At 73.9% G+C, this 56,223-nt stretch carries 54 protein-coding genes (2 of these 54 only partly in view); 17 read left to right on the plus strand and 37 right to left on the minus strand.

Annotation, left to right across the window (positions count from 1 at the left end; translation table 11 throughout):
- On the plus strand, window positions 1-278 hold the 3' portion of the coding sequence (locus ACFY3U_RS01085; RefSeq protein WP_387192825.1) for a YhjD/YihY/BrkB family envelope integrity protein. The gene continues 571 nt to the left of window position 1, outside the view; only the last 278 of its 849 coding nucleotides appear in the window; its start codon lies beyond the left edge, outside the window; it ends in the stop codon at window positions 276-278.
- A 75-nt stretch (window positions 279-353) separates the two neighbouring features.
- Here the strand turns inward: ACFY3U_RS01085 and ACFY3U_RS01090 are convergent, their stop codons facing one another.
- Complete coding sequence (locus ACFY3U_RS01090) at window positions 354-2,546, minus strand: MMPL family transporter (RefSeq protein ID WP_387192828.1); 2,193 nt, start codon at window positions 2,544-2,546, stop codon at window positions 354-356.
- Between the two features lie 108 nt (window positions 2,547-2,654).
- Here ACFY3U_RS01090 and ACFY3U_RS01095 point away from each other — a divergent pair, with 108 nt between their 5' ends.
- Together ACFY3U_RS01095 and ACFY3U_RS01100 are read left to right on the plus strand one after the other, a co-directional pair.
- Complete coding sequence (locus ACFY3U_RS01095; protein WP_387192831.1) at window positions 2,655-3,389, plus strand: TetR/AcrR family transcriptional regulator; 735 nt, start codon at window positions 2,655-2,657, stop codon at window positions 3,387-3,389.
- Between the two features lie 11 nt (window positions 3,390-3,400).
- Window positions 3,401-5,026 (plus strand): phytoene desaturase family protein, encoded by a 1,626-nt coding sequence (locus ACFY3U_RS01100; protein ID WP_387192834.1) that lies wholly within the window; start codon window positions 3,401-3,403, stop codon window positions 5,024-5,026.
- A gap of 97 nt (window positions 5,027-5,123) precedes the next feature.
- Here the strand turns inward: ACFY3U_RS01100 and ACFY3U_RS01105 are convergent, their stop codons facing one another.
- Window positions 5,124-6,704 carry a Rieske 2Fe-2S domain-containing protein gene (locus tag ACFY3U_RS01105; RefSeq protein WP_387192837.1) on the minus strand — a complete coding sequence of 527 codons (1,581 nt, stop codon included), beginning with the start codon at window positions 6,702-6,704 and terminating at the stop codon, window positions 5,124-5,126.
- Between the two features lie 291 nt (window positions 6,705-6,995).
- On the opposite strand from ACFY3U_RS01105, the gene ACFY3U_RS01110 reads away from it, so the two are divergent.
- Window positions 6,996-7,217, plus strand: a complete 222-nt coding sequence (locus ACFY3U_RS01110; RefSeq protein ID WP_387192841.1) for a DUF2631 domain-containing protein — start codon at window positions 6,996-6,998, stop codon at window positions 7,215-7,217.
- A 111-nt stretch (window positions 7,218-7,328) separates the two neighbouring features.
- On the opposite strand, the gene ACFY3U_RS01115 is transcribed toward ACFY3U_RS01110, so the two are convergent.
- From ACFY3U_RS01115 to ACFY3U_RS01155, 9 genes are all read right to left on the minus strand, one after another.
- The gene (locus ACFY3U_RS01115) at window positions 7,329-8,528 is read right to left on the minus strand and encodes a DivIVA domain-containing protein (RefSeq protein WP_387192844.1); all 1,200 of its coding nucleotides are present in this window, start codon (window positions 8,526-8,528) and stop codon (window positions 7,329-7,331) included.
- 21 nt (window positions 8,529-8,549) lie between these two features.
- Window positions 8,550-9,701 carry a 23S rRNA (adenine(2503)-C(2))-methyltransferase RlmN gene (rlmN, locus tag ACFY3U_RS01120; RefSeq protein WP_387192847.1) on the minus strand — a complete coding sequence of 384 codons (1,152 nt, stop codon included), beginning with the start codon at window positions 9,699-9,701 and terminating at the stop codon, window positions 8,550-8,552.
- 104 nt (window positions 9,702-9,805) lie between these two features.
- Window positions 9,806-11,167 carry a phosphatidate cytidylyltransferase gene (locus ACFY3U_RS01125; protein ID WP_387192850.1) on the minus strand — a complete coding sequence of 454 codons (1,362 nt, stop codon included), beginning with the start codon at window positions 11,165-11,167 and terminating at the stop codon, window positions 9,806-9,808.
- 323 nt (window positions 11,168-11,490) lie between these two features.
- Window positions 11,491-12,048 (minus strand): ribosome recycling factor, encoded by a 558-nt coding sequence (gene frr, locus ACFY3U_RS01130; RefSeq protein WP_387192853.1) that lies wholly within the window; start codon window positions 12,046-12,048, stop codon window positions 11,491-11,493.
- 79 nt (window positions 12,049-12,127) lie between these two features.
- On the minus strand, window positions 12,128-12,895 hold the full coding sequence (gene pyrH / locus ACFY3U_RS01135; RefSeq protein WP_387192857.1) for a UMP kinase: 768 nt from the start codon (window positions 12,893-12,895) through the stop codon (window positions 12,128-12,130).
- 154 nt (window positions 12,896-13,049) lie between these two features.
- Window positions 13,050-13,877: a translation elongation factor Ts gene (gene tsf / locus ACFY3U_RS01140; protein ID WP_387192860.1), complete on the minus strand. Its 828-nt coding sequence runs from the start codon at window positions 13,875-13,877 to the stop codon at window positions 13,050-13,052.
- A gap of 133 nt (window positions 13,878-14,010) precedes the next feature.
- Window positions 14,011-14,940, minus strand: a complete 930-nt coding sequence (gene rpsB, locus ACFY3U_RS01145) for a 30S ribosomal protein S2 (RefSeq protein WP_387192863.1) — start codon at window positions 14,938-14,940, stop codon at window positions 14,011-14,013.
- A 379-nt stretch (window positions 14,941-15,319) separates the two neighbouring features.
- On the minus strand, window positions 15,320-16,264 hold the full coding sequence (locus ACFY3U_RS01150) for a hypothetical protein (RefSeq protein ID WP_387194097.1): 945 nt from the start codon (window positions 16,262-16,264) through the stop codon (window positions 15,320-15,322).
- A 362-nt stretch (window positions 16,265-16,626) separates the two neighbouring features.
- Entirely contained in the window at window positions 16,627-17,106 is a 480-nt protein-coding gene (locus tag ACFY3U_RS01155) for a diadenosine tetraphosphate hydrolase (RefSeq protein ID WP_387192866.1), read from the minus strand.
- Between the two features lie 172 nt (window positions 17,107-17,278).
- On the opposite strand from ACFY3U_RS01155, the gene ACFY3U_RS01160 reads away from it, so the two are divergent.
- Genes ACFY3U_RS01160 through dprA form a run of 3 tightly spaced genes read left to right on the plus strand, consistent with a single transcriptional unit; the run spans window position 17,279 to window position 20,401 of the window.
- Window positions 17,279-17,638 carry a YraN family protein gene (locus ACFY3U_RS01160; RefSeq protein ID WP_387192869.1) on the plus strand — a complete coding sequence of 120 codons (360 nt, stop codon included), beginning with the start codon at window positions 17,279-17,281 and terminating at the stop codon, window positions 17,636-17,638.
- 31 nt (window positions 17,639-17,669) lie between these two features.
- Window positions 17,670-19,190, plus strand: coding sequence for a YifB family Mg chelatase-like AAA ATPase (locus ACFY3U_RS01165; RefSeq protein ID WP_387192872.1), 1,521 nt, complete (start codon window positions 17,670-17,672; stop codon window positions 19,188-19,190).
- On the plus strand, window positions 19,187-20,401 hold the full coding sequence (gene dprA / locus ACFY3U_RS01170; protein ID WP_387192875.1) for a DNA-processing protein DprA: 1,215 nt from the start codon (window positions 19,187-19,189) through the stop codon (window positions 20,399-20,401). The genes ACFY3U_RS01165 and dprA overlap by 4 nt, the downstream gene beginning before the upstream one ends.
- Window positions 20,402-20,413: 12 nt before the next feature.
- Here the strand turns inward: dprA and ACFY3U_RS01175 are convergent, their stop codons facing one another.
- Window positions 20,414-20,752, minus strand: coding sequence for a hypothetical protein (locus ACFY3U_RS01175; RefSeq protein WP_387192878.1), 339 nt, complete (start codon window positions 20,750-20,752; stop codon window positions 20,414-20,416).
- Window positions 20,753-20,999: 247 nt separating this feature from the next.
- On the opposite strand from ACFY3U_RS01175, the gene ACFY3U_RS01180 reads away from it, so the two are divergent.
- Window positions 21,000-22,022, plus strand: a complete 1,023-nt coding sequence (locus tag ACFY3U_RS01180; protein ID WP_387194099.1) for a tyrosine recombinase XerC — start codon at window positions 21,000-21,002, stop codon at window positions 22,020-22,022.
- Window positions 22,023-22,216: 194 nt separating this feature from the next.
- Window positions 22,217-23,398, plus strand: a complete 1,182-nt coding sequence (locus ACFY3U_RS01185) for an aminotransferase class V-fold PLP-dependent enzyme (protein WP_387192881.1) — start codon at window positions 22,217-22,219, stop codon at window positions 23,396-23,398.
- Between the two features lie 99 nt (window positions 23,399-23,497).
- Here the strand turns inward: ACFY3U_RS01185 and ACFY3U_RS01190 are convergent, their stop codons facing one another.
- Window positions 23,498-24,211: a murein hydrolase activator EnvC family protein gene (locus ACFY3U_RS01190; protein ID WP_387192884.1), complete on the minus strand. Its 714-nt coding sequence runs from the start codon at window positions 24,209-24,211 to the stop codon at window positions 23,498-23,500.
- 126 nt (window positions 24,212-24,337) lie between these two features.
- Between ACFY3U_RS01190 and ACFY3U_RS01195 the strand changes: the two genes are divergently transcribed.
- Window positions 24,338-24,895: a hypothetical protein gene (locus ACFY3U_RS01195; RefSeq protein ID WP_387192887.1), complete on the plus strand. Its 558-nt coding sequence runs from the start codon at window positions 24,338-24,340 to the stop codon at window positions 24,893-24,895.
- Window positions 24,896-24,934: 39 nt separating this feature from the next.
- Window positions 24,935-26,041 carry a sulfite oxidase gene (locus ACFY3U_RS01200; protein ID WP_387192890.1) on the plus strand — a complete coding sequence of 369 codons (1,107 nt, stop codon included), beginning with the start codon at window positions 24,935-24,937 and terminating at the stop codon, window positions 26,039-26,041.
- 45 nt (window positions 26,042-26,086) lie between these two features.
- Here ACFY3U_RS01200 and ACFY3U_RS01205 read toward each other — a convergent pair whose 3' ends face one another.
- The 12 genes from ACFY3U_RS01205 to proS all read right to left on the minus strand — a co-directional run bounded on the left by ACFY3U_RS01205 (window position 26,087) and on the right by proS (window position 34,452).
- Window positions 26,087-26,410, minus strand: coding sequence for a DUF2469 domain-containing protein (locus tag ACFY3U_RS01205; protein ID WP_011905215.1), 324 nt, complete (start codon window positions 26,408-26,410; stop codon window positions 26,087-26,089).
- Entirely contained in the window at window positions 26,407-27,219 is an 813-nt protein-coding gene (locus ACFY3U_RS01210) for a ribonuclease HII (RefSeq protein ID WP_387192893.1), read from the minus strand. Before ACFY3U_RS01210 ends, ACFY3U_RS01205 begins: the two co-directional genes overlap by 4 nt.
- Window positions 27,213-27,680: an NUDIX hydrolase gene (locus ACFY3U_RS01215; protein WP_387192896.1), complete on the minus strand. Its 468-nt coding sequence runs from the start codon at window positions 27,678-27,680 to the stop codon at window positions 27,213-27,215. The genes ACFY3U_RS01210 and ACFY3U_RS01215 overlap by 7 nt, the downstream gene beginning before the upstream one ends.
- Window positions 27,681-27,739: 59 nt before the next feature.
- Complete coding sequence (gene lepB, locus ACFY3U_RS01220; protein ID WP_387192899.1) at window positions 27,740-28,375, minus strand: signal peptidase I; 636 nt, start codon at window positions 28,373-28,375, stop codon at window positions 27,740-27,742.
- On the minus strand, window positions 28,372-29,256 hold the full coding sequence (gene lepB / locus ACFY3U_RS01225; RefSeq protein WP_387192902.1) for a signal peptidase I: 885 nt from the start codon (window positions 29,254-29,256) through the stop codon (window positions 28,372-28,374). Before lepB (ACFY3U_RS01225) ends, lepB (ACFY3U_RS01220) begins: the two co-directional genes overlap by 4 nt.
- Window positions 29,257-29,428: 172 nt before the next feature.
- Entirely contained in the window at window positions 29,429-29,785 is a 357-nt protein-coding gene (gene rplS, locus ACFY3U_RS01230) for a 50S ribosomal protein L19 (protein WP_110562427.1), read from the minus strand.
- Window positions 29,786-29,928: 143 nt separating this feature from the next.
- Window positions 29,929-30,717, minus strand: coding sequence for a tRNA (guanosine(37)-N1)-methyltransferase TrmD (gene trmD, locus ACFY3U_RS01235; RefSeq protein ID WP_387192905.1), 789 nt, complete (start codon window positions 30,715-30,717; stop codon window positions 29,929-29,931).
- 19 nt (window positions 30,718-30,736) lie between these two features.
- On the minus strand, window positions 30,737-31,348 hold the full coding sequence (rimM, locus tag ACFY3U_RS01240) for a ribosome maturation factor RimM (RefSeq protein WP_387194102.1): 612 nt from the start codon (window positions 31,346-31,348) through the stop codon (window positions 30,737-30,739).
- Window positions 31,349-31,350: 2 nt separating this feature from the next.
- The gene (locus ACFY3U_RS01245) at window positions 31,351-31,584 is read right to left on the minus strand and encodes an RNA-binding protein (protein ID WP_013284588.1); all 234 of its coding nucleotides are present in this window, start codon (window positions 31,582-31,584) and stop codon (window positions 31,351-31,353) included.
- Between the two features lies 1 nt (window position 31,585).
- Window positions 31,586-32,092, minus strand: a complete 507-nt coding sequence (gene rpsP, locus ACFY3U_RS01250; RefSeq protein WP_387192908.1) for a 30S ribosomal protein S16 — start codon at window positions 32,090-32,092, stop codon at window positions 31,586-31,588.
- A gap of 238 nt (window positions 32,093-32,330) precedes the next feature.
- Window positions 32,331-32,978, minus strand: a complete 648-nt coding sequence (locus ACFY3U_RS01255; protein ID WP_387192911.1) for a DUF402 domain-containing protein — start codon at window positions 32,976-32,978, stop codon at window positions 32,331-32,333.
- 67 nt (window positions 32,979-33,045) lie between these two features.
- Window positions 33,046-34,452 (minus strand): proline--tRNA ligase, encoded by a 1,407-nt coding sequence (gene proS / locus ACFY3U_RS01260; protein WP_387192914.1) that lies wholly within the window; start codon window positions 34,450-34,452, stop codon window positions 33,046-33,048.
- Window positions 34,453-34,512: 60 nt separating this feature from the next.
- Between proS and ACFY3U_RS01265 the strand changes: the two genes are divergently transcribed.
- Window positions 34,513-35,100 (plus strand): TetR family transcriptional regulator, encoded by a 588-nt coding sequence (locus ACFY3U_RS01265; protein ID WP_387192916.1) that lies wholly within the window; start codon window positions 34,513-34,515, stop codon window positions 35,098-35,100.
- 24 nt (window positions 35,101-35,124) lie between these two features.
- On the opposite strand, the gene ACFY3U_RS01270 is transcribed toward ACFY3U_RS01265, so the two are convergent.
- The 10 genes from ACFY3U_RS01270 to ftsY all read right to left on the minus strand — a co-directional run bounded on the left by ACFY3U_RS01270 (window position 35,125) and on the right by ftsY (window position 46,868).
- Complete coding sequence (locus ACFY3U_RS01270; RefSeq protein ID WP_387192919.1) at window positions 35,125-36,204, minus strand: amidohydrolase family protein; 1,080 nt, start codon at window positions 36,202-36,204, stop codon at window positions 35,125-35,127.
- 18 nt (window positions 36,205-36,222) lie between these two features.
- The gene (locus tag ACFY3U_RS01275; RefSeq protein WP_387192922.1) at window positions 36,223-36,801 is read right to left on the minus strand and encodes a Uma2 family endonuclease; all 579 of its coding nucleotides are present in this window, start codon (window positions 36,799-36,801) and stop codon (window positions 36,223-36,225) included.
- Between the two features lie 70 nt (window positions 36,802-36,871).
- Window positions 36,872-38,428 carry a signal recognition particle protein gene (gene ffh / locus ACFY3U_RS01280; RefSeq protein ID WP_387192925.1) on the minus strand — a complete coding sequence of 519 codons (1,557 nt, stop codon included), beginning with the start codon at window positions 38,426-38,428 and terminating at the stop codon, window positions 36,872-36,874.
- 132 nt (window positions 38,429-38,560) lie between these two features.
- Window positions 38,561-39,217 (minus strand): response regulator, encoded by a 657-nt coding sequence (locus ACFY3U_RS01285; RefSeq protein ID WP_387192928.1) that lies wholly within the window; start codon window positions 39,215-39,217, stop codon window positions 38,561-38,563.
- Window positions 39,214-40,356, minus strand: coding sequence for a sensor histidine kinase (locus tag ACFY3U_RS01290; RefSeq protein WP_387192931.1), 1,143 nt, complete (start codon window positions 40,354-40,356; stop codon window positions 39,214-39,216). Before ACFY3U_RS01290 ends, ACFY3U_RS01285 begins: the two co-directional genes overlap by 4 nt.
- An 80-nt stretch (window positions 40,357-40,436) precedes the next feature.
- Window positions 40,437-42,746: a [protein-PII] uridylyltransferase gene (locus ACFY3U_RS01295; RefSeq protein ID WP_387192934.1), complete on the minus strand. Its 2,310-nt coding sequence runs from the start codon at window positions 42,744-42,746 to the stop codon at window positions 40,437-40,439.
- A 31-nt stretch (window positions 42,747-42,777) separates the two neighbouring features.
- On the minus strand, window positions 42,778-43,116 hold the full coding sequence (locus ACFY3U_RS01300; RefSeq protein WP_170285500.1) for a P-II family nitrogen regulator: 339 nt from the start codon (window positions 43,114-43,116) through the stop codon (window positions 42,778-42,780).
- A gap of 25 nt (window positions 43,117-43,141) precedes the next feature.
- A complete protein-coding gene (locus ACFY3U_RS01305) occupies window positions 43,142-44,554 on the minus strand; it encodes an ammonium transporter (protein WP_387192937.1) in 1,413 nt (470 codons plus the stop codon).
- 262 nt (window positions 44,555-44,816) lie between these two features.
- On the minus strand, window positions 44,817-45,680 hold the full coding sequence (locus ACFY3U_RS01310) for an aminoglycoside phosphotransferase family protein (RefSeq protein ID WP_387192940.1): 864 nt from the start codon (window positions 45,678-45,680) through the stop codon (window positions 44,817-44,819).
- 6 nt (window positions 45,681-45,686) lie between these two features.
- A complete protein-coding gene (gene ftsY / locus ACFY3U_RS01315) occupies window positions 45,687-46,868 on the minus strand; it encodes a signal recognition particle-docking protein FtsY (RefSeq protein ID WP_387192943.1) in 1,182 nt (393 codons plus the stop codon).
- Window positions 46,869-47,019: 151 nt separating this feature from the next.
- Between ftsY and ACFY3U_RS01320 the strand changes: the two genes are divergently transcribed.
- From ACFY3U_RS01320 to ACFY3U_RS01340, 5 genes are all read left to right on the plus strand, one after another.
- Complete coding sequence (locus tag ACFY3U_RS01320) at window positions 47,020-48,756, plus strand: alkaline phosphatase D family protein (protein ID WP_387192946.1); 1,737 nt, start codon at window positions 47,020-47,022, stop codon at window positions 48,754-48,756.
- Window positions 48,757-48,780: 24 nt separating this feature from the next.
- On the plus strand, window positions 48,781-49,215 hold the full coding sequence (locus tag ACFY3U_RS01325) for a MarR family winged helix-turn-helix transcriptional regulator (RefSeq protein WP_387192948.1): 435 nt from the start codon (window positions 48,781-48,783) through the stop codon (window positions 49,213-49,215).
- Window positions 49,216-49,390: 175 nt separating this feature from the next.
- Window positions 49,391-51,007, plus strand: a complete 1,617-nt coding sequence (locus ACFY3U_RS01330) for an MDR family MFS transporter (protein WP_387192950.1) — start codon at window positions 49,391-49,393, stop codon at window positions 51,005-51,007.
- 2 nt (window positions 51,008-51,009) lie between these two features.
- On the plus strand, window positions 51,010-51,498 hold the full coding sequence (locus tag ACFY3U_RS01335; RefSeq protein WP_387192953.1) for a universal stress protein: 489 nt from the start codon (window positions 51,010-51,012) through the stop codon (window positions 51,496-51,498).
- A gap of 46 nt (window positions 51,499-51,544) precedes the next feature.
- Window positions 51,545-52,075: a DinB family protein gene (locus ACFY3U_RS01340; RefSeq protein ID WP_387192956.1), complete on the plus strand. Its 531-nt coding sequence runs from the start codon at window positions 51,545-51,547 to the stop codon at window positions 52,073-52,075.
- Window positions 52,076-52,269: 194 nt separating this feature from the next.
- Here the strand turns inward: ACFY3U_RS01340 and ACFY3U_RS01345 are convergent, their stop codons facing one another.
- Window positions 52,270-52,899, minus strand: a complete 630-nt coding sequence (locus tag ACFY3U_RS01345) for an HAD family hydrolase (protein ID WP_387192959.1) — start codon at window positions 52,897-52,899, stop codon at window positions 52,270-52,272.
- On the minus strand, window positions 52,899-56,223 hold the 3' portion of the coding sequence (gene smc / locus ACFY3U_RS01350) for a chromosome segregation protein SMC (protein WP_387192962.1). 287 nt of this gene lie beyond the right edge of the window; the window shows 3,325 of its 3,612 coding nt (coding positions 288-3,612); the start codon falls outside the window, past its right edge — the gene reads right to left on this strand; the stop codon is at window positions 52,899-52,901. Before smc ends, ACFY3U_RS01345 begins: the two co-directional genes overlap by 1 nt.

Consider the following 56,223-nt stretch of genomic DNA (forward strand, 5'->3'; position numbering starts at 1 on the left):
TGGTCGGCCCGGCCTCGCCGGACTGGGTGTCGACGCTGGGGGTGGGCTCGTTCACCGCGGCGAACCTGTCCGGCTTCCTGCACGGTTTCGTGCTGTTCTGCTCGCTGCCGCTGAACCTGGGCGTGCCGTTCGGCGGCTTCGACGCGATCGGCGGCGGGGTGGCCGTCCTGCTCTGGCTCTACCTCTTCCACGTGATCGTGCTGGCCGGCTACTCCGCCACCCTGGCCCTGTCCAACTGGCGCGCCGCCCGCGCCCGATCCGCCCCCGCGACGAGTTGATCAAGAGGTTTGCGTCTTCCCGAGGCGGAATCGCGACGCAAACTTCTTGATCAACAGGTCGGCGGGTGGGCGGGGTCAGCGGGTTAGTGCGGGGGTGGGGGTCGGGGCGGGGGTGGGATCGGGGGTCGCGTCGTCGCTGTGCTCGCGGAGGCCGTGGCGCTGCCAGAAGCGGGCCAGCGGGCCGGGCGCCCACCAGTTCCACCGGCCGAGCAGCCGCATGGTGGCCGGCACCAGCAGCGCCCGGACCAGGGTGGCGTCCACCACGATGGCCACGATCATGCCGACCCCGATCAGCTTGATGTAGGACATCCCGCCGGTGGTGAAGCCGGCCACCACGATGATCAGCAGCAGCGCCGCGGCGGTGATGATCCGGCCGGTGTGCTGCAGGCCGGTGGCCACCGCGGCGGTGTTGTCGCCGGTCCGGTCCCACTCCTCGCGGACCCGGGACAGCAGGAACACCTCGTAGTCGGTGGCCAGGCCGAACAGCACGGCCAGCATCAGGATCGGGTTGCTCGGCTCGATGAACCCGGTCGGAGTGAAGCCGAGCAGGTCGGCGAGGTGGCCGTCCTGGAAGATCCAGACCACCACGCCGAACGAGGCGCCGATGGAGAGCAGGTTCATCAGCACCGCCTTGACCGGCAGCACCACCGAGCCGAAGGCGAGGAAGAGCAGCAGCAGGGTCGTCCCCGCCATCAGCAGCGCCATCCACGGCAGCCGGTCGCCCAGGCTGTCCAGCAGGTCCCGGTCGGCGGCGGGCCGCCCGCCGACCAGCACCTCCGCCCCGGCCGGCGCGGGCAGGTCGCGCAGCTCACGCACCACGTCCTGGGCGACGTCGCCGGTCGGCTCGCCCGGGTAGGTGACGCTGAGCAGGGTGGCGTCGCCCCGGTTGGCCGTCGCCCGCACCGAGGTCACCCCCGGCACCGCCGCCGCCCGATCGGCGAACGAGCGCACCGCGTCCGCCGGCGCCCCGGTGACCAGCACGTCGATCGGCGCGACCGTGCCGCCGGGGAACTCCGCGCCGATCCGCTCGGAGACCACCCGCGGGGCGGCGTCCGCGGGCAGCACCCGCTCGTCGAAGCCGCCGAAGGTGATCCGCAGGAACGGCGTGGCCAGCACCGCGAGCAGCACCACCACCCCGACCAGGTAGGGCACCGGCCGGCGCATCACGCTGCGCGCGATCCGGGCCCAGGCGCCGCCGCCGGCAGCCTCCGCCGGCCGCCCACCGCGCGTCCCCCGCCGCCATGGCAGCGGTACGCGGACAGCGTCGATCCGGTGGCCGAGCACCGCGAGCAGGGCCGGCAGCACGGTGAGCGCGGCCAGCATGGCGACCAGCACGGCGGCCATCCCACCGAGCCCCATCGAGCGCAGGAACGCCTGCGGGAAGATCAGCAGGCTGGCCATGGCGAGCGCGACGGTGAGGCCGGAGACCAGTACGGTGCGACCGGCGGTGGCCATGGTGCGGCGGATCGCCTCCGGGGTGTCCCGCCCGGCGGCCAGCTCCTCGCGGAACCGGCTGACCACGAAGAGCGCGTAGTCGACAGCCATGCCGAGGCCGATCAGCGTGATCACGTTGATCGCGAAGATCGACACGTCGGTGACCAGGTTGACCAGCCGGACGGCGACGAAGGCGCCCAGGATGGCGAGCCCGCCGATCAGCAGCGGGGTGGTGGCGGCGACCAGGCCGCCGAAGATCAGCACGAGCAGGATCAGCAGCACCGGCATGGAGAGCGTCTCGGCCCGGGTGATGTCCTTCGTGGTCTGGGTGTTCGCCTCGTGCTGGAACGCCACCGTGCCGCCGACCTCGGTGCGTAGCCCGGGCGCGTCGAGCGCGGGTCGCAGCGTCTCGAAGGCGGTGGTACGCGCGTCGTCGTCGGCGCCCTTGAGCTGCAGCACCACGTACGTCGCCCGTCGGTCGGTGGCCACCAGGCTCGGGTCCGGGGTGTCGTACCAGCTGGTCACGCTGGTCACCTCGGGGCGCTGGCGCAGCGTCGCCACGGCGCCGGTGGCCGGGCCACGGAAGGCCGGCTGGTCGACCGTCGCGGTGTCGCTGGACCAGAGCACGATCACGTCGGCGCCCTGCCGGCCCAGCTCGGCGGTGGCCCGCTCGGCCGTCCGACTGGACTCGCTGGCCGGGTCGTCGAAGCCGCCCCCGGTCAGCTGACCGAAGACCCCGGCGCCCCAGGTCGCGCCGAGCACGACCAGCGCCGCAGCGGCGGCCAGCACCGCCCAGCGGGCCCGCACCACCGCCCGCCCCCACCAGGTGAACATCGCATCCCCCTCACCGGCCGGCCAGGCCGTAGGATGTAATCACGAATCATTTGAGTGAACGCCGTTAACTATCGCAACGTCGTTCGCTCCGGTCAAGGGGGTTTGCCGATGAGCGCACCGACCCGCCGGGAACGGCTGCGAACGGCGACCGTCTCCGAGATCAAGGACGGGGCACGGCGGCTGCTCGTGACCGGCGGGGTGGAGGCCGTCTCGCTGCGCGCCATCGCCCGCGACATGGGCATGACCGCGCCGGCGATCTACCGCTACTTCCCCAGCCTGGAAGCGCTGGTGTTCGATCTCGCCGGCGACCTCTACGACGAGCTGCGGCAGCGGATCGAGGCCGCCCGGGACGCCGCCGGCCCGGAGCCGACCGAGCAGCTGCGGCAGATGTGCCGGGCGATGCGCCGCTGGGCGGTCGAGCACCCGGCCGAGTTCACCCTGATCTTCGGCAATCCGGTGCCCGGGGTCACCGACTTCACCGACCAGTGCGTCGACCCCGAGCATCCGGGGGCGCGCTTCGGCGCCGTCTTCCTCGTCCCGTTCGTCGCGCTGACCCGCCGCGCCGCGCTGCCGCCACCCCCGCCCGACCTGCACGAGCTGCGGCAGCGGCTCGGCACGCACCTGGGCCCGCTCGCCGCCAGCCACGGCGAGCTGCCGATCGAGGTGGCGTACGCCTTCCTCTCCGCCTGGACCCGGCTCTACGGCCTGGTGGCGATGGAGGTGTTCGGGCACCTCAGCTGGGCGGTGGACGAGCCGGAGGCGCTGTTCGAGACCGAGCTGGCCGCCCTGCTCGCCCAGTACGCCCCCGCCGACGCCCTCCCCGGACGGCCGGCGGCGCACTAGGCTGCCCGGACATGAGCGAGCGGAGTGACGGCATGAGCGAGCGCATCGAGCTGCCCAGCCGGGCCGACGTGGTGATCGTCGGGTCGGGGCACAACGGGCTGGTGTCGGCGATCCTGCTGGCCCGCGCCGGGCTGGACGTGCTGGTGCTGGAGGCGGCCGAGGTGATCGGCGGGGCCACCCGCACCGAGAATCCGTTCCCGAAGGTGCCCGGGCTGCGCCACTCCACCGGGTCGTACCTGCTCGGGCTGATGCCGCCGGAGCTGCTCGCCACGCTCGACGTGACGATCCCGGTGCTGCGCCGCGACCCGCACTACTTCCTGCCCACCCCGGGCGGGCTCGGCTCGCCGTACCTGCTGATGGGCAGCGACCAGGCCGCCACCCGGCGGCAGCTCGCGGAGTTCTTCTCCCCCGCCGACGCGGCCGCCGACGACGCGCTCCAGGCCGAGCTGGCCCAGCTCCGCGCGGACCTGGCGCCGGCCTGGCTGGCCGAGCCGCTGCCGGTGGAGGAGACCGCCGAGCGGTACGTCCGCCCGGCGCTGCGGCAGGTCTTCGTGGACCTGGTCCGCGGCTCGGTCGCCGACCACCTGGCCCGCTTCGACTTCCGCTCCGAGCTGCTGGTCAGCATGTACGCGGTCACCGACGGCCTCTCCGGCCTCAACGCCGGCCCGGACGACCCGGGCACCGGGCACAACTTCCTGGTGCACAACATGTGCCGGCTGCCCGGCGCCGACGGCACCTGGATGATCGCCGAGGGCGGCATGGGCACCGTCTCGCGCACCTTCGCCGAGGCGGCACGGGCCGCCGGGGCCACCATCTCGACCGGTACGCCGGTCACCGCGATCACCCTGTCGGGCGGCGCGGCCAGCGGGGTGGTGCTGGCCGACGGCCGGGAGGTGGCCGCCTCGGTGGTGCTCGGCGCGTGCGACCCGTACCGGCTGATGGAGCTGGTGCCCGACGGCGCGCTCCCGACGGCGCTCGGCGAGCGGATGGCGGCGGTCCGCCGGCCCGGCACCACGCTCAAGCTCAACCTGGCGCTCACCGGGCTGCCCCGGTTCGCCTGCCTGCCCGAGGGGGCGCCCAGCCCGTTCGGCTCGACGATCCACCTGCTGCCCGGCTCGTCCTCGCTGGTCGGCGCCGGCGGCGGCGAGTCGCCGATGGCCGCGCTGCGGGCGATGTGGGCCGACGTGCGGGCCGGGCGGCTGCCCGAGGAGCCGACCATCGAGTGGTACCTGCACACCACCGTCGACCCGTCGTTGCAGGACGAGGCCGGGCACCACTCGTCGGCGCTCTTCGTCCAGTCGGTTCCGTACGAGCTGACCGGCACGACCTGGGACGCGGCGCTGCCCGGCTACGTGACCCGGCTGATCGAGATCTGCGAGCGGTACGCCCCCGGCACCGCCGACCTGATCGCCGACGCGGTGCCGCTGCCCCCACCCGGCATCGAGGCGCACTTCGGCATCACCGGCGGGCACATCCACCACGTCGACAACACGGTCAGCTTCACCGACCGGATGCCCTACGCAACGGGAATCGACGGCGTCTACGCCGGCAGCGCCGGCTGCCACCCCGCCGGCAGCGTGATCGGCGCCGCCGGCCACAACGCCGCCCGCCGCATCCTCACCGACCTCGCCCACTGACCCGCCGAACACCGGCGATCTTGCACTTTCGGCCCCTTATACACGGCCTTCGGGGCTTTTGCCGCAAGTGCAAGATCGCCGGAGTGGGCGGTGCGGGTCAGGTGAGGGCCTCGCCAGCGGGGGCGGGGGTGTCGGCGTCGACGCGGTGGGCGCGGACCTTGTGGCCGACGCTGGTGAGGCAGCGGCCGCTGGGCAGGTCGAACTTCCAGCCGTGCAGCTGGCAGGTGAGCTGGTCGCCGTCGACGATGCCGAACCGGGTCAGGTCCGCCTTGAGGTGCGGGCAGCGGCGCTGCACCACCCAGTCGCCCAGGGTGATGTCCTCGGCGTCGCTGGAGCGCTCGTGCTCGTCGTACCAGCCCTCGGCGTACTGCAGGCGCTCCTCGGAGAGGCACTTGAAGAAGGCGTAGACGAACTCGTTGTACTGGCCGATCCGGGCCGCCGAGAACCGGCAGGAGAGGAAGAGCGAGTTGACCCAGTCCACCTCGTCGATGTGCAGCAGGTGCTCGATCAGCGCCCGCTCGGTCCGGAACCGGTAGCGGACCTTCTCGTCCGCGTACGGCCGGACCTCCTTGCCCGGGAAGTCCACCACGATCGACTCGACGCTGGTGCCGTCATACCCGACCAGGTCGAAGCGGACCGGGCCGCCGACCCCCTTGGCCAGGTAGATCGACTCGTCGAGCAGCGGCTCGATCCGGCGCTTCATCTCGGCCAGCACGTCGATCTCCGGGTGCCGCCAGGACGCCTTCTCGGCCTCGATGACGCCGCGCTTGCGCTCCCGCATCTCCTCCAGGTGGGCGACCTTGTTCGCGAAGAACTCCTCCACCGGCTGCGGGTGGGTGGTGGTCGCGCCCTCGGTGGTGATCTCGGTGACGCTGCCCGGCAGCAGCACGATGCCGTTGTCGCCGCCGACCTTCGCGTACTCGGCCAGGAAGACCGACTGGTCGGGGAAGATGTTGCCCTCGTCGCCGAAGATGTCGTTGAACTGCCACAGCTCGTCGTCGAGGAAGCAGGGCGGGCCGGCGATCGGGAAGACGTGGTCGGCCTTCAGGTCGTCGATGTAGCGCCAGGTGCGGTCGAACTGCCGGTCCCGCTTCTGCTTGCCGAACGCGGTCTTCGCCGACTGCGGCAGCTCGTAGACCATCGGGTACCAGATCGCGCCGGAGAACTGGAGCATGTGCGCGTGCACGTGGCCCAGCTCGGCGAAGACGGTCAGGTCGGTGGGGCGGGCGTCGTTCTGGTTGAGCAGCCGGACGCCGTCGTACTCGACCCAGAGCGACGAGTCGCCGATCGGGCCGTCGGTCGGACTGGTCAGCGCCTGGATCATGATCTTCAGGCCGCCGTCGAGCTCCACCACCTGCTCGTTCGGCGCCTTGAGGAACTTCGTGAAGCCCAGCGCCCGCAGCTCGTCCTCCATCTCCGAGGTGGGGAACTCGGGGAGCAGCACGGTGGCGTCCTTGGAGACGAAGTCACGCAGGTGCTTCGCGTCGAAGTGGTCCCGGTGCAGGTGCGACACGTACAGGTAGTCGACCTGGCCCAGGGTCTCCCAGTCGAGCAGGGAGTTGTCCGGGAAGGGGAACCACGAGGCGAAGTAGGCGGGATTGACCCACGGGTCGCACAGGATGCTGCCCGCGGCCGTGTCGATCCGCATGCTGGCATGGCCCGTACCGGTCACTCGCACCGCAGTCCCCCTCAAAACGACAAGCAAGGTGTACGCAAGAACGCTACCGGAGGCAGTCTGGCGACCTGCCCGCGACGCCGGTAGTGCCGGGCGGCCCCGGGCGAGGACGGGACCAACGGCCCGAGTCGTCGTACCCCGGGACGGGCCGGACAGTCCCCCGGCGCCCGACGGCCGGCCGCCCGGGTGACCTGTCGTGGAGCGCGCGGTCGCCGTCCCGGCGGACCCCGCACCAGGCCCGGCACGGGGCGTGCCAGACTACTCGGAGATCCGATCGCGAGGGAAGGACCGACAGTGGCAGGAAGCGAGCCGGTAACCGCGCCAGACCAGCACAAGCCCGGGCACCGGAAGTCGGGCCGGATCGGCGCGGTGCTCTCCGCGCTGGTGCTGCTGGCCATGCTGTGCGGCAACCACGAGGGCAAGGTCGAGGACATCTGGCTGGTCGGCCTGGCCGCGCTGCTGCTGGCGATCGTCGTCGGCGACGTCGTGCTGCGCCGCAACGGCCTGCGGTCCTGACCCGGGCCATCCCCCGACGTCACGTACGAGGGCCCACCCCCGCCCGGGGGTGGGCCCTCGTCGCGTCGATCGGCGTCCGGGTCGCCCCGGTCGGTCGCCGGGGCGCGGCGGTCAGCGGCCGAAGAGGATGTCCTGCACGTCCTTGAGCGCGGCGTCCACCTCGGCCTCGAAGTAGCCGCCCGGCACCAGCCCGAAGCGCAGGGTGTCCAGGTCCTTCGGGTTCACCGGCATCTGGTTGCGGCCCTGCATGCCACCGAGCAGGCTCTCGAAGAACCGGTCGACCTGGTCCGGGTCGTACCCGCTGCCGAAGCGGCGGACCTGGAAGCTGCGGCGGATCTGGTCGACCCGGTAGAGGTCGCTGCCGGGCGGACCGGCCATCGGCGGGCCCACCATCGGCGGCCCACCCGCGGGCGGGCCGGCCATCGGCGGCGGGCCGGCCATCGGCGGGCCGCTGAGCGCCTGCGGCGGCGGGCCCTGCGGGCCACGGCCACGCAGGTCGCGCAGGTCCCGCTCGGGCATCCGGATCTCGGCGGTCATGTCCGTCCGGCCGTGCCGACCGGCCTCGAAGCCGTCGAACCGCGGCTCGTCCTGGCCGTACCCGCCACCCGCCGGGCCGGGCTCCGGACCGTAGCCACCCGGGCCGGTCTCCGGGCCGTAGCCACCACCCGCCGGGCCGGGCTCGGGGCCGTACCCACCCGGGCCGGAGTCCGGGCCGTAGCCGCTCGGGCCGGCCGGCAGGCCGCGCGGCGGCGGCCCGCCGTGCCCCATGCCACCCGGGCCCATCGGGCCGGGACCCACCGCCCCGGGACCCATCGGGCCACCCGGGCCCATCGGGCCGGCCTGAGCGCGCGGGGCGTCGTAGCCACCGCGGGGAGCGTCGTAGCCACCGGCGAACGCGCCGGTCGGCTCGTCGTAGCGGTTGCCGTAGCGGTCCTGCGGCACGGGCTGCGCCGGCATCGCGCGCGGGGGCATCGGCTGGGGTACGGGCGGCATGCCGCGGTCGTCCCGCATCGCCGGGCCGAGCCGGTCCATCCCGCGCGAGTCACCCACCCGGCCGCCGAGGCCACCGCGCTCCTCCAGCTCGGCGAGCTGCCGCTCGACCCGGTCGAGGTGCAGGTCGACCTGCCACTCGTCGTAGCCGTTGAAGCGGACCCGGAAGACGACGTCGTGGACCTCCTGGGAGGCCACGGGCGCGCCGACCGGCTGGCCGGCGAGCGTCGCCTCGACCCGGTCCAGGAAGGCGTCCACCTCGTCGACCTTGTATCCCCGGCGGAGCGCCTTACGCCGGAAACGCTGACCCTGACTCGCCACTATGTCTCCTGGTCTCGTTCGCTACGCCCGGTCACGCCCGCGCGGCGCGTCGGTGTCCCTGTCCCCGGCGGCGGCCAACTGCCCACACGCGCCGTCGATCTCGCGGCCCCGGGTGTCCCGCACCGTGGTGGAGACCCCGGCCTCGCGCAACCGCCGGACGAACTCCCGCTCGACCGGCTTGGCGCTGGCGTCCCATCGGCTGCCGGGTGTCGGGTTGAGCGGGATGAGGTTCACGTGGGCCAACCGACCGGCCAGCAGCCGTCCGAGCAGGTCGGCGCGCCACGGCTGGTCGTTCACATCCTTGATCATCGCGTACTCGATCGACACGCGGCGGCCCGTCGTGGCCGCGTAGTCCCACGCTGCGTCCAGCACCTCGGCTACCTTCCAGCGCTGGTTGACCGGCACGAGTTCGTCGCGCAGATCATCATCGGGGGCGTGCAGCGACAGCGCAAGGGTCACTGAGAGGTCTTCGCTGGCCAGTCGGCGGATGGCCGGAACCAGGCCGACCGTGGAAACGGTGATGTGCCGCTGCGACAGGCCCAGCCCCTCGGGCGCCGGCGCGACCAGCCGGCGGATCGCCGCGATCACCCGGGCGTAGTTGGCCAGCGGCTCGCCCATGCCCATGAACACCACGTGCGACAGCCGCGGCGGCGACCCGGCCACCGCGCCGGAGGCGGCCACCCCGGCCAGGTAGACCGCCTGGTCGACGATCTCGGCGGTGGACAGGTTACGGGTCAGCCCGGCCTGGCCGGTGGCGCAGAACGGGCAGGCCATGCCGCAGCCGGCCTGGCTGGAGATGCAGACGGTGACCCGGTCCGGGTAGCCCATCAGCACGCTCTCCACCAGCGCCCCGTCGTGCAGCCGCCAGAGCGCCTTGCGGGTGGCGCCGTCGTCGCAGGCCAGCTCGCGCACCGGGGTGAGCAGGGTGGGCAGCAGCGCGCCGGCCAGCCGCTCCCGGGTCGCCGCGGGCAGGTCGGTCATCCGCTCCGGATCCCGCACCAACCGGCCGAAGTAGTGGTTGGAGACTTGCTTGGCCCGGAAGGCCGGCTCACCGAGCTCGGTCACCAACGACTGCCGGCCCGGCAGGTCCAGGTCGGCGAGGTGGCGGGGCGGCATCGCGGGGCGTCGCCCGGGGGCGTCCGGGTCCAGGGGGATCATGGGGAGACTCGTCATGGCGGGTCCAGTCTGTCACGCCGAAAGTCGCGGACCGCCGTCCGGAGGTGCCGAATCGGCCACCGGCGGGCGGTCGTCGCGGTCCGCCGGGCGTGATTCATGCCTCACCCCACCACCGGCACGAACACCGCCAGCAGCAGGTACGCGGTGGGCACGGCGAACAGCACCGAATCCAGCCGGTCCATCAGGCCCCCGTGCCCGGGCAGCAGGTTGCTCATGTCCTTGACGCCCAGGTCCCGCTTGATCATCGACTCGGCCAGGTCACCGAGCACCGCGGCGACCGAGACCGCCACCCCGAACAGCGCCCCCCACCAGGGCGCCACGTCGAACAGCAGCCAGATCAGCAGCGCGCTGCCGAGCGCCGCCGCGGTGACCGAGCCGGCGAAGCCCTCCCAGGACTTCTTCGGGCTGATCGACGGGGCCATCGGGTGCTTGCCGAAGGTCACCCCGGCCGCGTACCCGCCGGTGTCGGAGAGCACCACCGCGACCACGGTGACCAGGACGCGCAGCGGCCCGTCGCCCGGGGCCGCCGCGAGCAGCGCCGCGAAGCCGGCCAGGAACGGCACGTAGACGGCGATCAGGGTGGCCGCCGTGAGGTCGCGCTGGAACCCGGCCGGGCCGTCGCCGATCCGCCAGATCATCGTGCCGAGCACGGTGACCAGCAGGCCCAGGCTCAACGCGTCCGGGCCGGCGAACCAGGCCAGCCCCAGGGTGAGCAGGCCGCCGGCGAGCAGCGGCACCAGCGGCGGGTGGGCACCGCTGCGGCGCACCGCGCGGGCCATCTCCCACGTGCCGATCGCTACGGCGGCGGCCAGCACGGCGAGGAACGCCGGCGGGTAGAACACCAGCGGCACCACGATCGCGGCGCCAAGCCCGAGGCCCACCCCGATCGCGGCCGGCAGGTTGCGGCCGGCCCGGCCGGGCGCGGCCTGCTGGGTGGCCGGCCGGTCGGCGCTGGCCCGTCGACGGCCGCGCTGCCGCCGGCCGGACGGCGCCCGCTCGGGCTCCGCGCGCACCGACGGGAACTGCTCGGTGGCCGCGGCGTCGGGAACGAGCGGCCGGAACGAGGCGTCGTCCCGGATCGGGGCGAACTGCGAGGTGGGCACGTCGTCGTCCCGGCCCGGCCGCCCAGGGCCGCGATTGTCCCGGCTGAGGCCGCGGTCGTACCGGTCGTCGTGGGCCGGGCGGTCGTCGTACCCGGGATGGCTCCGGTCCGGGCGCTCGGCGCCGCGGTTCGGGTGCCCTGGCCGCTGGTACGGGTCACCGTGCCGGTCGGCCGGCGGCGCGTCGAACGGGTCGACGTCGGGCTGGTCGCGGCGCAGCGGCTGCGGGCGGGCGTACAGGTCGGGGCCGGACTGCCGGCTCCACGGCTCGACGTCCCGCTCGGGCCAGGGCAGCGCGGTGGGGCGGTCGGGACGATCCCAACCGCGAGGCTCGGTGCCGCCGTACGGGTCGAGGTCGGTCATCACACACCGAACGGCAACGGCGCGGGTGCCACCACTTGACGCAAGACCACAACCATCCCCTACCCGCGTGACTGTTCCGTCCGGTTGACCGGCGCGACGGCCGATCGATCCCCGCCGTTCACCGCGTGGTGGCCGGGAATCGTGCCGAGCCTACTGCACCCGCCCGGCCTTCATGGCGCGACGACGGCCGCCGGTGACCCGCCGGCTCGGATCGGCGGGCGGGCGGCCGGTACGACAGTGGCACCGGGTCCACCGCCTCGCGGGCGGCGGCACACCGGTGCCACGGCAGGATCTCCGGGTACGGCCACGTCGGCCGACGCCGCTCAGACCTCGAGCAGCTCGGTCTCCTTGTGCTTGATCATGTCGTCGACACCGGCGACGAAGCGCTGGGTCAGGTCGTCCAGGTCCTTCTCCGCGCGGCGGCCCTCGTCCTCGCCCACCTCGCCGTCCTTGACCAGGCGGTCCAGCTCTTCCTTGCCCTTGCGGCGGATGTTGCGGACGGCCACCTTGGCCTCCTCGCCCTTGTGCCGGGCGATCTTGATCATCTCGCGGCGCCGCTCCTCGGTCATCTGCGGGATCAGGATGCGCAGCTGGTTGCCCTCGTTGTTGGGGTTCACCCCGAGGTCCGAGTCACGGATCGCCCGCTCCATGGCGGCGATCTGCGAGGTGTCGTACGGCTTGATGATCACCATGCGCGGCTCGGGAACCGCGATGGACGCCATCTGGGGCAGTGGGGTGGGGCTGCCGTAGTAGTCGATGACGACCTTGGAGAACATGGCGGCGTTGGCGCGACCGGTACGGATGGCGCCGAACTCCTCCTTGGCGTGCTCGATGGCACGCTCCATCTTCTCCTCGGCCTCGAGGAGGGTGTCGTCGATCACCGGTCTCCTCGCCTCCTTCTGTTGCTCGTCGTGGGCTGTCGCTGCTGTCTGGCGGAGGACCGCTACGGTGGTCGGCCGGTCAGGCGGTGATCAGGGTACCGATCTTGTCGCCCCCGACGGCGCGGATGATCGTGTCGTCGCCCTGCGCGCCGAAGACCAGCATCGGCAGGCCGTTCTCCATGCACAGGCTGAACGCGGCGGCGTCGGCCACCCGCAGGTTGCGCTGCAGCACCTCGGAGAAGGTGATCGAGTCGAACTTGCTCGCGGTGGCGTCGATCCGCGGGTCGGCGGTGTAGACGCCGTCAACGCCGTTCTTGCTCATCAGCACCACGTCCGCGCGGATCTCCAGCGCGCGCTGGGCGGCGACCGTGTCGGTGGAGAAGTACGGCATGCCGGCGCCGGCGCCGAAGATGACCACACGGCCCTTCTCCAGGTGCCGGATCGCCCGCAGCGGGATGTACGGCTCGGCGACCTGGGCCATCGTGATCGCGCTCTGCACACGCGTCTCGATGCCCTCCTTCTCCAGGAAGTCCTGCAGCGCGAGACAGTTCATCACGGTGCCGAGCATGCCCATGTAGTCGGCCCGGGCCCGGTCCATGCCGCGCTTCTGCAGCTCGGCGCCGCGGAAGAAGTTGCCGCCGCCGACCACCACGGAGACCTGCACGCCGCGGCGCACCACGGTGGCGATCTGCCGGGCGATGGCCTGTACGACGTCGGGGTCGACGCCGATCGCGCCGCCGCCGAAGACCTCACCGGAGAGCTTCAGCACCACCCGGCGGGCCCGCCCGGGCGGCGGCGCCGTCGGGTCGTCCGCCTCGCGGCTCCGGTCACTCACAACCTGCGTCATCCGCCCCGCCCTCTCCGCGCACGTCGAGCGTGCGTACCGCGTACCTGCCGTCGCCGACCCTATGCGACGAGGAGGTCGCGGTGCCTGTCACGTACACCTGCGACCTCCTCGTCTCTCGTTGCGTGCCCGGGCGCCGGGCGCCCGGCCCGGCGGATCAGGCCTGGCCGACCTCGAACCGCAGGAAGCGGGTCACCTCGATGCCGGCGTCGGCCAGCACCTGCTTGACGCTCTTCTTGTTGTCGGCGACCGAGGACTGCTCGAGCAGGACGTAGTCCTTGAAGAACGAGTTGACCCGGCCCTCGACGATCTTCGGCATGGCCGCCTCGGGCTTGTTCTCCTCGCGGGCGGTCTGCTCGGCGATGCGCCGCTCGGACTCGACCACCTCGGCCGGCACCTCGTCCCGGGTGAGGTACTTCGGCCGCATCGCGGCGATCTGCATGGCGGCCGCGCGGGCGTCGGCGTCCGCCGCCTCGTCGCTCTTGCCGGAGTACTCCACCAGCACGCCGACCGCCGGGGGCAGGTCCTGGCTCTTGCGGTGCAGGTAGACCGCGACGGTGCCGTCGAGCTTGGCGAAGCGGTTGAGCACCAGCTTCTCGCCGATCTTGGCGGACTGCTCCTGGATCAGGTCGGCGACCGCCTTGCCGTCCAGCTCCGAGGCGAGCAGCTCCTCGGCGTTGCTGACGCCGCTGCGCTCGCCGTGCTCGACGAGCTGCTGGGCCAGGGCGACGAACGCCTCGGTCTTCGCGACGAAGTCGGTCTCGCAGTTGAGCTCCAGCAGGGCCTTGCCGGAGTGGGCGACGAGGCCGTTGGCGGCGGTCCGGCCGGCCCGCTTGCCCACGTCCTTGGCACCCTTGACGCGCAGGATCTCGACGGCCTTGTCGAAGTCGCCCTCGGCCTCGGTCAGCGCCTTCTTGCAGTCCATCATGCCGGCGCCGGTGAGGTCGCGGAGCCGCTTGACGTCCGCGGCGGTGAAGTTGGACATGACTCTCTCTTCGATCTCGGAACTGCGGGTGGATGGTCTGAGGTGCCGGTTTACCCGGTACGCGGCCGGGTCATCCCGGCGTACCCACCGCCTCCCGCCGCCGGCGAACCGGCGGCGGGGAGACGGCGTGCGGTCACTCCGCGGAGGCGGCCGCGGGCTGCTCGGCGGCCGGCTGCTGCTCGGCGGCCGGCTGGGCGGCGGCGGGCTGCTCGGCGGCGGCCGGCTGCTCGGCGGCGGCGGGCTGCTCGGCGGCGGGCTGCTGGGCGGCGGCCTTCTTCGGGTCCTCGAGCAGCTCGCGCTCCCACTCGGCCAGCGGCTCGTCGGAGCCGACCTGGCCCGGCTCGGGCTTCTCGTCGGTGCCCCGGCGACGGCCGGAGCGGGCGATCAGACCGTCGGCGACGGCGGCGGCGACGACCTTGGTCAGCAGCTCGGCCGAGCGGATCGCGTCGTCGTTGCCCGGGATCGGGAAGTCGACCTCGTCCGGGTCGCAGTTGGTGTCGAGCACCGCGATCACCGGGATGCCCAGCTTGCGGGCCTCGTCGACGGCGATGTGCTCCTTCTTGGTGTCGACGATCCAGACCGCGGCCGGGATCTTCTGCATGTCCCGCAGGCCACCGAGGGTCTTGGTGAGCTTGATCTTCTCGCGGGACAGCTGCAGGGTCTCCTTCTTGGTGTAACCGGCGGCGGTGCCGCTCAGGTCACCCAGGGCCTCCAGCTCCTTCATCCGCTGCAGCCGCTTGTACACCGTCTGGAAGTTGGTCAGCATGCCGCCGAGCCAGCGGTGGTTGACGTACGGCTGGCCGACCCGGGTCGCCTGCTCGGCGATGGCCTCCTGGGCCTGCTTCTTGGTGCCGACGAACAGGATGCTGCCGCCCTCGGCCACCGTGTTGCGCACGAAGTCGTACGCCTTCTCGATGTAGTCGAGGGTCTGGCGCAGGTCGATGATGTAGATGCCGTTGCGCTCGGTCATGATGAAGCGCTTCATCTTCGGGTTCCAACGCCGGGTCTGGTGCCCGAAGTGGACACCGCTCTCCAGCAGCTGGCGCATGGTCACGACGGCCATGGTGGGGTACTCCTCAAGATCCCTGGTTGTCACGCCCGACCGGTGGCCGGGCGTCCTGGCGCCTGGTCGCCGGCCATGGTGTTCCCGATCAAGATCGGGACCAGGGAGGCCGTCGCTCCACGACGAGACGTGAAGAGGGCGCGCGAGGTCGACCGCGCGAGGGCGGTCGCCAGTCGACCAGTGTACGCCCCCGCTCCGCCGCACGGCCCCGGGGTGCGCGAACCCCGCCCCGTCCGCCGGTCATCGCCTCGTCGGCCTCGGCCGGCGGAGGGAGCCCCGGAACGCCGCCGGTCAGCGCGACGGGTCCCGGGGCGCGCCCGTCTGGGCGACGGCCCCAGGGGCATCGCCGGTCAGCGCGACGGGTCCCGATCGTCGCCGGTCAGCGGGCGGCGAGCGCGGCGGCCAGGAACAGCACCAGGCCCACGGTCAGGTACGCCGTGGGCGGGCGCAGCCAGCCCCGGCCGCCGTCGGCCATCGCCAGACCGCCGGTGCGCAGCCCGTACAGGCCGGCGGCGAAGATCGGCAGGCCGCCCACCAGGAAGGTGCCCACCACGACGTGGGAGGCGGAGACCGGGTCGCCGGTCAGCCCGTGCAGCAGCACCCGCAGCGCGGGCAGCTCGAAGACCAGGGTCAACGCGCCGAGGATCACCGCCAGGGCGGGCCGCCGGGTGCGGTAGACCCCGTCCGACGGGGCACCGCCCGCCCGGTACGCCCCGTCCGGTCCGGCCACCCCCTCGGGGCGGGCCAGCATCACCGGCGGCATCGGCCCGGTCGGCATCTCCAGCGGATGCGGGGCATCGGCGGGCCGGTTCGGCTCGATGATCGGGTACCCGCCGAACGGCGACGGCCGCGTCGGCTCGCCACGGTCCGCCGCCCCCACGCCGACCGGCGAACCCTGGCCGGGTCCCGCTCCGGTCGGCGCGCCCGGCTCCGCGCCGGCCGGCGCGGTGGCACCGAACCCCTGGCCGGTCGACCGACCCGCCCCGGAGCCGGCGAGCGCACCGGCGCCCGTGCCGCCCAGCGAGCCTTCTGCGGCGCCCCCGAGCGGGCCGGCGCCGGTGCTGGTCAGCGGGTCGACGCCGGAGACGTCGAGCGGACCGGCGCCGGTCTCCCGGGCGGCCCGCCGGCCGGTGCGCTCCGCCGGCAGCTCACCCGAGACGTCCGCGTCGTCGGGAGCGGCGCGGCGGGCCCGGGTCGGGCGGTATCCATCGGAGTCGCCGCGATGGTCACCGAACGGGTCGACCGCCCCGAAGCGCCCGGAATCGTCGTACCGGCCGGTCGAGTCGCCGTACCGGCCCTCCTCGGGTGCGCGTGGGCCGGGGATCCGGTCCTCGGCGCGCGATCGGGGGTCACCCCCGCCCGGCCAGTCCGGCTCGCCGTAGCCGCGGTCGTGCCCGGCCGGATACCAGCGCGACTCCTGATCTTCGGGGTAGCTCCGTCGTGCGTCCACGTCCGGCACCGTATGCGACCGCTCTGACGTTCGCCATTCGCCCCTCGACCCGGCCCGGCCGCAGGTCGGCGCCGCCCCGGGTGGTCGCTGCGGGCACCGGCAGAGTCACTTTCCGTAACCGATGGATGGTCGTCCGGGGCGGTGGTGGCGCCGGAGGCCAGGACGGCTGGCATCCGAGCCGGGGCGAGTGGCGCCCGGAGCCGGGCGGGGTGCGGCGGAGCCCGGACGGATGCGGCTCAGTCGGCGGCCACCAGCCGGTCCAGCTCCGCGACGAGCTCGGCGCGCAGCACGTCGTGCCGGGCGGCCAGGCCGTGAGCCGGGTCGCGCCACACCTCGGCCGGGTAGCCGTACACCGGGCCGCGCCGCAGGTCCGCCGGCTCCCAGCCGTACCGGGGGCGCACGTGCGCGTGCAGGAAGGCGTCCAGGTTGCCGAGGATCTCGTAGTTGATCCGCAGGAAGGCCGGATCCCGGCGGCCGTAGACCCGCTGCACCGCCGCACCCAGCAGGTCGACGTCGGCGAGGAACGCCAACCGACGCTCGCGAGGCAGGTCGGCCAGCCGGTCGGCGCGCGGATCATCCGTCATCAGGACGCAGTAGCCGGGCAGGAACTGGTTGTCGCCGATCACCGCGAACCCGGCGGAGAGCCGCCGCAGCACGGTCGGGTTCTCGCCGCGCAGGGCGGCCCCGATCCGGTCGTCCCGCCAGTCTCCGGTCATACCCGGGACGCTAGCGCGCCCGGTCCGGCGCCCGCCGCCCCGGCCTCGCCGGGGCGGCCGTCCATAGCACGACCGAGGCATGATCGTCCGCTCGTCCACAGGCTGGTCCGTCGTCCACAGCCGGGGCGTCGGGAGCAACCCGGAACACCGCCGGTACCCCACCGTGGTCGCCATGACGAAGCGGAGCCAGGCGGTCGGCGCGTACGGCGAACGGTGTGCCGTCCGGCACCTGATCGGGGCGGGCCTGCGGCCGGTGGCGCGCAACTGGCGCTGCCGGGAGGGCGAGATCGACATCATCGCCTGGGACGGCCCGGTCCTCGCCTTCTGCGAGGTGAAGACCCGCCGCACCGAGGACTACGGCACCCCGGCCGAGGCGGTCGTGGCGGCCAAGGCACGCCGGCTGCGCGGGCTCGCCGCGCGCTGGCTCGCCGAGACCGGCACCACCGCCGACGAGGTGCGATTCGACGTCCTCTCGGTCCGGCTGCCGGTCGTCGGCGCGGCCCGGGTCGAGCACCTCAAGGGCGCGTTCTGATGTCGACCGCCAACCGGAGGGAGGCTGTCGGGTGAGCTACGCCAAGGTGTTCTGCGTCGGGCTGGTCGGGGTGACCGGCCACCTGGTGGAGGTCGAGGCCGATCTCGCGCCCGGCCTGCCCGCGGTGGTCATCTCCGGCCTGCCGGACACCGCCCTGCACGAGGCGCGCGACCGGGTGCGCGCGGCCATCGTCAACTCCGGGCAACGCTGGCCCAACCGGCGGATCACGCTCAACCTGCTGCCCGCGACCATGCCGAAGTACGGTTCGTCGTTCGACCTGGCCATCGCGGCGGCGGTGCTGGGCGGCTCCGGGGAGTTGCCGCTCGCGCCGCTGGAGGGCGTGGTGGTCCTCGGCGAGCTGGGCCTGGACGGCACGGTCCGCCCGGTCCGCGGCGTGCTGCCGATGGTGGCGGCCGCCGCGCGGGCCGGGCGGGAGCGGGTGATCGTGCCGCTGGACAACGCCGCCGAGGCGGCGGTGATCCCGGGGATCAGGGTGCGCGCCGTGGACACCCTGCACCGCCTGGTCGCCTACGTCCGCGACGGCAGTCCGCTGCTGGAGCCGCCCGCCGCCCCGCCGCCGCCCGGCCGGGACGGGCCGGACCTCGCCGACGTCGCCGGCCAGGGGCTCGGCCGGCGCGCGCTCGAGGTCTCCGCGGCCGGCGGACACCACCTCGCCCTGCTCGGGCCGCCCGGGGCCGGCAAGACCATGCTTGCCGAGCGACTGCCGTCGATCCTTCCCGAGCTGGACGACGACGCCGCGCTCGAGGTCACCGCGCTGCACTCCATCGCCGGGTTGCTTCCCCCGGGCGGTCGCCTACTGCGCCGGCCGCCGTTCCAGGCTCCGCACCACACCGCGACCGTGCCGTCGCTGGTCGGCGGCGGCTCCGGGCTGGCCCGGCCGGGCGCGGTGTCCCTCGCCCACCGGGGCGTGCTCTTCCTCGACGAGGCGCCGGAATTCAGCAAGGGTGCGCTGGAGGCGCTGCGGCAGCCGCTGGAGCACGGCCGCATCCAGCTCACCCGCAGCGGCGGCGGCACCGAGTACCCGGCCCGCAGCCAGCTGGTGCTGGCCGCCAACCCGTGCCCCTGCGCCAAACCCGCGGGCGACGCGTACTGCGAGTGCACGCCGCTGGCCCGCCGCCGCTACCTCGGCCGGCTCTCCGGCCCGCTGCTGGACCGGATCGACGTGCAGGTGAAGCTGCTGCCGGTCCGGGCCGCCGAGCTGATGGAGGCGGCCGGAACGACCGAGTCGTCGACCACGGTGGCGGCCCGGGTGGCGGCGGCCCGGCAGGCGGCCGCCACCCGCTGGGCCCCGATCGGTCGGAAGCTCAACGCGGAGGTCCCCGGACCCGACCTGCGCCGGCCGCCGTGGCGACTGCCCGCGCGGGACACCGCGGAGCTGCGCGGTCGGCTGGACTCGGGGGCGATCTCCGCGCGCGGCTTCGACCGCGTGATCCGGCTGGCCTGGACCGTGGCCGACCTCGACGGCCGGGACCGCCCGCACCGCGACGACGTACGGGAAGCCACCCAACTGAGGACGGGGGAAGGGGCATGACCACCAGCGAGGAGCGCATGTTGGCCCGGGTGGCGCTGACCTGGCTCACCGAGCCGGGCACCTGGGCGGTGTACGACCTGGTCAAGCGGCTCGGGCCGGTGGCCGCGCTCGACCAGCTGCTCGAGGGTCGGGTCGGCGACGATCGGGTGCGGGCGGCGGTCGCCGCCCGGACAGCTCAGGGCGACGCCCACGCCGTCGCCGCCGGGGCGCTCGCCCGCACCGAGCGGGTCGGTGCCCGGATCATCACCCCCGAGGACGCGGAGTGGCCGCCGAAGGTCGCCGACCTGCGCCAACTGACGGACCGCGGGTCGGGCCGCCGGGTGGACCGGGAGACCGCTCCGCCGCTCTGCTTCTGGGTGCGCGGCGGGTGGCCGCTCGGCGAGGCGCTGGACCGGTCGGTCGCCGTGGTCGGGTCCCGGGCCGCCACCGGGTACGGCGTCCACGTCGCCACCGAACTGGGCTACGGCCTCGCCGAGCGGGACTGGACCGTGGTCTCCGGTGGCGCGTTCGGCATCGACGCCGCCGCGCACCGGGGCGCGCTGACCGCGGGCGGAGTCACCGTCGCGGTGCTCGCCTGCGGGGTGGACCGGCCGTACCCGATGGGGAACGCGGCGATGTTCGACCGGATCGCCGAGACCGGCCTGCTGGTCAGCGAGTGGCCGCCCGGCGCCGATCCGCTGCGCCCCCGGTTCCTCATCCGCAACCGGGTGATCGCCGCCGCGACCAAGGGCACGGTGCTGGTGGAGGCCGCGTCGCGCAGCGGCGCCACCCAGACCGCGAAGCGGGCGCTCGCCCTGCACCGGCCGACCATGGTGGTGCCCGGCCCGGTCACCTCGGCGATGTCGGTCGGCGCGCACGAGGTGCTGCGGGAGCACCAGGACGCCCGACTGGTCACCGGGATCGCCCACGTGCTGGAGGAGGTGGGCCGGATCGGCGACGACCTGGCGCCGCCGGCACGCGGCCCCGAACGCCCGACCGATCAGCTCGATGACGAGGCCACGCTGGTGCTGGAGTCGTTGCCCCGTCGTGGGGTGCTGGGCCTGGACGCGCTGGCGGCCCGGGCGGGGGTGGACGTGCGGACGGCGATGCGCAAGCTCGCCCTGCTCGAGGAGCTCGCGATGGTGGCCCGTCGCGACGGCGGGTACGCCCTGACGCCCGCCCGCAGAGCCGACCGGGGCGCACCGGCCCCCGGTCCCGGTGCCGAGCGGTGAGGCCGGGCGGGCTCAGTCCCCCTCGAAGCGGATCTCCACGTCCCGCTCCCGGACGCACCGCTGCACGAGCTGCGTCACCCGGCGCAGATGGGCCGTCTCTCCCGGGCTACCGGCGGCCTCGGCCAGGCGGCCCAGCTCGGCGAGCAGCCCGGGCACCGAGTCCGCGCCCACCACGGACTCGCCGAACGGATCGATCCGGTCCAGCATCGGGGTGCGTCCGCCGCCGCGAACCCGGGCCATCAGGCCCAGCAACACGTCGTCGGTGTCGGACACCACCTGGGCGGCCACATTCACCGGCCGGCGCCCCGGGCCACCGCGGATCCGTCGATAGAGGACGACGTCGAGGCCCATCAGCGGTCCCTTCTCCCGTTGACGGCGTCCGCCACGGCATGGCGTCCGGCACGTCCCGCTCCGAGCACAAGTCTCCCCCGCCGCAGGGGCCGGGAACAGGGCCGATACCCCCCGATCCGGCATTCCGGCGGCGTACTCACGGGCCTACGCTTGGACCGTGCCTGTCGGAAGTGATCACGGCGGCGGACGTCCCTCCGCCGGTAGGCGGCCGGGCACCCGGGCGGTGCACGAGTCGCTGCCGCATCCGATGCGCGAGGCGGTGGACGACTTCGCCGACCACCTCGCGGGGGTGCGTAACCGCTCGGCGCACACCATCCGGGCGTACGTCGCCGATCTGGTGTCGCTGCTCGACCATGCGGTGCGGATGGGCTGTTCCGAGCCGGCCGACGTCGACCTGACGGTGCTGCGCAGCTGGCTGGCGAGACAGCGCACCTCGGGCGCCGCCCGGACCTCGCTGGCCCGGCGGGCGGCCACCGCACGGACGTTCAGCGCCTGGGCCCACCGCGGTGGCCTGCTCGCCACCGACGTGGCCGCATCGCTGTCCAGTCCGCGGGCCCACCGGGAACTGCCCACCGTGCTGCGCGTCGACCAGGCCGCGGCCCTGATGGACGCGCCGTCCCGGACCGAGGACGGCGAGACCGCGGGCCCGACCCACGGGCGCGACGCCGAGACCGCGGGCCCGACCCACGGGCGCGACGCCGAGACGGCGGGCCCGACCCACGGGCGCGACGCGGCGGCAGCCGGCGGCGCCTCGACGGCGAACGATCCGGTGCGGCTGCGCGACCGGGTGCTGCTCGAACTGCTCTACGGCACCGGGGTGCGGGTGGCCGAGGCGTGCGGTCTGGAGATCGCGGACGTCGACCACGGGCGCCGGGTGATCCGGGTGTTCGGCAAGGGCGGCCGGGAACGGGCGGTCCCGTACGGCATGCCGGCACAGCGGGCGGTGGACGCGTGGCTGCGCCTCGGCAGGCCGGCGTTGGCCGGCCCGGCGTCCGGTGACGCGCTGCTGCTCGGCGCCCGCGGTGGACGACTGAATCCGACCACCGCGCGACGCATCGTCGCCGGGTACGCCCGCGCGCTCGACCTGCCCCGGGTCGGCCCGCACGCGTTGCGGCACTCGGCGGCGACCCACCTGCTGGAGGGCGGGGCCGACCTGCGGGCGGTGCAGGAGCTGCTGGGGCACTCCTCGCTCGGCTCGACCCAGATCTACACCCACGTCTCGGTCGACCGGCTCCGGGCGGCGTACCGGCAGGCCCACCCGCGCGCCTGAGCCGACGCCCGGGCGCGTGCGGGCACCACGCGCCCGCCCGAGCCGCCAAGCGGGGACGCCCCGCACCACCCGCGCGCCCGAGCCGCCGCCCGGAGGACGCCTGCGCGCCAATCGCTCGACGCCTCCGTCGGCGGGCCGACCGCTCGCGGCGCGAACCCGAAGGGCGGGCATCGATCAACCGATACGATCACCCGGTGACCGTCGCCCGGCCGCCCGAGCCGATTCCCGGGGCCCGCCTGCTGTTCTCCCTCGACCCGTCGGTCAGCCATCTCAACCACGGCTCGTTCGGCGCGGTGCCGATCGGGGTGCAGCGGGCCCAGCAGCGGCTGCGCGACGAGATGGAGGCCAACCCGCTGCGCTTCTTCAGCCAGGGCCTGGTCGACCGGATCGGCCACACCCGGCGGCACCTGGCCACCTTCCTGAGCGCCGACCCGGACGGCACCGCGCTGGTCGGCAACGCCACCACCGGCGCGGCGGTCGTCCTGCAGTCGCTGGGGTTGCGACCCGACGACGAGATCCTCAGCACCGACCACGAGTACGGCGCGGTGAGCCTCTCCATCGCCCGGGAGTGCCGCCGTAGCGGGGCGGTGTCGCGGGTGCTGCGGGTGCCGCTGGACGCCGGTGACGAGGCGGTCGTCGAGATCGTCCGTTCGGGTCTGCGGCCGGGGCGCACCCGACTGCTGGTGGTGGACCAGCTGACCTCGGCCACCGCGCGGCTCCTGCCGGTCGCGGCGATCGCCCGGGCGGCCCGGGAGCAGGGCGTGCCGGTCCTGGTGGACGCGGCGCACGTGCCGGGCATGCTGCCGGTCGACGTGGCCGCCGTCGGCGCCGACTTCTGGGTGGGCAACCTGCACAAGTGGGGGTACGCCCCGCGGGGCACCGCGGTCCTGGTGGTCGCGCCGGCGTGGCGGGACCGGATCGAGCCGCTGGTCGTCTCCTGGGAGCAGGGCACGGGCTTCCCGGGGAACGTGGAGTGGCAGGCGACGCTGGACTACACGGGCTGGCTGAGCGCGCCCGCCGGGCTGTACACGCTGCGCAGTCTCGGGCTGGATCGGGTGCGCTCGCACAACGCCGCGCTGGCCGCGTACGGGCAGCGGGTGCTGGGCGACGCGCTCAGGGTGCCACCGGCCGACCTGCCCGACCCCGGCGGCCCCGGGGTCGCCATGCGGATCGTGCCGCTGCCGGCGGGAGTGGCCACCACCCTGGAGGACGCGCGCGCCCTGCGCGCCCGGATCGCCGAGCGGCTCGCCACCGAGGTGGCGGTGATGGCCTGGGACGGCCGGGGCTGGCTGCGCGTGTGCGGCCAGGTGTACAACGCGCCGCAGGAGTACGAGCGCCTGGCGGCCCGGCTGCCCGCCCTGCTGGCCGAGAGCTGACCGGCCCGCCACGGATGGGCCTGCCACGCGAGCCGGGCCTGCCGCGCCAGCCGACATGCTGGGCGCCGGTCGGCCGGGCACCGTCCGACCGGCAGGCGGTCACCCCGACCCACGCCCGCTGAAAGCCACCACCGGTCGGCGGGCGCCGCAGCGGCAGGCCGGTCGAGCTCTCCGGCCACCCGTCCACACCGCCTCGTCGAGGCCGTCGGGGCGAGGCAGCGGCGGCGGTCCGGAGGCGCCCACCGGCGACCGGGCCACGGCCGCGGCGGTGATCGGCAGCAGCCGGACCGGGCCGAGGCCGATCAGCGCCAACGGATCGAGGTACTCCACACCGCGGCGCAGGCCCCAGTGCAGGCAGGCCGGCACGGGACAGCCCGGATGCCCGGCGAGCAGCTCACCGAGCCTCGCCCCGACCGCCACCGGGTCGCCGGGGCGTACCCGGGGGAGCACCGGCTCGTAGGTGGTCCGCAGGCCCGCGGCGTGGCCGACGGTGACCACCGGACGGCCGGCCACCATGCCGGCGAAGAGGACGGTCCCGGCGCCGGCCGCCCGCACGGTGCCGCCCGGCGTGCCGGCCAGGTCGACGCCACGGTGGCCGGGCAGCCAGGGCCGCGGTGGCGGGTCGAAGCCGCGTACCGGATGCGGTGTGCCGTCGAGCGGCCACCGGAAGACCGGTGGCACCGCGGCGCCGACGACCGTCGCCGGCCGGTCCCTGTCGCTCACCGGTGAGATCCCGCCGGCGGGGCCGGTGGACAGGTTGAGGGTGAGCACCACCGCGCCCCACACGGTGGACCGCCGCCACGCTGTTCGCATGCCCGCAGCGTCCCGGCTCCGCCCACTCGCCGCGGCCGGTCGGCGCTCCGCTGTGGATGGATCCGCCGCCTGTGGACGAACCCCGCGCGGCGAGACGATCTGCTATGCGAAGCGCCGCTGATCCCGGTGTTGGCGCGGCACCCCCGCGGCCGGGACGTCTCGGCGCGCCTGGTCGAGTGCGATCCGCGTAACGCGGAGGTGGCCGCGGTCGCGGTACGTGCCACCGGCCTGACCGGCGTCGAGGTGTTGCTCGACGACGCGGCCCGTACCGGCCTCTACCGAGACCTCGCCCCGGCCGATCTGGTGCTGCTGTGCGGCATCTTCGGCAACATCTCCGACGCGGACGTGCGGGCCACCGTCCGGCACAGCGCGGCGCTCTGCGCGACCGGGGGAACGGTGCTCTGGACCCGGCACCGCGACACCCCCGACCTGGTGCCGACCATCTGCGACTGGTTCACCGAGGAGGGATTCACCCCGGTGCGGGTGAGCTCGCCCGCACCCGGGGTGGGCGTGGGCGCGCACCGGCACGTGGGAGCGACCCGGCCGCTGCCCGCGGGTGTGCGGATGTTCGAGTTCCGATCCGGGCCCCGGCCGAGCGCCGACGGCGACGCCGTCCGCCGGTCGCCAGCCGGCGACGCCGACGGGCGGTCACGAGGCGGCGACGCCGACGGCACCGCCGACTAGGCTGGGTCCACATGTGTGGCAGACACCGGGGAGGCCGTCATGACCACCGTCGACGAGGTGAGCCGGCCCGCCCGGGTGGCCGAGCCGGACGAGGCGATCAGCGCCGAGGAGCTGCAACTGGCCGCCCGCAACCACGGCATCCCGCTGGAGGCCCTGCGTTACGACGTCACCCCGGCCGGGCTGCACTACCTGCTGATCCACTACGACATCCCGGAGACCGACCCGGCCAGCCACGCGCTGGCGGTGGGCGGCGCGGTCCGGGCGCCGCTGGCGCTCGACCTGGCCGCGCTGCGCGAGCGCCCTCGGGTGACCCGCCAGGTCACCCTGGAGTGCGCCGGCAACGGCCGGGCGCTGCTGCGGCCCCGCCCGGTCAGCCAGCCCTGGCTGGTCGAGGCGGTCGGCAACGCCGAGTGGACCGGTACCCCGCTGGCGCCGCTGCTGCGCGAGGCGGGGGTCTCCGCCGAGGCGGTGGACGTGGTGTTCACCGGCGCCGACCACGGGGTGGAGCGCGGCGTCGAGCAGGACTACCAGCGGGCGCTCCCGATCGCCGACGCGCTGCGCGACGAGGTGCTGCTGGCGTACGAGATGAACGGCGCTCCGCTGCTGCCGCAGCACGGCGCCCCGGTACGGCTGATCGTGCCCGGCTGGTACGGCATGGCCCACGTCAAGTGGCTGCGCGACATCACGGTGCTCACCGAGCGGTTCGACGGCTACCAGAACGGGGTGGCCTACCGGCTGCGCGCCGACGCCGACGATCCCGGCGTGCCGGTGACCCGGATCGAGCCGCGCGCCCTGGTCCGCCCGCCCGGTTTCCCGGATTTCATGTCCCGCGTCCGGGTGCTGCGGCCCGGGCCGTGCACGGTGGACGGTCGGGCCTGGTCGGGCCACGCGCCGGTCACCTCGGTGGAGGTGACCACGGACGGCGGCGCGAGCTGGGCGCCGGCCACCCTGGACCCGGCCGCCGGCGGCGACTGGGCGTGGCGGCGCTGGCGGTACGAGTGGTCGCCCGGCCCGGGCCGGTACACGCTGGGCGCCCGGGCCACCGACGCGTCGGGGCGGACCCAGCCGGTGGAGCAGCCGTGGAACCGGGGTGGCTTCGCCAACAACCTGGTCCAGCGGGTCGAGGTCGTGGTGCCCGCGGAGTGACCGCGGGAGGGCCGGCTGGCGCGGCGGGGGGACGCGCCGGCCGGGTCAGCTGCCGAAGCCGGAATCCGCGGGCAGCGAGATGTCGGGCTTCTCCAGCTCCTCCACGTTGACGTCCTTGAAGGTCATCACCCGGACGTTCTTCACGAAGCGGGCGGGACGGTACATGTCCCACACCCAGGCGTCGTGCATCTCGACCTCGAAGTAGACCTCGCCGTCGGAGTTGCGCACGTGCAGGTCCACCTGGTTGGCCAGGTAGAAGCGGCGCTCGGTCTCCACCACGTAGGAGAACTGGCGGACAATGTCGCGGTACTCCCGGTAGAGCTGCAGCTCCATCTCGGTCTCGTACTTCTCGAGATCTTCCGCGCTCATCGCACTCCGCCTTCCATGACCACATCTTCCCCCACCGGCGCCGGGGGCCGAGCCTGCTCGCCCAACGCCACGCCGACGGTACCCCCTGACGCGCCCGAACGCTCCATCGGATCGGCAGCCGGTCCGCCGACCGGCCGCCGGGACCGGGGCGGGGTGCCCGCCCGGCCGGACACCGCGGCCACGTTGACGTACGAGAAGCGGTGCTCCACGCACGGCCCGCGCTCGCGCAGCGCCTCCGTGTGCTCGGGCGTGATGTACCCCTTGTGCTCGGCGAACCCGTAGCCCGGGTGCCGCCCGTCCAGCTCCACCATGATCCGGTCCCGCACGACCTTGGCCAGCACGCTGGCCGCCGCCACGCAGGCGGCCACCCGGTCGCCCTTCCACACCGCCAGCCCCGGCACGTCCAGCCCGTCGACGCCGAAGCCGTCGGTCAGCACGTACTCCGGCCGGGTGGTCAGCGAGGCGAGCGCCCGGCGCATCGCGGCCAGGTTGCACACGTGCAGCCCGCGGGCGTCGACCTCCTCGGCCGGGATGATCACCACCGCGTACGCCAGGGCCCGGGCCACCACCTCGTCGTGGATCCGGTCCCGGCTGGCCGGGGTGAGCAGCTTGGAGTCGGCCAGCCCGTCGATCTCGCCGCGCCGCCCCTCGGGCAGCACCACCGCGGCGGCGACCAGCGGCCCGGCGCAGGCGCCCCGGCCGGCCTCGTCCGCGCCGGCGACGTGCCGGAACCCGCGCCGCTGCAGGGCCCGCTCCAGCGCGTACAGCCCGGCCTCGCGGCGCACCACGGTGCGCGGAGGGGTCAGCACGCGGCACCGCCGCCCAGCGCGCGGGCCAGCACCGCGGGCAGGTCGGGCGGGTAGTACCGCTCCTCGGTGGCGGCCAGCTCGACCGGCGACCACCAGCGGTGGCCGCGGATGCTGGCGCGCTCGATCGCGTCGAAGCCCGTGGTGTCCACCTCCCAGGTAGCGACCCGGAGCAGGAAGAACTCCTGCTCCTGGCGGTACCAGACGCCGTCGAACGGGAACTCGACCGTTTCGGCCCACACCGGCTCGCCCAGCTCGGCCGGGGGCACGCGCAGCCCGGTCTCCTCGGCCAGCTCCCGGGTCGCCCCCTCGGCGGGGCTCTCCCCCGGGGCGAGCCCGCCGCCGGGAGTGAACCAGTACCGGTGCCCGGGGCGGGCCGGGTCGGCGCCGTCGAACAGCAGCACCCGGCCGCCCGCGTCCACGAGCAGCACCCGGGCCGCGCGGCGAGGGGTGTAGACGGTCACCGCCCCAGCCTGCCAGACACCGGCGACAATCGGCCACGCCCCCGCGGCCAGGCGCTCGGTCAGGGAGCGGGAATCCCGTCGAACTGCTCCGGCACGGTCAGCCACTTCGCCCGGTTGACCGGCCAGAACACGGTGAACGCCCGACCCACCACCTCCTTCTCGGGGATGGTGGCGCTGTCGATGTTCCGGCCGGACTGCTGCCAGTGCTCCAGCGAGTCGCCGGACGCCGACCGGTGGTCGCCCATCACCCAGAGCCGGCCCGGCGGCACGGTGATGTCGAAGTCCTGGTCGGCCGGCTTGTCCTGCTGGCCGTTCGCCGAGTAGATGTACGGCTCGTCCAGCGACTTCCCGTTGATCGTGATGCGGTCCTGCGCGTCGCAGCAGACCACGTGGTCGCCGCCGACGCCGATCACCCGCTTGATGAAGTCCTCGCCGTCGGGGTTGCCGCTCCACTCGGTCGGCGCCTTGAAGACCACCACCTCGCCCCGGTGCGGCGAGCGGAAGTCGTAGACCAGCTTGTTGACCAGCACCCGGTCGTCGATGTCGAGCGTGTGCTCCATGGAGGGCGACGGGATGAAGAAGGTCTGCAGCACGAATGCGCGGACCAGCACCGCCACCAGGATCGCCACGCCCAGCAGGATGGGCAGCTCCTTCCAGAAGGAGCTGCGGGGCTTCTCGGTCTGCTCGTCAATCACGGGAGGAGCCTACGTTGCCCGGCGCGAGCGGATCGTCCGGAACGCGCGACAACCGCGACGACGCCGGTGAGCGGCAGGAACAGGTCGATCTCGCCGCCCGGCGGTGGTGCGACGGGGGCGGGCCCGGAGGCGGGGGCGGCGGCCGGCCGGGCCAGCGGGGAGAAGGTGTCCGGCACCGGCAGCGACGCCCAGCGGGCCGACGGCCACACCACCGCGAACGCCCGGCCGATCACGTTGTCGATCGGCACCGGCCCCTGGCAGCGGGCGTCCTGAGAGACCAGCCGGTGGTCACCCATCACGAAGATCTGCCCCGGTGGGACGACCACCTCGTCGAAGCGCCGGGAGCGGCACTCCCGCGGGTTCGGCGGCACGTCCAGCGGCGAGTTGCGGATCACGTACGGCTCGTCCAGCGGAATGCCGTTGACCAGCACCCGCCCCTGGTCGTCACAGCACTTGACCCGGTCACCGGGCAGCCCGATGACCCGCTTGATGAAGTCCTTCTCGCCGGGGCGACCGACGCCGACCAGGTCGCCCAGGGTGCGCCCGACCTTGCCGGCGAGGCCGGCGGGCGGGGCCGGGCTCTCCTGGGCCACCCAGCGGTCGGTGCCGCGGAAGACCACCACCTCGCCGCGCTGCGGATCCCGGACGTCGTAGACGACCTTGTTGACCAGCACCCGGTCGCCGATCAGCAGGGTGTCCTCCATCGAGCCGGAGGGGATGTAGAACGCCTGCAACAGGAAGGTGCGGATCAGCACCGCGAGGCAGAACGCCACCACCAGCAGCAGCGGCAACTCCTGCCAGAGCGGCATCTGCGGCCGGGTGCGGCGGGTACGCCGGCGCCACGGATCGACTGTGCCGTCCTCGTCAAGCACCCGTACCACGTCACTCCCCCGGTCCGCAGAAACGACACTACCGCCCGGGAGCCTCGGCGAGGCCCCACGGGCGGTAGTGGACAACCGTCGTCGCCGCGACCGAGGCCGGCGCCCGTACGACCAGAGTAATGCGCTCCGGTCGATATGACATCCGGCCAGCTCGGACGGCGTGGCGAGGAGGTCAGCTGGGCAGCTTCTCCCGCTTCTCCTTGATCTTCGCCTTCTTGCCGCGCAGCTCGCGCAGGTAGTAGAGCTTGGCGCGCCGCACGTCACCGCGGGTCACGACCTCGATCCGGTCGATGCCCGGGCCGTTGAGCGGGTAGGTCCGCTCGACGCCGACCCCGAAGCTGACCTTGCGGACCGAGAAGGTCTCGCGCAGACCGTCACCCTGGCGGCGGATGACCACGCCCTGGAAGATCTGGACACGGGACCGGTTGCCCTCGACGACCCGGGCGTGCACCTTGACGGTGTCACCGGCCCGGAAGTCGGGAAGGTCGGTCCGCTTCGACTGGGCGTCAAGGGCGTCCAGGATGTTCATCGCTGTGTCCTCGTGAGGCTCACGGCGCACCGTCACTCGGTGCGCGGATGGGTGATTCTGATCCCCGGGTGGTGGCCGGCGGACCGACCCCGGTCGGGGATCCTCGCAGCCTCCCGCGGGTGCGGGCGGATGCGGCAACCCCTCTACTTTGCCACATCCCCCGGCGGCAGCTGAAATCCGGCCCGGTCCAACGCCGCGACGTCCCGTTTGTCCAGGCTCGTCGGGTCGAGCGCGGCGAGCAGGTCGGGCCGCCGGGCGGCCGTCCGGGTCAGCGCCTCGTCCCGCCGCCAGCGGGCGATCCGGCCGTGATCGCCGGAGCGGAGCACCTCCGGCACCTCGTGCCCGCGCCAGCTCGCCGGCTTGGTGTACATCGGGGCCTCCAGCAGCCCGTGCGCGTGCGACTCCTCGTCCAGCGAGCCGGCGTTGCCCAGCACCCCGGGCAGCAGCCGGGTGACCGCCTCCATGATCACCAGCACGGCCACCTCGCCGCCGAAGAGCACGTAGTCGCCGAGGGAGACCTCGGTGACCCGCATCCGGGTCGCGGCGTGGTCCAGCACCCGCTGGTCGATGCCCTCGTACCGGCCGCAGGCGAAGAGCAGGTGCGACTCGCCGGCCAGCTCGTGCGCCAGCGCCTGGGTGAACGGCACGCCGGTCGGGGCGGGCACCAGCAGCCGGGGCAGGGTCAGGCCGCCGGGGCTCAGCTCGTCGGGGGCCAGGGCGTCCAACGCCTCCCCCCACGGCTCGGGCCGCATCACCATGCCGGGCCCGCCACCGTACGGGGTGTCGTCGACCGTGCGGTGCACGTCGTGGGTCCAGTCCCGCAGGTCGTGCACGGTCAGCCGCAGCGTGCCGCTCTCCCGGGCCCGGCCGATCAGCGACAGGTCCAGCGGAGAAAAGTACTCGGGAAAGATCGACACGATGTCGACGCGCATGAGGGGCCGCTCCAGCGGTCTAGAGGTCGAGCAGTCCGGCGGGCGGGTCGACGACGACGCGACCGCCGGCCAGGTCGATCTCCGGCACGATCGCCTTGACGAACGGGATCAGCGCGGTACGCCCCTCGGGCCGACGCAGGACGAGCAGGTCCGACGCGGGGGCGTGATCGATCCGGGCTACCTCGCCCAGCCGTTCGCCGGCGGGGGTGACCACGTCGAGGCCGACCAGCTGGTGGTCGTGGAACTCCTCCGGGTCTTCCGGGGGCGCGACGTCGGCGCTGTCCACGCCGAGCAGGGTGTTGCGCAGCGCCTCGGCGACCTCGCGGTCCAGCACGCCCTCGAAGACGACCAGCAGCCGCCCCTGGTGCCAGCGAGCCGACTCGACGGTCAGCTCCGCGGGAACCCGGAACGGCACGCCGGGCCCGGGCGCGGGGTCGGCCGGCGGGTTCGCCCCCGGCTCGGTGCGCGGCACGCTGCCGCTACGCGCCGACTCAGCCGGAGGCCTCGCCCCCGGTTCGGTGCGCAGCACCGCACCGGGGGCGAAACGTGCCTCGGGCTCGTCGGTCCGCACCTCCACGGTGACCTCACCGCGGATCCCGTGCGGCTTGCCGATCCGACCGACGATGAGCAGCATCAGTACGAGTCGACGATGTCGACGCGTACGCCGCGTCCACCGATGGAGCCGATCACCTGGCGCAGCGCCTTGGCGGTCCGGCCGGACCGCCCGATCACCGTGCCGAGGTCCTCGGGGTGCACGCGGACTTCCAGCCGCTTGCCCCGACGGGAGTCGACCATCCGGACGCGCACGTCGTCCGGGTGATCCACGATGCCCTTGACCAGGTGCTCCAGCGCGGGACGCAGTGGCATGTCAGGCCTGCTCACCGGCGTCGGCGGCGGGGGCCTCGGCCGGAGCCTCGGTCTTCGGCGCCTCGATCTTCGGCGCCTCGGCGGCCGGGGTCTCGGCCTTCTCGGCGGCCGGGGCCTCGGCCTTGGCGGCCTTCTTGGCCGGCTTGGCCGGGGTCTCCGGGGCCAGGCCGGCGGCGGCCTTCGCCTCGGCCTCGTACGCCGCCTTGCGGTCGACGCGCTCGGCGGCGACCTTCAGCGGCGGCGGGGCCGGCAGGCCCTTGAACTTCTGCCAGTCACCGGTCAGCTCCAGCAGACGCTGCACGGCCTCGCTCGGCTGGGCGCCGACCGAGAGCCAGTACTGGACCCGCTCCGACCTGACCTCGATGATCGAGGGGTCTTCCTTCGGCTGGTACACGCCCACGAACTCGATCGCGCGACCGTCACGCTTGGTGCGCGAGTCGGCCACGACGATGCGGTACTGCGGGTTGCGGATCTTGCCCATCCGCAGGAGCCGGATCTTTACGGCCACAGTTGTTTCGCTCCTGTTGCGATCTCACCGACCCGGTACGGGCGGTGCACGGGTGAGCGCCACCCGGCACAGTGGGGTTGGGCCGGAGACTGCTCGGTGGACTGGCGACGCGCCCGGGTTAGAGGGCGCCGGACGCGCGCCGGATACCAGCGACCCATTCTGCCAGATGCGGCGCCGATCCCTCACATCGGACCCGGCCGGGCCGGCCGTTCGGCGACAAAGGTGACGCGGGACACCCTCAGCGCACGGGCGGCCGGTCCCATCCCGGCGGCAACGCGTCCGGTACGCCCCAGTCGGCGGGTGGGGTGAAGTCGCACCAGGTCCCGTCGAACGGGAACGCCCCGGCCTCGGCCAGCGCGATCACCCGCTCCCCCTCGGCGCGGACCGCCTTCTCGTCGGTCACCCAGTAGTGCTCCGGAAAGGCGAGGCGCTCGGCGAACTCGTCCTCGTCCTTCCACGCCCAGGTGTGGTCGGGCCGGACCACCACGTCCAGATCCTGGTCGACCATGTCCACCCCGGCGACCGGGCCGTCGTCCCAGCGGACGCCCGGTTCCTCCAGGTTCACGTACCACTCGGCGAAGCGGCCCCGGGCGTCCCGGAACCACCAGACCGAGTGGGCCGCCCCGGTGGGCAGGAACTTCAGCACCGGCGGCCCGTTCCACCGGCCCTGGGCCAGCCGGTACGACGAGGTGATCCACTCGGCGAACGGCATGGCCCGCATGCCCAGCCCCGCCTCGGTGACCTCGTGCGCCACCGGCGTGTCCCGGGCGACCCAGAGCAGCAGGCCCCGGTCGTCGTCGAGCACCACCCGGGCCGGCCGAACCCAGCCGATCCGGCCGTGCCGCACGTTCCGGTGCATGATCAGCCGACCCGGCTCGAACGTCATGCCCGGACCCTATCGAGCGCGGAAGCCGGGCCCGCGGGGCGGGACCGGCTTCCGGGGGTACGACGGGTCAGTAGGCGCGGGCGAGCACGGCCACCAGGTCCGGCTCGTCCTCGGAGTCCGGCACCGAGCCGTCGGCGCGCAGCAGGCAGCGCACGGTCACGCCCTGGCCGTTGGCCTCGGCCTCGCCCTTGACGCCGACCGCCGACCACGGCACCTTGGCCCAGCCGGTGGCCGCCGCTTCGATCGCCTCGGCCAGGGTGGCCACCTCGACCGTGCGCGACTGCCGGTGGGCCAGCGCCTGGTCGTGCAGCACCTGCTGGTCCGCGTCGAGGGCCGCGAGCACCGCGCCCACCACGTCCGCCACCGGCGTCGGGGCCTTGGAGCCGTCCGTACGCCGGACCACGACCGCGTTGCCGGCGGCCAGGTCGCGGGGGCCGACCTCGACGCGTACCGGATAGCCGCGCAGCTCGGCGTCGACGGCCCGGCGGCCGAACGCGGTGTCGGTCCGGTCGTCGAGCGCGACCCGGACGCCGGCGTCGCGCAGGCCGTCGCGGAGCTTGGCCGCCGCCTCACGCACGCCCTCGCCGTCCTTGACGATCATCACGTACGCCTGGATCGGAGCCAGCCGCGGCGGCACCCGCAGGCCGTTGTCGTCACCGTGCGCCATGATCAGACCGCCGAGCATCCGGGTCGAGGTGCCCCAGGAGGTGGTCCAGGCGTGCTCCCGGCCGCCCTCCTTGGCGGAGTAGGAGATGTCGAACGCCTTGGCGAAGTTCTGCCCCAGCTCGTGGCTGGTGCCGAGCTGGAGCGCCTTGCCGTCGCCCATCATGCCTTCGCAGGTGTAGGTGGCGGTCGCCCCCGCGAAACGCTCCCGGGCGGTCTTCAGGCCGACCACCACCGGAATGCCCAGCACGTTGACCATCAGGTCCTCGTACGCCTCGTGCAGGATCCGCCGCGCGTAGGCGCGGGCGTCCTCGCGGGTGGCGTGCGCGGTGTGCCCCTCCTGCCAGAGGAACTCGCTGGTGCGCAGGAAGATCCGCGGGCGCAGCTCCCAGCGGACCACGTTCGCCCACTGGTTGAGCAGCAGCGGCAGGTCCCGGTACGAGTCGATCCACTTGGCCATGAACTCGCCGATCACCGTCTCGCTGGTGGGGCGCACCACCACCGGCTCGGCGAGCTGCTTGCCGCCACCGTGGGTGACCACCGCCAGCTCCGGCGAGAAGCCCTCGACGTGCTCGGCCTCGCGCTTGAGGTAGCTCTCCGGGATGAACAGCGGGAAGTACGCGTTCTCCGCGCCGGCCGCCTTGATCCGGGCGTCCATCTCGGCCTGCATCCGTTCCCAGATGGCGTAGCCGGCGGGGCGGATGACCATGGTGCCGCGGACCGGGCCGTTGTCGGCCAGCTTCGCCTTGGCGATCAGGTCCTGGTACCAGCGGGGGAAGTCCTCCGCACGGGGAGTGAGCACGCGTGCCATGACCGCACATCCTATGCGGCGCCGCAGGAGGCAGGATGACCGCCCTAGACTGCAACCACCATGGGTGAGCGGAACAGGCTGCGGGACGCCATCGTGGACGCGGCCCGCGAGCAGACCGTGACCGCAGGCTGGGACGCGGTGCGGATGGGCGGCGTGGCCACCGCCGCCGGGGTGAGCCGGCAGACGGTCTACAACGAGTTCGGCAGCAAGGCGGGCCTGGCCGAGGCGCTCGCCCGACGCGAGGTCGACCGGTTCGTCGCCGAGGTGCGCACCGCCCTGCGCTCGCACGGCCCCGACGTCCGGGCCGGGGCGTACGCGGCGATCCGGCACAGCCTCGCCGCAGCGGCCGACAACCCCCTGGTCAAGGCGATCCTGACCAGCGCCCGGGGCGGCTCGGACGAGCTGTTGCCGTACCTGACCACCCGGGCCGAGCTGGTGCTGACCGAGGCCTCCGCCGCGCTGATCGGGTGGGCCGGTGAGCAGCTGCCGTCGGCCGACCCGGCGGCGCTGTCCTTCGCCGCCGACAGTGTGGTCCGCCTGGTGGTCAGCCACATCGTGCTCCCCCGGTCCCCGGTGGACGACACCGCCGACCAACTGGCCGACCTGGCCGTCCACCTCTTCCTCACCGCTGCCACCCCGCACCCGTGACCCCGCGCCGGCGGGTGCGCACGGTCAGCGCAGGACGCGGCCGCGCAGGATGATCCGGGCGGGGGCGCGGACGACCCGCAGATCCGCGCGCGGGTCCTCGGGGTAGACGGTGAGGTCGGCCAGGCCGCCCTCGACCAGGCCGGGGAAGCCGAGCCACTCCCGGCCCCGCCACGAGGCGGCGGCGAGCACGTCCACGGCCGCCATGCCGGCCCGCTCGTGCAGCAGCAGCATCTCCTCGGCGGCCAGCCCGTGGTCGATGCCGCCGCCCGCGTCGGTGCCCACGTAGATCGGCACCCCCGCCTCGTACGCCGCCCGCACCACCTCGGGGAAGCGGTCGCGCAGCGCGAGCATGTGGTCGGCGTACCCGGGGAACTTGGCCCGGGCCGCGTCGGCGATGCCGCCGAAGGTGGCGATGTTGATCATCGTGGGAACCAGCGCGGTGCCCTGCCGGGCCATCAGGTCGATCAGGTCGAGGCTCAACCCGGTGCCGTGCTCCACCGAATCCACCCCGGCCCGCACCATGATCTCCACGGCCGACTCGCTGAAGGTGTGCACGGCGGCGCGTACCCCGGCGGCGTGCGCGGCCGCGACGGCCGCGGTCATGGTGTCCGCGTCCCAGGCTGGGGCGAGATCCCCGACGCCGCGGTCGATCCAGTCGCCGACCAGCTTGACCCAGCCGTTGCCGGCGGCGGCCTGGTCGGCGACGGTCGCGGCCACCTCCGCCGCGCCGACCTCCACGCCGATGTCGCGCAGGTAGCGCTTCGGCGGGGCCACGTGCCGGCCCGCGCGGGCCAGCCGCGGCAGGTCCGCCTCGTCGTCGAGCTGGGGGTACGGGTACGGCGAGCCGGCGTCCCGGATCGCCAGCACCCCGGCGTCCCGGTCGGTACGGGCCAGCTCGCGGGCCTGGTCGAGCGAGGTGATCGGGGCGCCGCCGCGGGCGATGCCGATGTGGCAGTGCGCGTCGATCAGGCCGGGCAGCACGAACCCGCCGTCGACCACGGTCTCGGCGTCGGCGACCGGTTCGAAGGTGACCCGGTCGCCGACCAGCCAGAGATCCCGGACCTCGTCGTCGGGCAGGAGCACGCCACGCACATGCAGAGCCATGTGCACAGTCCTACCCGATCACTCCCCGCCCGGGGCGAGCAGGTCGTTCTTGCGGGCGGTGAGCGCCGGCAGGTCGACGGAGACCTTCCACGGCGTCTCGGTCACGAACAGGTCCTCGGTGTTGCTGACCTGCTCGTAGTCGCGGTTCACGCCCCGGACGTACTCGGTCAGGGCGATCCGCTCCTGCAGCGGGTCCACCACCCAGTAGGAGCGGACCCCGGCGTGCGCGTACACCTTCGCCTTGTCGTACATGTCGCGGAAGGTGGAGGTCGGCGAGACCACCTCGACGGCGAGCAGCGCGTCCTCGACCGGCACCGGTGACCGGCCGGCGTGCTTGCGGCGGATGACCACCACATCGGGGCGGGGCTCGTTGCGCCGGTCGACCCGCATCGACAGGTCGATGCTGACGAGGAGGTCCGGCGGGCAGTTGACGCGAAGCGCGAGCAGCAGCTCGACGCACAGTTCTTGATGCAGGGCAGTCGGCGACGGCACGATCAACCTTCCGTTGATCAGTTCGTACGGAAGGTCCTTCGGCAGTTCGCCGAGGTCGTCGACCGTCCACTCGTGCCGCTCCGGCAGGATCGGGGCCGCGGTCATTGACATCTCCTTCCCAGGGGGCGACATCACCCTAGGAGAGGATGGCGTCGCCCGCCGTCACCGACACGCGTCAGCGGGGTCGCTGGTCGCCCTTGCCGAGCTTGTTGAAGTCGATCTTCGGGAGCTTGAAGCCCGGCGGCAGGCCCTGCCCGCCGGCCAGGTCGCCCGGGTCCATCCCCGGCGGCAGCTGCGGCATGCCGCCCGGGAAGCCGCCCGGCATCCCGGCGCCCGCCCCGGTACGCGGCCGGTTGCCGCCCTTGGTGCCCTTGCGCTTGTTCTTCGGGGACTTGGTGGCCTTGCGCCGGCCGCCGCCGGGCAGGCCCATCATGCCGCCCATCTGCTTCATCATCTTCTGCGCGTCGGCGAAGCGGTTGAGCAGCTGGTTGACGTCCATCACGGTGACCCCGGAGCCGCTGGCGATGCGGGCCCGGCGGGAGCCGTTGATGATCTTCGGGTTGGTGCGCTCGCCGGGGGTCATCGAGCGGATGATCGCGGTGACCCGGTCGAAGTGCTTGTCGTCCAGCTCGGAGAGCTGGTCCTTCATCTGCCCCATGCCGGGCATCATGGCCAGCACGTTGGCGATCGGGCCCATCCGACGGACCGCGATGAGCTGGTCGAGGAAGTCCTCCAGGGTGAACTGCTCGCCGCCCATCAGCTTGGCGGTCATCTTCTCCTTCTGATCGGAGTCGAAGGCCTGCTCGGCCTGCTCGATCAGAGTGAGGACGTCGCCCATGCCGAGGATCCGGCTGGCCATCCGGTCGGGGTGGAAGACGTCGAAGTCCTCCAGCTTCTCGCCGGTGGAGGCGAAGAGGATCGGCTGCCCGGTGACCTCGCGGACGCTCAGCGCGGCGCCACCGCGGGCGTCACCGTCGAGCTTGGACAGCACCACGCCGGTGATGCCGACCCCGTCGCGGAACGCCTCGGCGGTGCGCACCGCGTCTTGGCCGACCATCGCGTCGATGACGAAGATGACCTCGTCCGGGTCGACCGCGTCGCGGATGTCGGCGGCCTGCTGCATCATCTCGGCGTCGATGCCGAGCCGGCCGGCGGTGTCGACGATGACGATGTCCCGCGCGGCGCGCTTCGCGTGCTCGATCGAGGCGCGGGCCACCTGCACCGGGTCGCCGGTGCCGTTGCCGGGCTCCGGGGCGTACACCTCGACGCCGGCGCGACCACCGAGCACCTGGAGCTGCCCGACGGCGTTGGGACGCTGCAGGTCGGCGGCGACCAGCAGCGGCTGGTGGCCCTGCGCCTTGAGCCAGCGGGCCAGCTTGCCGGCCAGGGTGGTCTTGCCGGAACCCTGCAGACCCGCCAGCATGATCACGGTCGGCGGCTGCTTGGCGAACTGGAGCCGCCGCCCCTCGCCGCCGAGGACGGTGATCAGCTCCTCGTTGACGATCTTGATGATCTGCTGCGCCGGGTTGAGCGCCTCGGAGACCTCCGAGCCGCGGGCCCGCTCCTTCACGTTCGCGATGAAGCCCTTGACCACGGGCAGCGCGACGTCCGCCTCCAGCAGCGCCATGCGGATCTCGCGCGCGGTGGCGTCGATGTCGGCGTCGGTGAGCCGACCCTTGCCGCGGAGCTTGGTGAAGATTCCGGACAGGCGGTCACTCAAGGTGTCAAACACGCGAACATCCCGTTTGTCGTTTTCCGGCGGGCACAACGCGGCCGGGCAGGAGTCCAGCCACCGCTAGGGTAGCCCGCCGCCCGCACCCGCGCTCCGGCCCGGCCACCGCCCACCCGCCGGGCCCGCGCCGGGTCAGGACGTGACCAACCCCGACTGGTACGCGAAGACCACCAGCTGGGCCCGGTCCCGGGCGCCGAGCTTGATCATCGCCCGGCTGACGTGGGTACGCGCGGTGGCCGGGCTGACCACCAGCCGCTCGGCGATCTCGGCGTTGCTCAGCCCCTCGCCGACCAGGCCCACCACCTCCCGCTCCCGGTCGGTGAGCGAGTCCAGCCGGGGGTGCGGCCGGGGCACCCGGGCCGGGCGGGTGGCGAACTCCCGGACCACCCGCCGGGTCACCGACGGCGACAGCAGCGCCTCCCCCTCGGCCACCAGCCGCACCGCGCGCAGCAGCTCGGCCGGCGGGGTGTCCTTGGTCAGGAAGCCACTGGCCCCGTGCCGGAGCGCGTCGAAGACGTACTCGTCCAGCTCGAAGGTGGTCAGCACGATCACCCGGGTGCCGGCCAGCTCCGGGTCGGCGACGATCCGCCGGGTCGCCTCGATGCCGTCCACCCCCGGCATCCGGACGTCCATCAGCACCACGTGCGGCCGGTACGCGCGGGCCAGCTCCACCGCGCGCAGCCCGTCCGCGGCCTCCCCCACCACGCCGAGGTCGTCCTCGCTCTCCAGCAGGGCACGCAGCCCGATCCGCACCAGGTCCTGGTCGTCGGCGAGCAACACGGTGATCACTGGGCCTCCTCCACCGGCAGGGTCGCGTACACCCGGAAACCGCCACCGGCGTGCGGCCCGGCGGCGAAGGTCCCGCCCAGCGCGGTGACCCGCTCCCGCATCCCGGCCAGGCCCGTCCCGCCGCCGGGGCCGGGCACGGCCGGCGTGCCCCGACCGGTGTCGGTCACCTCGACCGCCACCTGGGTGGGGGCGTACCGCAGCGCGACGGCGGCGGTGGCCGGCCCGGCGTGCCGCAGCACGTTCGTCAACGACTCCTGCACCACCCGGTACGCGGCCAGGTCGACCGCGACGGGCAACGGACGCGGCTCCCCGTCGACCGCGACGGTGACCGGCACCCCGGCGCCGGCCAGCCGCTCGCGCAGCTGGGGCAGCTGGTCGAGCCCGGGCGCCGGGGCGCGGGGGGCGGCGCCGTCGTCCCGCCGCACCACGGTCAGCGTGACGCGCAGCTCGTCCAGCGCCTCCTTGCTGGTGCGGCTGATCGCCCGCAGCGCCGTCTCGGCCTGCTCCGGCCGCTTCGCCAGCAGGTGCAGCGCGACCTCCGCCTGCAGGTGGATGGCCGCCAGCCCGTGCCCCACCACGTCGTGCACCTCGCGGGCCACCCGCAGCCGTTCGGAGTCGGCCAGCTCCCGGGCCTGCTCGGCGCGGGTGCGGGCGGCGGTCTCCCGACTGGTGCGGACCGCCACCCCGACGGCGAACGGCACCACCGCCCAGGCCGAGCCGGGCAGCAGACCGGCCAACCCGGGCGCGTTCGCCGGGGAGGCGAACAGGTGGGCCAGCAGCACCAGCAGCGCGACGACGGTCGCCGCGGCGGCCGGCCGGACGGGCAGCCGCACCGCCACCGTGTAGACCGCGACCATGAAGGTGAGCAGCACCGGCCCGTACGGGTAGCCGAGGACCAGGTACGCGGAGACCACCACCGCGACGACGCCGAGCGTGGTCCGGGGGGCCCGGGTCCGCCCGGCCAGGACCAGCGAGGCCACCCCGACCAGGCACAACGCCGTCGCGCCGACCGGCGTGCTGCCGGGCTGGTTGCGCCCGGCCACAGCGGTGGTGAGCAGGCCGAAGGCGAGCAGGAACAGCGCCAGCGCCAGGTCGGCGACCGCCTGCCGGCGGCGCTCGGTGCGGGGTTCGGCGCGCATGCCGGTCATTCTGCCCACGCGGTGGCCGCCCGGCGTGCTCCCACGAGCGACTGTCCCGCTACGTCGCGGGACGTACGGCCTCAGACCGCCGCCAGCACGGCCGCCTCCAGCCGGGCCCGCTCGGCGTCCGCGGGCCAGCCGCCGACCAGGTAGAACACGTCCACCACGTCGCCGCCGAGGGTGGAGATCCGGGCCGCCCGCACCTGCGCGCCGGCCTCGTCCAGGGCGCAGGTGACCCGGTAGAGCAGCCCGACCGCGTCGGCGGCGCGCAGCTCCAGCAGCACCGCGTCGGTGGCCGCCTCCCGGTGCCAGACCACCCGCGGCGCGGCGCCCTCACCCCGGGCGGCGAGCGCCCGGCCGCGCAGCCGCTGGGTGACCGAGACGTCTCCGGCGACCGCCCGGCGCAGGTCGGCGGTGAGCGCGATCGGATCGGGCGCCAACCCGTAGCGCGGTCGCACCCGGCACTGCACCAGGGCCCGGCCGTCGACCGTGGCGGCGTCCGCGGCGAGCACCTCCAGCCGGTGCATGGCCAGGCACCCGGCGACCGTCGCGAGCAGGCCGCGCCGGTCCGCCGCGGCCACCGCCACCGCGTCGTCGGCCAGGTGTACGGCCGGCAGCGGCCCGGCGACCAGCGCCGGGTCGGGCGCCGGCGGGGCGGGCAGCACGCCGGTTTCCAGCGCCGTGCGCACCCGGTCGACCAGCTCGGCGACCAGCCGCCCCTTCCAGTCCGACCAGGCGGCCGGGCCAGTCGCCGCCGCATCCGAGCGGACCAGCGCGTGCAGCAGGTCGAGGGTGGCGCCGTCGCCGATCCGCTGCGCCACCCCGGCGATGGTCCTCGGGTCGGACAGGTCCCGGCGGGTCGCCACGTCGGGCAGCAGCAGGTGCTGCCGAACCAGCGTGCCGATCAGCGCCACCTCGGGCGTGGGCAGGCCGATCCGGGTGGCCACCGCCTCGGCCAGCGGCGCCCCCACGACGCTGTGATCGCCCGGGAGCCCCTTACCGATGTCGTGCAGGAACGCGCCGAGCAGCAGCAGGTCTGGGCGGTCCACCTCGCGGGTGTGCCGGCTGGCCTCGTACGCGGTCTGCACCAGGTGCCGATCCAGGGTGAACCGGTGCACCGGGTTGTGCTGGGGCAGGCTGCGCAGCCGGGTCCACTCGGGCAGCCAGCCGTCGACCAGCCCGTACCGGTCGCAGGTCTCCCAGGCGGGCACCAGCCCGGGGCCGGCGCCGAGCAGGGTGACCAACGCGTCCCGGGCGGCCGGCGGCCAGGGCGCGGGCAGCGGCGGGCAGTACGCGGCGAGCCACTCGCAGGTGGCCCGGGCGATCGGCAGTCGGGAGGTGGCCGCGGCGGCGGCCACCCGCAGCGACAGGCTCGGGTCGGGTCGCGCGCCGATCGCCGTCCGGGCGAGCACCAGCTCGCCGTCGTGCTCGACCACGTCCCGGGCCACCGGGCGGCGCTGCGGTCGACCGTCGGCGCCCCGGCGGCGGCCGGACCGGAGCCGGTCGGCGGCCCGCCAGGCGTCGTCGAGGGCGTGGCTGACCGTACGGGCGTCACCGGCGACCCGGCGCAGCAGGGCGTCGCCGTCCCGGGCGGGGGCCCCGGCTCGCTGGCCGGGGTCGGACTGCGGTTGCCGGAGGCCGAGCAGCGCGGCGACGCCGTCGCGTTCCTGCGCGACGAGCCGGTCCACCCGGCGGCCGACCTGCTGGTGCAGGGCGTCCCGGGTGTCCAGCAGGCGCAGGTGGGCGGCGCGGACCGCGGGACGCAGCGCGTCGGTGACGCCGGCGGTGGCGATGGCCCGCAGGATGCCCACGTCGCGCAGCCCGCCGGCGGCCTCCTTGAGGTCGCCCTCCAGCAGGAAGGCCAACTCGCCGTGGGCGCGCCAGCGGGCCTCGGTGAGCTCCCGCAGCGCGGGCAGCCGGCGCACGGCGGTGCGTCGCCAGTGGTCGGTGGCGGCGCGGGCAAGCAGGTCGGCGAGCGCCCGGTCGCCGGCGACGAACCGGGCGTCCAGCAGGGCCAGGGCCACCTTGACGTCGTCCTGGGCCACCGAGAGCGCCTCGGCGACGGTGCGCACCGAGTGGTCCAGCCGCACCCCGGCGTCCCAGATCGGATACCACAGCGAGCCGGCCAACTCGTCCACGCCGGGCACCCCGGCGTGGAGCAGCACCAGGTCGAGGTCGCCGTGTGGCGCGCACTCCCGCCGCCCGAGCCCGCCCACCGCGACCAGCGCCACCCCGGGCCGCCCCGGCAGCAACCCGCCCAACCACTCGTCGTACCCCTCGGCGCGCCCCCGCCGGGCGGCCTCTCCGACGCCACCGACCTCGTTGATCAAGAGGTTTGCGTCACCGTCGCCGGCGTGTCCTGACGCATTCCCCTTGATCAACGAGGTCATGTGGTCCTCCTGGCGGGAGCGGGGTGTGGCTCTACAGGGCGTCTAGGCCGCGTTCGCCGGTGCGGACGCGGACGACCTCCTCGACGCCGGTCACCCAGACCTTCCCGTCGCCGATCTTGCCGGTGCGGGCCGCCGCCACGATCGCGTCCACGATCTTGTCGACGTCCATCTCGTCGGTGAGCACCTCGACCCGGATCTTGGGCAGGAACTCGACCGTGTACTCGGCACCCCGGTAGACCTCGGTGTGCCCCTTCTGCCGCCCGTACCCCTGGACCTCGCTGACGGTCAGGCCGGCCACGCCGAGGGCGTGCAGGGCCTCCTTCACCGCGTCCAGCTGGTACGGCTTGATGACCGCGGTCACCAGCTTCATGTCCAACCCCTCCATCTCGGGAACGTTAACCGGCGACCTTCTCGCTGACCGACTCGGCGGGCTCGTCCGCCGGTTCGGGGGCGCCCGGAGCGGGCCGGGTGGCCCCGATCCCGGCCATGGCGAACGCGCCACCGGCGCTGCTGCCCGTGGTGGGCGACAGGTCGTACGCGCTCTCCGCGTGCTCGGCGAGGTCGATGCCCTCGACCTCGGCCTCGGCGCCGACCCGGAAGCCGATGGTCTTCTCGATGGCGAAGGCGAGCAGCCAGGCGATACCGCCGGACCAGACCGTCACGATCAGGCCGGCCAGCGCCTGCCGACCCAGCTGGGTCAGCCCGCCGCCGTAGAAGAGGCCGTCGGAGGCGCCCACCACGTCGCTGATCGCGCCGTTGACCGAGGCGGTGGCGAACAGGCCGAGCCAGAGCGACCCGATCCAGCCGCCGACGAAGTGCACGCCCACCACGTCGAGCGAGTCGTCGTACCCCAGCTTGTACTTCAGGCTGATGGCCAGGGCGCAGGCCACGCCGGCGACGATGCCGAGCAGGACGGCCGCCCACGGGGCGATGAAGCCACAGGCCGGGGTGATGGCGACCAGACCGGCGACGGCGCCGGACGAGGCGCCGACCATGGTGGGCCGCTTGTCCTTGACCCACTCGACCGCGATCCAGCCGAGCACCGCCGCGGCCGTGGCCAGCTGGGTGTTGATGAAGGCGAGGCCGGCGACCGAGTCGACGGTCAGCTCCGAGCCGGCGTTGAACCCGAACCAGCCGAACCAGAGCAGGCCGGCGCCCAGCGCGACCAGCGGGATGTTGTGCGGCTTCATGCCCTCCCGCGGCCAGCCGACCCGCCTGCCGAGCACCAGGGCCACGCCGAGCGCCGCGGCACCCGCGTTGATGTGCACCGCCGTACCGCCGGCGAAGTCGAGCGCGTGCAGTTTGGCGCCGATGATGCCGCCGCCCCACACCCAGTGCGCGACCGGGAAGTAGACCAGGGTGGCCCAGCCGAAGGCGAACAGCAACCAGCCGGAGAACTTGGCCCGGTCGGAGATGGCGCCGCTGATCAGCGCGACGGTGATCACCGCGAAGACCATCTGGAAGGCCATGAACACGTACAGCGGGATGCCGATGCCGCTGGGGTTGTCGGTCGTGGCACCCCAGAGGTCGGTCTCGGCGAGGAACGTCTTGGTGCCGAGGTAGGCGCCCGGGTCACCCCAGAAGCCGTTGACGTCGGTCCCGAAGGCGACGCTGAAACCGTAGAACCACCACAGAACAGAGATGAGCCCGATGGCGGAGAAGCTCATCATCATCATGTTGAGCACACCCTTGGACCTGTTCAGGCCGCCGTAGAACAGCGCCAGTCCCGGGGTCATGAGCAGCACGAGAGCGGTCGAAACCAGCAGCCAAACGGTGTTGCCGCCGTCGATCGTCGGTGCTTCAGGCACGCTGGCCTCCTAAAAGGTGAAGTCCTCCTTCACGGCTTCCGGGGCAGCGTCGCCCGTACGCCGGATGGCGGAAGCTTGGTCGCCGGCTGTTTCCTTCACCGACACCCCTCGATTTCCGGCCTGTGACGGGTTGTTTCCGGCATGTGAAGAACGCCGATCATGGATGGCGGGGACGGACGAAGCGGCCGCTCCCGGTCGGGAGCGGCCGCTTCGGCACGGTAGGGGACGGCGGGCCACCCGGCGGCGGATCGCGGACGGCGGTTCAGCGCAGCGCGTTCTCCAGGGCGAGCCGCTCGTAGTCGAGCAGCCGCAGGTCACGCATCGGGCGACGAAGGTGACCCTTGTGCACGATCCGGACGAACGCCGGCTCGCCGGCCGCGGCCATCCGGCGGATGCCCTCGACGTGGTCGACGATCCGCTTGCGGATGGTCCGGATCAGCCGGTGCCGGTCGCGCGGGATCAGCCCGTACGCGTCGGCGAACAGCCGCAGCCGGCGCGGCCGGTCGGGGCGCTTCCAGCCCAGTGTGATCGAGTCCCGGTCGGAGAAGATCGGCACCCAGGTCCAGGCCGCGTACGCCACGTCGTAGATCCGCGCGCCCGGCGAGGCGAGGTCGAAGTCGATCAGACCGAGGGTGCCGTCCGGCCGCCAGATCACGTTGTGCGGGGCCGCGTCGTGGTGGCAGATCACCTCGGTGTCCGGCGGGGGCGGCCCGAACGAGCGCCAGACCGCCTGCGGCGGCGGGGTGAAGCCGTACTGCGCGTCGTGGAACATCCGCAGCATCGTCGCCACGGTGACCAGCGCCTCGTCGGTGACCCAGTGCCGGGCCAGCGGGTACTCCCCGCACTCCCCCTCCAGGTACGACAGCACCTCGCGGTTGCGCTCGTCCATCCCGAGGGCGCGCGGAGCGCCGGTGAACCCGACGTACTCCAGGTGCCGCAGCAGGGCGTGCACCGACGGGGTCCACGGCCCGGCGTTGCGCCGGACGGTGTCGCCGACCCGCACCACGGTGCTCACGTTCCCGCCGTGCAGCGGGATCTCCTGCGAGGTCACGTACGGCCTCCCCAGGCGCGGCGCCGCCCCGCGGGGATCCCGCCACCCGGCGTACGCGCGATCGTCGTTCGTCACCCGAGGTTACGCGTCCCGGGCGAGCGGCTCGGTGCCGAGCAGCGCGTCGACGAACTGTGCGGGGTCGAACGGGGCCAGGTCGTCGGCGCCCTCGCCGAGGCCGACCAGCTTGACCGGGATGCCGAGCTTGCGCTGCACGGCGATCACGATGCCGCCCTTGGCGGTGCCGTCGAGCTTGGTCAGCACCACGCCGGTCACGTTGACCACCTCGGTGAAGACCCGGGCCTGCTCCAGGCCGTTCTGGCCGGTGGTGGCGTCCAGGATCAGCAGCGTCTCGTCGATCGGGCCGTGCTTCTCCACCACCCGCTTGACCTTGCCCAGCTCGTCCATCAGGCCGATCTTGTTCTGCAGTCGGCCGGCGGTGTCGATCAGCACGGTGTCGGTGCCGGCGTCGATGCCCGCGCGGACGGCGTCGAAGGCGACGCTGGCCGGGTCGGCGCCCTCCGGGCCGCGGACGGTCACCGCGCCCACCCGGCCGCCCCAGGTCTCCAGCTGGTCGGCGGCGGCGGCGCGGAAGGTGTCCGCGGCGCCCAGGGTGACCGTCCGCCCGTCGGCCACCAGCACCCGGGCGATCTTGCCGCAGGTGGTGGTCTTGCCGGCGCCGTTGACCCCGACCACCAGCAGCACCGCCGGCGAGCCGTCCTTGGGCTCGGTGCGCAGCGACCGGTCGAGGCCCGGGTCGAGCGCGTTGACCAGCTCGGCGGCGAGCAGCGCGCGCAGCTCGCCGGCGGAGCGGGTGCCGAGCACCCGGGTCCGCTCGCGCAGCCGGTCGACGATGTCGCGGGTGGCGTCGATGCCGACGTCGGCGGTGATCAGCGCGTCCTCGATCTCCTCCCAGGCGTCCTCGTCGAGGTGGTCGCGGCTGAGCAGGCCGAGCAGGCTCTTGCCGAACACGTTCTGCGAGCGGGACAGCCGGGAGCGCAGCCGCACCAGCCGGCCGGCGGTGGGCTCCGGGACCTCCAGCGGGGGCGCCTCGACCACCGGCGGCTCGACCAGGACGCCGGTGGACAGGTCGGACTCGGCGGCCTCGACCGGCGGACCGGCCAGGTCCTCCTCGGCCCGGGTGTCGACCTCGGTCTCCGGCAGCGGGGGCTCGGGCCGCCGGCGCAACCGGGGCACCACCAGGCTGAGGCCGCCGAGGATCAGCACACCGAGCAGGGCGAGCGCGACGAGGAGGTATTCCGTCATGCCGAAATCCTGTCAGATGACGGCCATGGCGTCTTCACCACCGCACCCCCGCGACCCGCCCGGCCCCGGCGGTACTCTCGGTGACAGCCAGCAGTGGTGCGACCGCCGGCCGAGTAGTAAACATGAGATCCGTTCGACTCGGAGGTCCACCATGCCCGCCGCACGCCTGCTCATCGGCCCCCTCCTGCGGCGGGTGGTCGGCACCCGGGCCACCGTCTGGGTGGAGACCAGCGGGCCCGCGGTGGTCACCGTCCGCACGGCCGACGGCGCCTCGGGCACCGCGCCCACCTTCTCCGCGTACGACCACCACTATGCCCTCGTCGTGGTGGAGGGGCTCACCCCGGACAGCGCCACCAGCTACCAGGTGCTGGTCGACGACGAGGTGGCCTGGCCGGTGCCGGACGGCGGCTTCCCGCCCAGCGTGATCCGCACCCGGGCCACCGACGACGCCGACCAGCCGGTCAAGCTGGTCTTCGGCTCCTGCCGGGAGACCACCCAGCACGCCACCGCGCGACGGCTGCCTCCGGACGCGCTCGACGCGTACGCCCGGCGGTTGATCGCCGACCCGGACCCGGCGCTCCTGCCGGACCTGCTGGTGCTGCTCGGTGACCAGGTGTACGCGGACATCACCTCCCCGACGGTGCGCAAGCTGCTCAAGCGGCGCCGGCGGCGGCCGAAGGACGCCCCGGTCGACCAGGTGGTCAGCTTCGACGAGTACACCAAGCTCTACCTGGAGTCCTGGCGGGACCCGGAGATCCGCTGGCTGTTCTCCACCGTGCCCAGCGCGATGATCTTCGACGACCACGAGGTGATCGACGACTGGAACACCTCGGAATCCTGGCGCGCCGACATGCGCCAGGAGTCGTGGTGGGCCGAGCGGATCCGCAGCGGGCTGGCGTCGTACTGGGTCTACCAGCACCTGGGCAACCTGTCACCGGACGAGATCGCCGAGGACCCGCTCTACGCCAAGGTGGTCACCGCGGGTGACGCCACCGACGTGCTGCGCGAGTTCGGCGAGCGGGTCGACGCCGAGGCCGACGAGCTGGCCGACCCGGCGGTGGGCGGTCGTCCCGTCCGCTCGGAGGTGCGCGCCCGCAGCTACCAGTGGAGCTACTCGCTGGACCTGGGCCGCACCCGGCTGGTGATGCTCGACAACCGGTGCAGCCGGGTGCTCGAGCCGGGCAACCGGGCGATGCTCCCGCCGGGCGAGTGGTCCTGGTTCACCGACCGGGCGCACGGCGTCTACGACCACCTGGTGGTCGGCTCGTCGCTGCCCTGGCTGCTGCCGCCGGGCATCCACCACGTCGAGGCGTGGAACGAGCGCCTCGCGGACTCGTCGCGGCCCTGGGTCTCCCGGCTGGGCGAGCGGATCCGGCGCGGCGCCGACCTGGAGCACTGGGGCGCCTTCCGGCAGTCGTTCGACGCGCTCGGGGCGCTGTTCGCCCGGCTCGGCAGCGGCCGGCCCGGCGAGTCCGGCGACCGGGTGGGGGCCGGTCCGGCGTACGCGCCACCGGCCTCGATCAGCGTGCTCTCCGGGGACGTGCACCACTCGTACGTGGCCCGGGCCAGGTTCGGCGACCCGGCGGTACGTACGCCGGTGCACCAGCTCACCTGTTCGCCGATCCACAATCAGGTGCCGGCCTTCATGCGCCCGCTGATGAAGCTGGGCTGGCATCCGGGGCCGGCCGGCGCGACCCGGGCGCTGGCCCGCTCGGCCGGCGTGCGCCGCCCCTCGGTGCGCTGGCAGAAGCTGGCCGGCCCGTACTTCGGCAACGCGGTGGCCACGCTGGAGCACCGGGGCCGGGGCGCCGAGGTGATGATCGAGGGCACTACCAGCGACGGCTTCCTGCGCGAGGTGGCCCGGCAGCGACTCGCCTCGGTGGACTGAGCCCCGCGCCGTACGCTCGGTGGCGTGGACGACCAACCGGAGACCATGCGCGCGGTGGAGCACGAGCTGACCGCGCTGCTGCGCCGCGGCCGGGCGCTGTCCTGGGAGATCGCCCGCGAGGTGCACCCCAACCTGGAGCCGAACGCGTACGGCCTGCTGCTCTGGCTGCGCCGCTCGGGGTCCATCCGGCTCACCGACCTGGCGGTCCGGTTGGGCATCGGCAAGGGCACGCTGAGCCGGCAGATCCGCGGCCTGGAGGGGCTGGGCCTGGTCCGCCGGGATCCGGACCCGGTGGACCGGCGGGCCGCCCAGCTCAGCCTGACCGAGGAGGGCACCCGCCGGTTCGACGCGGCGCGGGCCGCCCGGCTGGGGCAGATCCTGCGCACGATGGAGAGCTGGCCGCGCCGGGACGTGGAGGACTTCGCCCGGCTGCTGCACCGGTTCAACGAGACCTTCTGACCCACGCCGGCCGGAACCGGCCCGCGGGCCCGGAACACCGACCCCGCAGGCCCGGAATTCCGACCCGGGCGGCCCGGAATAGAGCCGCGTCACGTCCGGTTGTTGCTTGAGGCAACCAACCCTTACGGTTGCCTGAGGCACCCATTTCCGCACTTCTCCTCCGGAGGCAGCAACGATGACCCAGGCGACAGCGCCCACCCGGGCGACCGCCGTCGACATGACACACCGGCAGATCCTGGAGGCCCTCTCCGGCCTACTGCTGGGCATGTTCGTCGCGATCCTCTCCTCCACGGTCGTCTCCAACGCGCTGCCGCGGATCATCACCGAGCTGCACGGCGGCCAGTCCGCGTACACCTGGGTGGTCACCTCGACGCTGCTGGCCACCACCGCGACCACCCCGATCTGGGGCAAGCTCTCCGACCTGGCCAGCAAGAAGCTCCTGGTCCAGCTGGCGCTGTCGGTCTTCGTGCTGGGCTCGGTGCTGGCCGGGCTGTCCCATTCCACCGGGCAGCTGATCGCCTGCCGGGTGCTGCAGGGCGTCGGCGCCGGCGGGCTGACCGCGCTGGCCCAGGTGATCATGGCGACGATGATCGCCCCGCGCGAGCGCGGCCGGTACAGCGGCTACCTCGGCGCGGTGATGGCGGTCGGCACCATCGGCGGCCCGCTGATCGGCGGTGTGATCGTGGACACCGACTGGCTCGGCTGGCGCTGGTGCTTCTACGTCGGCGTGCCGTTCGCCATCCTCGCCCTGATCGTGCTGCAGAAGACCCTGCACCTGCCGGTGGTCAAGCGCGAGGCGAAGATCGACTGGTGGGGCGCCACCCTGATCACCGCGGCCGTCTCGGTGCTGCTGATCTGGGTCACCCTGGCCGGCGACAAGTACGACTGGATCTCCTGGCAGACGGCCGTGATGGTGGCCGGCGCGCTGGTGCTCGGCTGGGCCGCGATCCGGGTGGAGAACCGGGCCGCCGAGCCGATGATCCCGCCGCGGCTGTTCCGCAACCGCACCATCACCCTGGCCGTGGTCGCCAGCATCGGGGTCGGCGTGGGCATGTTCGGCGCGTCGGTCTTCCTCGGGCAGTACTTCCAGATCAGCCGGGGCGAGAGCCCGACCATGTCCGGGCTGATGACGCTGCCGATGATCGGCGGCCTGCTGGTCGCCTCCACCGTCGTCGGCCGGATCATCACCAACACCGGCCGCTGGAAGCGGTGGCTGGTGATCGGCTCGGCGCTGCTCACCGCCGGCTTCGCCACCATGGGCACGCTGCGTTACGACACCCCGTACTGGCAGATGAGCATCTACATGGCGCTGATCGGGCTCGGGCTGGGCATGACCATGCAGAACCTGGTGCTCGCCGTGCAAAACACCGTCGGCCCGCACGAGCTCGGCGCGGCCAGCTCGGTGGTCGCCTTCTTCCGCAGCCTCGGCGGTGCGATCGGCGTCTCCGCGCTCGGCGCGATCCTGGCCCACAAGGTCAAGCAGTACGTCGCCGACGGGCTCGCCGGCCTCGGCATCCCGGCCACCGGCGGCGGGGGCAACACCCTGCCGAACGTGCACACCCTGCCCGGCCCGATCCGGACCGTGGTGGAGAGCGCGTACGGCCACGGCGCCGGCGACATCTTCCTGGCCGCCACCCCGTTCGGGCTGATCGCCCTGATCGCGGTCTGCTTCATCAAGGAGATCCCGCTGCGCCTGCACAACAGCGACCCGGTCGTCGACCAGGTCGAGCAGGAGTCGACCGTCGCGACCGGCGGCGGGGCGGCGGTGGTCCGCACCGGGGTACGGAACTGACCGTGGACACGGTCGACCGCGAGGAGTACGGCCCGTCGGCCCGCCCGCTCCCCTTCGAGCGTGGCACCGACGGGCCGCGGGTGGTGCTGGTCGGGGTGGACGGCACCCGCACGTCGCTGCGCGCCGCCGCGTACGCCGCCGGGCTGGCCCGACGGCAGGGCTCCGGGCTGGTGGTGGTCTACGTCAGCAGCCCCACGCCGTACGCCGGCATGATCTCCGGGGTGGTCGCCGGCGCGGTGCAGCAGACCCACGACGAGCTCGCCGCCGACCTGCGCCAGGAGTGCCGGCGCGGGGCCGAGGAGCTGGACCTGCCGATCACCTTCCTGTGCCGGCGCGGCGACGCGTACGCCGAGCTGCGCCGGACCGCCGACGAGACCCGGGCGGACCTGGTCGTGGTCGGCTCGTCCGAGCAGGCCGGGCACCGGCTGGTCGGCTCGGTCGCCACCCGCCTGGTCCGCACCGGCCGCTGGCCGGTCGTCGTGGTGCCCTGAGGAAATCGATCGCGGGGTGTCAGTCGTGCCGGGCAGGATGCCCGGCATGACCTGGAGAGCACCCGAGATCACCCGCACCACCGAGCCCATCGCCGGCGACGAACGCGCCATGCTGGAGGGCTGGCTCGACTACCACCGTGACACCCTGCTGCACAAGTGCGCCGGCCTGACCGGCGACCAGCTGAAGACCCCCAGCGTCGACCCGTCCGGGCTGACCCTGCTCGGCCTGGTCCGGCACATGGCCGGGGTGGAGCGCTGGTGGTTCCGCATCCGCGCCGTCGACCAGGACGTGCCGGTCCTCTACGACGACCCGGAGGACGAGGACGCGGACTTCAACGCCCTGGTCGACGCGGACCCGGAATCCGACTTCGCCACCTTCACCGCCGAGGTGGCCGCAGCCCGGGAGGCCGTCGCCGGTCTCCCGCTGGAGCAGGTCCTGCGCCGACCGCGCCTCGACGGCACGCCCGAGCACCGGAACCTGCGCTGGGCCTACCTGCACATGATCGAGGAGTACGCCCGGCACAACGGCCACGCCGACCTGCTCCGCGAACGCCTCGACGGCGTCACCGGCGACTGACGCCGAGGCCCACCGGCGTTCGTCGGGGTGGCCCCGCCCCGGCCAGCGGGGGTGCCGGGCCCCTTCCTGCCACGCTACGAACGTGATGTCGTCGACGAATCGCTGCCCTGCACGTCGGGAGGGCGATGCATCCCCGTCATCACGTTCGTAGCGCCCGCAGACCGCTGCGGGGGCGGACCGGTGGACGCCGACGACTATGCCGCAGTCGTCCGAAGTGCCGCCCGCAGGTAGCGCAGGTCCCCCGGGCCGGCCCAGCGGTGCGCCGACAGCCCGGCCACCCGGGCACCGGCGACGGCCCGGGCCTCGTCGTCCACGAACAGGACCCGCGCCGGTGGGGTCTTGAGCGCCTCGCAGGCCGCCTCGAAGTACTCCTTGGCCGGCTTGTGCACGCCGATCACCGAGGAGTTGACGATCACGTCCAGCTCGCCCACCAGCCCCAGCTCGGCGAGGTCCGCGTCGAGCACGTCGGTGGCGTTGGTGCCCAGCCCGACCCGTACGCCGGCCGCCCGGGCCTCCCGGACGAAGTCCAGCACGTCCGGGTCGATCTCGCCCCGGTAGCGCTGCCACTCGTCCACGGCGGCGCGGGCCCGCTCGTGACTGCCCAGCGACGGGGCCAGCGCCTCGGCCACGCTGGTCATCCACTCGGCGTGGCTGACCTCGCCGGTGAGCACCGGCCGGAGCAGCCCCCACGACATGGCGATCTCGTCGAGGATTCCCGCGGAGAGCCCGTACTTCCGCTCCACGCCAGCGGCGACCGCCGGGTCCCAACGGCGCAGCACGCCGTCGAAGTCGAGCAGGAGCGCCGTCGGCCGTTCCCGTGCCACTACTGATTCTCCTCGCCGCGGCCAGGCCGCTCGTCGTCGGCGGCCCGGTTGAGCCGCTGGCTGATCACCTGGGTCACCCCGGCGCGCATGGTCACGCCGTAGAGCGCGTCGGCGACCTCCATGGTCCGCTTCTGGTGGGTGATGACGATCAGCTGACTCTTCTCGCGCAACTGTGCCAGCAGGGTGATCAGTCTGCCCAGGTTCACGTCGTCGAGCGCCGCCTCGACCTCGTCCATGATGTAGAACGGGCTGGGCCGGGCGCGGAAGATCGCCACCAGCATGGCCACCGCGGTCAGCGAGCGCTCGCCGCCGGAGAGCAGCGACAACCGCTTGATCTTCTTGCCCGGCGGCCGGGCCTCGACCTCGACGCCGGTGGTGAGCAGGTCATCCGGGTCGGTGAGGATCAGCCGGCCCTCGCCACCCGGGAAGAGCACGGTGAACACCTGCTCGAACTCCCGGGCGGTGTCGGCGAACGCGCTGGCGAACACCTCCAGGATCCGCTCGTCCACGTCCTTGACCACGGTGAGCAGGTCCCGCCGGGTGGCTTTCAGGTCCTCCAGCTGCTCGGAGAGGAACTTGAAGCGCTCCTCCAGCGCGGCGAACTCCTCCAGCGCCAGCGGGTTGACCTTGCCGAGCAGGGCCAGCTCGCGTTCCGCCTTGGCGGCCCGTTTCTCCTGCACCGGGCGCTCGTAGCGGACCGGCTCGGGCACCGGCAGGCCGTCCTTCTCCGCCGCCGCGACGTCCACCGGGGTGGGCGGGACGAGCTGGGTCGGGCCGTACTCGGCGACCAGGGTCTCCACGTCCAGCCCGAAGTCCTCGGCGGCCTTCGCCTCCAGCTGCTCGATCCGCAGCCGCTGCTCGGCCCGGGCCACCTCGTCCCGGTGCACCTGGCCGGTGAGCCGCTCCAGCTCCGCGCCGAGCCGCTTGGCCGCGCCGCGTACCTCCTGCAGCTCGGCCTCGCGGGCGGCGCGTTCCCGCGCCACGGCGTCGCGGTGCTCCTCGGCCGCGGCGATCGAGCCGGTGAGCCGGGTGAGCGCCTCGCGGGCGCCGCCGACCACCGCGCGGGCGATCGCCGCGCCCCGGGTGCGGGCCGCACGCCGGGCCGCGGCCCGTTCCCGGGCCGCCCGTTCCGCGGTCGCCTGCCTGGCCAGCGAGTCGGCCCGACCGGCGATCGAGGCCACCCGCTCCTCGGCGGTACGCACCGCCAGCCGGACCTCCATTTCGTTCTGCCGGGCCTGCGGCACGGTCGCGGCGAGCTGGTCCCGCTCCTCGGTGGACGGCTCGGCGTCGATCGGGGTGTCCTCGGCCAGCCGCAGCCGCTCCTCCAGCTCGGCCAGGGCGAGCAGGTCGCGTTCCCGGGCCGCCTCGGCGCGGGACCGGGACTCGCCCAGCCGGTCGGTCTCCGCCTTCGCCGAGCGGGCCGCCGCGCCCAGCTCGGCGAGCCGGCGGGCGGCGGCGTTACGGTGGCTCTCCGCCTCCCGCTTGGCGGCGGCGGCGTGCTGCACGGCCTCCTTGGCGGCGGCCACCTCGCCCCGGGCGTCGACCAGCTGCTCGCGCAGCTCGGCGCCGGCCCGCTCGGCGGCGAGCCGGTTGGTGCGGGCCTCCTCGACGGCCGCCTGCACCTCCAGATAGCTGGGCGCCTTGGCCGACCCACCGGCCGCCGCGTACGCCCCGACGACGTCCCCCTCCGGGGTGACCGCGCGCAGCTCCGGGTTGCCGGCGACCAGCTCGGCGGCGGCGGCGAGCGAGTCGACCAGCGCCACGTCGCGCAGCGCCCGGTGCACGGCCGGCCGCAGCTCGGCGGAGCACTCGACCAGGTCGGGTGCCCAGCGGGCGCCCTCGGGCAGCTTCGGGCGCAGCGCGTCGGCCGAACCGGTCATGCCCGGGCCGGCGGGGCTGCCCACCAGCAGGCCGGCCCGCCCGGCGTCGGAGATCTTCAGCAGCCGCATCGCCTCGACGGCCTCGTCCACCCCGCTGACGGCCACCGCGTCGGCGAGCCCGCCCAGCGCGGCGGCGAGCGCCGCCTCGTGGCCGGGCGCGACGGTGAGCAGGCCGGCCAGGCTGCCGAGCAGCCCGGGCACCTCGCCCGCCCGGGCCAGCAGCGCGCCGGCGCCGTCCTTGCGGCGCAGCCCGAGCGCGAGCGCCTCCTCGCGGGCCTTCCAGGTGGCCGCGTCCTTCTCGGCGGCCCGCTCGGCGTCGGCCAGGGAACGCACCCCGGCCTGGGCCCGTTCCTGGACGGCGACCGCCTCGGCGTGCCGCTCGTCGAGGTCAGCGTTGTCCCGGTCCGCCTCGGTGGACTGCTCGGCCACCGCGTCCAGCTCCGCCTGGGCGTGCTCGGCGCGGCCCAGCGCGTCGGCGTGCGCGGCGGCGAGCCGTTCCAGCTCTTCGCCGGCGCTGGTGGTGCGGGCCCGGGCGGAGTTGACCTGGCCGGTGAGCCGGGCCAGTCCCTCCCGGCGGTCGGCGATGGCCTTGGCGGCGGCGACCAGCTGCCGCTCGGCGGCGGCGAGCTGGCGCTCCAGCTCCTGCCGGTGCTCGACGGCCTCGGCCAGCCGGATCTGGTCGTCGGTGAGCGCCGCGCGCAGCTCCTCCTCCTGCTCGCGGACCCGGCGCGACTCGGCCTCCAGCTGGTCCGGGTCCCGGCCGGGGCGCTCGTCGTCACCGGGGGCGCTCAGGTGCCGCAGCCGCTCCCGGGCCAGCTGCTCGATCGAGCGGAACCGCTCCTGCAGGGCGGAGAGCTTGTACCAGGTGTCCTGGGCGGCGGCGAGCAGCGGCGCATCCTCGGCCAGCGCCGCCTCCAGCTCGGCCAGCCGGGCCTGCACCTCGGTGTGCTCGCCCTCGATCAGCTCGCGCCGCTCGCGCAGCGCGGTCTCGTCGGCGATCTCCTTGTCCAGCGTCGCGCGCAGGGTGGCCAGGTCGTCGGCGAGCAGCCGCAGCCGGGCGTCGCGCAGGTTGGCCTGGATGGCGGCGGCGCGGCGGGCCACCTCGGCCTGCCGGCCCAGCGGCTTGAGCTGGCGGCGCAGCTCGGCGGTGAGGTCGGTCAGCCGGTTGAGGTTCACCTGCATCGCGTCGAGCTTCCGCAGCGCCTTCTCCTTGCGCTTGCGGTGCTTGAGGACGCCTGCCGCCTCCTCGATGAACGACCGCCGGTCCTCCGGCTTGGCGTGCAGCATGCCGTCGAGGCGGCCCTGCCCGACGATGATGTGCATCTCCCGGCCGATGCCGGAGTCGGAGAGCAGCTCCTGGATGTCGAGCAGGCGGCAGGAGTCGCCGTTGATCTCGTACTCGCTCTCGCCGGAGCGGAACATCCGGCGGGTGATGGAGACCTCG

Origin of the sequence: Micromonospora sp. NPDC000089 (assembly GCF_042899365.1) — a bacterium.
Classification (GTDB): Bacteria; Actinomycetota; Actinomycetes; order Mycobacteriales; family Micromonosporaceae; genus Micromonospora.

Bases quoted from the DNA above. Each gene is read 5' to 3' on its own strand.
- ACFY3U_RS01090 (WP_387192828.1), bottom strand. From the start codon at position 2,546: ATGTTCACCTGGTGGGGGCGGGCGGTGGTGCGGGCCCGCTGGGCGGTG.
- ACFY3U_RS01095 (WP_387192831.1), top strand. From the start codon at position 2,655: ATGAGCGCACCGACCCGCCGGGAACGGCTGCGAACGGCGACCGTCTCC.
- ACFY3U_RS01100 (WP_387192834.1), top strand. From the start codon at position 3,401: ATGAGCGAGCGGAGTGACGGCATGAGCGAGCGCATCGAGCTGCCCAGC.
- rlmN (WP_387192847.1), bottom strand. From the start codon at position 9,701: ATGACGAGTCTCCCCATGATCCCCCTGGACCCGGACGCCCCCGGGCGA.
- ACFY3U_RS01125 (WP_387192850.1), bottom strand. From the start codon at position 11,167: ATGACCGACCTCGACCCGTACGGCGGCACCGAGCCTCGCGGTTGGGAT.
- pyrH (WP_387192857.1), bottom strand. From the start codon at position 12,895: ATGACGCAGGTTGTGAGTGACCGGAGCCGCGAGGCGGACGACCCGACG.
- tsf (WP_387192860.1), bottom strand. From the start codon at position 13,877: ATGTCCAACTTCACCGCCGCGGACGTCAAGCGGCTCCGCGACCTCACC.
- rpsB (WP_387192863.1), bottom strand. From the start codon at position 14,940: ATGGCCGTCGTGACCATGCGCCAGCTGCTGGAGAGCGGTGTCCACTTC.
- ACFY3U_RS01155 (WP_387192866.1), bottom strand. From the start codon at position 17,106: ATGACCGGAGACTGGCGGGACGACCGGATCGGGGCCGCCCTGCGCGGC.
- ACFY3U_RS01160 (WP_387192869.1), top strand. From the start codon at position 17,279: ATGACGAAGCGGAGCCAGGCGGTCGGCGCGTACGGCGAACGGTGTGCC.
- dprA (WP_387192875.1), top strand. From the start codon at position 19,187: ATGACCACCAGCGAGGAGCGCATGTTGGCCCGGGTGGCGCTGACCTGG.
- ACFY3U_RS01175 (WP_387192878.1), bottom strand. From the start codon at position 20,752: ATGGGCCTCGACGTCGTCCTCTATCGACGGATCCGCGGTGGCCCGGGG.
- ACFY3U_RS01180 (WP_387194099.1), top strand. From the start codon at position 21,000: ATGCGCGAGGCGGTGGACGACTTCGCCGACCACCTCGCGGGGGTGCGT.
- ACFY3U_RS01190 (WP_387192884.1), bottom strand. From the start codon at position 24,211: ATGCGAACAGCGTGGCGGCGGTCCACCGTGTGGGGCGCGGTGGTGCTC.
- ACFY3U_RS01200 (WP_387192890.1), top strand. From the start codon at position 24,935: ATGACCACCGTCGACGAGGTGAGCCGGCCCGCCCGGGTGGCCGAGCCG.
- ACFY3U_RS01205 (WP_011905215.1), bottom strand. From the start codon at position 26,410: ATGAGCGCGGAAGATCTCGAGAAGTACGAGACCGAGATGGAGCTGCAG.
- rplS (WP_110562427.1), bottom strand. From the start codon at position 29,785: ATGAACATCCTGGACGCCCTTGACGCCCAGTCGAAGCGGACCGACCTT.
- trmD (WP_387192905.1), bottom strand. From the start codon at position 30,717: ATGCGCGTCGACATCGTGTCGATCTTTCCCGAGTACTTTTCTCCGCTG.
- ACFY3U_RS01245 (WP_013284588.1), bottom strand. From the start codon at position 31,584: ATGCCACTGCGTCCCGCGCTGGAGCACCTGGTCAAGGGCATCGTGGAT.
- ACFY3U_RS01255 (WP_387192911.1), bottom strand. From the start codon at position 32,978: ATGACGTTCGAGCCGGGTCGGCTGATCATGCACCGGAACGTGCGGCAC.
- proS (WP_387192914.1), bottom strand. From the start codon at position 34,452: ATGGCACGCGTGCTCACTCCCCGTGCGGAGGACTTCCCCCGCTGGTAC.
- ACFY3U_RS01265 (WP_387192916.1), top strand. From the start codon at position 34,513: ATGGGTGAGCGGAACAGGCTGCGGGACGCCATCGTGGACGCGGCCCGC.
- ACFY3U_RS01270 (WP_387192919.1), bottom strand. From the start codon at position 36,204: ATGGCTCTGCATGTGCGTGGCGTGCTCCTGCCCGACGACGAGGTCCGG.
- ACFY3U_RS01275 (WP_387192922.1), bottom strand. From the start codon at position 36,801: ATGACCGCGGCCCCGATCCTGCCGGAGCGGCACGAGTGGACGGTCGAC.
- ACFY3U_RS01290 (WP_387192931.1), bottom strand. From the start codon at position 40,356: ATGCGCGCCGAACCCCGCACCGAGCGCCGCCGGCAGGCGGTCGCCGAC.
- ACFY3U_RS01295 (WP_387192934.1), bottom strand. From the start codon at position 42,746: ATGACCTCGTTGATCAAGGGGAATGCGTCAGGACACGCCGGCGACGGT.
- ACFY3U_RS01300 (WP_170285500.1), bottom strand. From the start codon at position 43,116: ATGAAGCTGGTGACCGCGGTCATCAAGCCGTACCAGCTGGACGCGGTG.
- ftsY (WP_387192943.1), bottom strand. From the start codon at position 46,868: ATGACGGAATACCTCCTCGTCGCGCTCGCCCTGCTCGGTGTGCTGATC.
- ACFY3U_RS01320 (WP_387192946.1), top strand. From the start codon at position 47,020: ATGCCCGCCGCACGCCTGCTCATCGGCCCCCTCCTGCGGCGGGTGGTC.
- ACFY3U_RS01330 (WP_387192950.1), top strand. From the start codon at position 49,391: ATGACCCAGGCGACAGCGCCCACCCGGGCGACCGCCGTCGACATGACA.
- ACFY3U_RS01340 (WP_387192956.1), top strand. From the start codon at position 51,545: ATGACCTGGAGAGCACCCGAGATCACCCGCACCACCGAGCCCATCGCC.